Origin of the sequence: Bradyrhizobium sp. R2.2-H (assembly GCF_004346455.1) — a bacterium.
Classification (GTDB): domain Bacteria; phylum Pseudomonadota; class Alphaproteobacteria; order Rhizobiales; family Xanthobacteraceae; genus Bradyrhizobium; species Bradyrhizobium diversitatis.
Window position 1 is genome coordinate 1 of the sequence record NZ_SMBR01000001.1, and the last position, 57671, is coordinate 57671.

Genomic DNA, 57671 nt, shown 5'->3' on the forward strand with positions numbered 1-57671 from the left:
GATTGCCGACGCCTACAGAGCATTCACCCCTGCCGAATGCGCCAACTACTTCACGGCAGCAGGATACAGTTCAACTTGATCGGAATCTGCTCTAGCCTTTTCAGTCGGGATGCAGGTGATATCTGTGGGCCAGAGCCGACCCCGGGGCGGTGAAGTCGCGCGCCATGACGTATTGCGCATGACCCACCTCAAGTACGATCCGTCGGTTCATGCCTTCGGGTTGCAAGCCAGCCTGCTGGCACCTGCGAGGCACGTGGGCGATACTGGCCCCGAGCCAGAATGACGAGAAGCAGCCTTGGAGAATGCGCTGGCTCAAATCCGGCGACCCGCTCCCCGGTCAATCCCGCGCCTTTGGCGTTTAGCGCAAAGTCGCCCAAGTCAATTCGCTTCGGTCTCCTACCGGACGTACCAATACCCCCACCAGCGCTGGGACACCGGGCGCGCCTGCGCCTTCATGGCTGCGACTTCCTCGACCGGGCGCAGCTGAGGGCCGTAAATTGCAGGCGGGTAGACGTCATCCCATAGCACAACTCCGCCTTGAACGTGGGCTGCCCGCTGATGCGCCGGAGCAAGGGCGAGCTCGGCGGCTGGAGCCACCGATACTGTCAAGCCGAGGCCGAGGGCAGACAGGGCAATGGATGGAATAATGGCGCGGACCTGCATTGGATTGAATCCCTCGTGAGTAAGATGTGAAATAATGCGACGGGTTCCAGATGGTTGCAAGGGCATGGGCTGGCTCGGTTGTCCTAAATTTCATTGCGCGAGGAAGAGGCGTCTGCTCGACGGCAACAGGATACGAAGGCCAAGGGCACACTCTCTATCTGCCAAGAGCACACTCTCTATATAGAGGGTGGCCCTCTTGGAAAGATCACGAACGTTGCGGCCGAGACGAGATGCACAGGAGGCCCACAGGGCCGCCACAAGCGCTGCATGCTCACGAGAGGTCACGCCTGAACAATCTTTCGGCGCCAGGGATCGCCGAGAACCATGATGTCGACACACTGCTTGGCCTTGATAAGTCCTGCACTGTCCGGGACGACTCCTATGGCTTCTGCACTTGTCTCCGCTTCCATTTTCGGCACAGGCCTCATCTTGGGATACGTACTGCGCGCCTGGCGCGTCCAGCGAGGACCTGCGAACTCATCCCGCGGTACTTCGCGTCGAGCGGCCCAGCCGAATCCCACCTCGACATTCGGCCATGCCCGGCGAGCCTTTTAGGTAGGGTCAGGCATCCGGGGCTCACTGAAAGAATGGGGCACGAGGTATGAGTGAACCCAAGAAGGACGCGCCTCGGCGCTACATCGTCGATGGCGGCGGACAACGTGTGCTTGTTGGGTTGACGATCTCGGAGACGATCGAATTCGAAACCCTGGACAATCCTGATGCCCGCTTGAGCGCTGGTTTGGCTGGCGAGGAGCGTTGTGTTCGCGAGGGCGGGAACGAGCGTTGGCTCGAGCTCTACGTCAAACATGAGCGGGCCTGGAACGATTGGATGGCCGAAACCCGGGCCCGGGTAGAGAAGCCCCGCTTGCTCAACTAGGCGAAGCATTTCGCCATGGCGGCACGCCGCGTCCGTATCACACGGCGAGCATGCGGCTTCCCTGAATGCTCATCAGCGTGAGGTTGCCGGTCGCATAGGCGCCGGTGTCGATGTTGACGCGGTTGGTCAGGAATTCCGCGCTGCGCACCGGCGTGTGACCATGGACGATATACTTGCCGAACTGCTCCTCGCTCCGGAGGAATTCCTCGCGAATCCAGAGCAGATCGCGCTCCGTCTGCTCGGCCAACGGCACGCCCGGGCGAACGCCGGCATGGACGAAAAAGAAGTCTCCGCAACTGAAGCTCAACCGCAGATTGTCCAGGAATTCCAGATGCTCGGTCGGCATCGCGCGAATCAAATCGCGCAGGATCGATGCTGGCTCGTCGCGCTTGAGGTCCGGCGGCGCAAGCCCGTAGGACATCAATGTCTGGGTCCCGCCGACGGCAATCCAGTCCTCGAATAGTGAAGGGTCTTCGAACACCCTGACCAGGAAAGCCTCGTGGTTGCCCTTGAGGAAGACCGCATTTCCTCGGCGGCTCCGCTCGACCAGGATGTCGAGGGTGGAGCGCGTATCCGGGCCGCGATCGATGTAATCGCCCATGAAGACTTCGACGGCATAGCGTGGCCGGCTGCGCGCGACGTCGGCGTCGATCACCCGCAGCATCGGCTGGAGCAAATGCGCGCAGCCGTGAATATCCGAGATCGCATAGATCCTCACTCCGTCCGGCAATTGCGGTTTGGGAGCGGGCGGGCGTGGTCGCACGAGGGATATCATGGCGCTCAATCGATCGGGTGGTCGAAACAATATCCCCAAGTCGTCGGCACCGGAGAGCTTCCATCCAACTCGAATAACGTGAATTCGGTGGGGCCGCGTCTTGTTCTCCGACCGGATCACGCCAAAAGAAGGGCGCGGCATTTTTTGCCGGCCTTGCGTCGGGGCCGCAGGAACAGCGCGTGCAGGAACAGGAGCGATCCGCAGGAATTGCATCGCTGCGCCGAAGCTTGCGGCAAGTCTGCATCACTCGGCAGAAATCTTTGCATGCATCCACAGATTGAAGCCCGAGGAGATTCTCGTGTCGACCCGGCTTTGCTTTCGGCGGAAGCAACGCGCCGCCTCAAAGTTGAGCGAAGTCGCGTGATGCAACGACCGGCATCGCATTGGACGCGGAACTTGATTCAAAATAGGGCAGTCCGTCCGCTCATATGTCAGCACTGTGACGACATTTTCAGCGCGTCGAATTTCGCTGCGCATTTCAACACGACGCGTCATCCGTGCGCCGCAAAAGTTTTGCGTGCAGCGCCACAATGTCGCTGCGATCAAACAACACTTTCACTGCGGGGAAGTGACGAGTCTTCAGCATCACGATGAGCGTCAGGCACTCTCTCGATAGGCAGAGGTTCGAATGGCTGTTGCAACTTATGGTTCTGAGAATGCTCATGCGCTGTCATCAGCGCGCGGCAGCGCTCTTCAGAGACCTTTTCAGATCATCGTCATCGGTGCTGACTTTCTGTTGATCCTGCTGAGCTATGCGGCGGGTGCTTCGCTGTATGGTATGGCCGTCGCTTCGCCTCCCGATGGCGCGTCGGTGGGAGCCGGATTGTTTGTCGGCGTGGTGTTCGTCGGGATAGCCTATTTCCGCGACGTCTATTCCACGCACCGCCTGCTCAATCTCGTATGGCAGCTTCGAATGGCGGTGTTTATCTGGCTGACGTCGCTCACGATCCTAGCCGTTGCGGCCTTCTTGCTGAAATCGACCGACAACCTATCGCGTGGCGCCGTCATCGTGTTCGCCTTGATCGGCGGCCTTGGCTTGATCAGCCTCCGCTTCGGCTGGCAGGCCGTGTTCGGCACGAGCTTTGCGAGAAGCCGGCTGGTCGACCGCAAGGTGATCCTGCTCAGCCTGAAGCCCCTCGACTTCACCTCGAACCGCTTCAAGGATCTGCGGAGGAATGGCTTCGACGTCACGCGCCATTTCGTGCTCGGAGCCGACCGGGATGATGGGCACTGGGAGCGTCAGATCCGCGACGTCATCCGCCAGTCGCGTTCGGCTGATGTCGATGAATACCTGCTTGCGATCGACTGGAACGAATTGCCGATGCTGCGCAAACTCGGGCCATATTTGCGAGCCGTCCCGCAGCCCATTCGCCTGCTGCCGGACGACCCGGTCGCTGACCTGGTGACCCGTCCCTTTCTGCCGGTCAGCGGAACCGTCGCGGTCGAGATCCAGCGGCCCCCGCTCACTATCCTCGAGCGGCTGCAGAAGCGCTGTCTCGACGTCGGCATCGCTCTGTTCGCGCTTGTGATGCTGACGCCGCTGTTGCTGACCGTTGCCGTGCTGATCAAGCTGGATTCCCCGGGAACCGTCATATTCCGCCAGTCGCGCCGCGGCTTTAACGGCAAGCCGTTCGAGATCTGGAAATTTCGGACGATGACCGTCAGTGAGAACGGCGAGACAGTGACGCAGGCGACCAAGAGGGATGCTCGGGTCACCAAGATCGGGCGCTTCCTGCGCATGACGAGCATCGACGAGCTGCCGCAGCTCTGGAACGTGCTGCGTGGGGACATGTCACTGGTTGGCCCGCGCCCGCACGCGCTCGCCCACGACAATTACTACGACGAGCTCATCAGCAAGTACGTCTACCGCCATCACATGAAGCCGGGCCTGACGGGCTGGGCCCAAGTGAACGGATTTAGGGGAGAAACGCCGACGATCGACCTGATGGAGAAGCGGGTCGAGTACGACGTCTGGTACGTCAGCAACTGGAGCATCTGGCTCGACCTGAAGATCATGGCCCGCACTGCGTCCGCAGTGATGTTCCAGGAAGCCTATTAGTCGGTCCATTTCTGAATTGCCGGAACCTCCGGCCCAAGGGCCTCAGGTTCCGCTGCGCGGCGGCTTGCCGATGAGCCGCATGATTGCATCGCGCAGGGCGAGCAACGGCGGCACGAGGACGAAGAACGCCCCCATTGCAACGGAGACGATGACGTGGCGGATCGAGAAGGGTTCGTCATGCTCGATCTCACGCTGGCTTGGGTCGATGGGCGCCGGTGAGAGCGTCGTCGTCATAGGTTGCCGAAGCGGCTTGCGCGGGGGAACGACGATCAACACGAATAGAATGTTGAGCAGAACCCAAATCGTTAGAATCGTAAGCACGATCAGCATCCGAGCCACCGGAAAAGGAACTGCGAATATGAGGCGAGACTAGCCTCAGGGCACCGAGAAAGAAAGATGCCTAAAGTTTCAGCATTTTGAGGCATCAAGGCCAGGATTGTCTCGTCTTTTCGACGGAGGTCGCGCCAATGGCGGCATTGTCTGAGCCACCATCTTGTCGTCAATCCTTGCTTTTGGCTAGAGCAATAACCGCAAGTTGTGGATTCCGGACGAATACGGAGCAGCCGGACGCGCAGCGGGCCAAGTCCGTTTGGTGGTTCCTGAACGAGTGCCCCGCAGCAATGTGGCCGCTGAACGATCGCATGAACAATGCCGCGATCAGTGCTGATTCAAACCCGAGGGTTCCGCTCTCATGGAGCGCCGGGCTGCTCACCCGGCCGGGGAGGTCTCCGCATCGGTCCAGTTCGAGCTCTCCCTGTCGGGGCGGATGAATCACGGCGCCCGACCGAACTCTTCCACCCGCGCGAGCGGGAGACGCGGCGCGCCTCCGCCTAAAGCATGATCCGGAGAAGTGCGCGGCGGTTTTCCGAAAAGTTCATGCTGAAACAACAACCTAAAGCGCGACGATTCATCCCGATCGCATCGCGCTTCAGGCATGCTCGACGTAATAGCTGTTGTGGTGCTTGCCCTTATAGGCCTCGATGCGCTTGAGCATCTTCGGGTTGGCGCGGTTGAGCACGGCGCCGAGCAGCTTCTTCTGGAGGACTTCCGAGCCGGAAACCGACTCCTGAAGGGCGCTTCGCGTCGTCTGTCCCCATTCGATGACGTAGACCATGGCATCGATCAGGAAGCTCACGGCCTTCGAATCCGCCACCGGCATCACCGGGGCGAGATCGATCACGATGTACTCATAGTGGTCTCTCAGCACCTTGAGCAGTTCGGCCATCGCCTTCGATCCGATGACGTCGGCCGAATTCACCATGCGGGACGCTACGACGGAGGGGAGGAAATCCAGTCCCGTTTCCTTGCTCCGCTGCACGTGGTAGCCGAGGCTCGCGGGATCGTTCAGCGCCTCCACCAGTCCGCTCTTGGCATTGGGCGCGAGCTCCCGCGTCAGCGAACGTGTGTGCAGATCGCCGTCGATCAGAACCGTGCGGTGCCCCGTCAGAGCGACCAACTGCGCGAAATTGGCGGCGACAGTCGTTTTTCCCTCCTTGGGAAGGGAAGAGACGATGCCGATCACCTTGATCTCGCGGGTCAGGCGGGCGACGTCGATCGACACCTTGATGTTGCGCAGCGTTTCCGCAAACCGCGAGAATGGGTGATCGACGACGTAGCGGGACAGATCGGATGGGCCGGCCTTCGTGGACGACCGAATATCGGGCAGGACGCCGAGGCACTTCACGCCGAGCTCGTCCTCGACCTCGCCGGGCGTCCGCAGTACGTCGCTCAGCAGTTCCCGCGCAAATGCGACGCCGAAGCCGAGACAGAGACCGCCCACCAGGCCTCCCACCAGCGCCAGGACCGTGCGCGGCGAACTCTTGCGATCCGGCTTGGCGGCGGTGCTGATGAGACGCGCCTCGCTGAGCGGAAAGCTCTGGTTCTGCGTCGCGCTCTGCAGTTTCTCGAGGAAGTTGTTGTAGAGATTGCGATAGGTGTCGGCGGCGCTTTCGAGATCGCGCAGCTTGACTTCGGCCTGGCCGGTGTGACCCGCCTGGGCAACGAGCTCCTTCACGTTCTTCTCGAGCGACGCCTCGCGGCTCTTTGCGATCTCGTAGTCGCTGCGATAAGCGTCGCCGATCCGACGCAGCTCATCGGCGATGTTCTTGCGCAGCTCCTCCATCTTGTTGGCCAAATTGACTGCCGCAAGATGTTGCTTGCCGTAGCGCCTGGACCAGTCGGCATATTGGGCCTGGAGGTCGAGATATTGGGCGCGGAGGCGGGTAATGACCGCGTTGTTGAGAGCGTCCGTCACCGTCGGCTGGGCGAGATCCTGATCGGATATCGCGTCGATCCGGTCGAGCCGGGCCTTGGCCTCGGCGGTCGCTGCCCGCGCTTGAACCAGCTGCGTGTTCAGGTCCGACAATTGCTGCTCGGACATCAGGCCGCGGCTGGTACCGACGATGTTGTGCTCGGCCTTGAAGGTCTGCACGGCACGGTCGCTCGCGGTCGCCTGCTCGCTCAGCTCGAGGCTGCGCTGCTGAAGCCACTCGGTTGCCCGCTTGGTGGACTGATATTTGGCTTCGAGAGCGCCGACAAGGTAGGCATTGGCGATGGCGTTGGCGATCTTGGCGGCCTTGTCGGGGCTCCGCGAGCGATAGCTCAGCGACAGGACATATGTGGCGAGAACGCGCTCCGTTCGCAGGTTCTTCTGAATCTGCTCGACCACGGCATGTTCGATTCGTTCCTGGGACGCGGGCTCGCGGGAGCCGAATGGCGACGTGACCTTGCCGATGATGAGGGAGAGGAGGCCCGGACTCGAACCATTGAACTCCGGATCCTCCGTCAGCTTCAGGCGACGGACAACCGACAGAATCAGGTCGTCCGAGTTGATGATTTCGACCTGGCTGTCGACATAGCCGGTATCGATCAGAGCGCTGCTGGCGTTGCTGTCCTTGTCCAGCACCTGCGCCTGACGCGTATCCATCATGATGCGCGCATTCGCCGTATACATCGGTTGCGCCGTGGCCAGGTACACGATCACCAGAGCCAGCGAAACTCCGACGCACGCCGCGATGATCGGCCATTGGCGGCGCAGCACATCGGTCACACGCTCGAAGCTGAGGACCGCTCCGCCGAACTCGATGCCGAAGCGGTGGCCCGACTGAAAGTGCTCTCTAGGCTGATACATCTGTGAATTCGCTGCCTTTGACGATCGCTGATCAATTCGGAAGGGGGACGGGCTTGAACGGGTTGGCCAGCTTGGTCCTCCATTCGCCTTCGAGCAGGGCGGCTCCGCCTCGGGGCGGCTGCGCAGGTCCCTTGCCTTGCGATTGGGCCAGCGGGACGCCGGAGTTGTCCTCTCCCGCTGCGGAATAGCCTGCTTGCACGTTGAGATCTCCGATCCGCTGTGCAAAATCCCTGATCTTGCGCGCCGCGTCAGGCTTCGTCGACGTGCACCGCCCTTCGGCTATCCGCAGTGCGGCGCCGATGCCTGTCCGATCGGCTGAAGCCGATGCGGAGATGAGCGTCTGCACGGACGGCAACACTGATGGATCCGTCACGATGTAGGTGGAGAGCCGAAATCGCAACTTCTCCTTGTCATTGCGCAGCCGCTCCAGCAGCGAGGAGGGCGACTTGACGAAGGTGTCGAGTTCGAGCTGCGAGGCGCGGTCCGAGAATTCGACGCACTGCGCATGGCAAGCATCGACGCTGATGAGAATCAGGGCAGAGCTTGCGAAGGCGATCGGGAGCCATCGCGGCTTCATTTGACGACGTGTCGCTCCGCAGCCCATCCGTGTCCCTTCGGCCCTGTTGCAGTAGGAGAACACGCGAAACTTGCCAGTCAACTGTGTCAATTTTTGTGCGGCGCAAAAGCTCGATATACCGATCGTCCACAACGAATGCGCGAGCTGCTTCCGATCGGTTGCAGGCGCGGGAGATGCAATGCCTGCGAGATCGGCATGCTTGCGCCCAGGAATGTTGCAACATGAAAACAAATGAGGCGCTCGCCCGTCAAAGCGCCGCAAGCACGCGTCGCAAAACCGACACAAGCGCCATGCGCGGACATTGTTCCCTCCCTGCCAAAAAATATCCGCGCGACATGTGCGACACCTGCATGTGAAGAGATCCGGGATCAATGCCGCTGCGCTCACCGCAACAGCGCCGAATTTCGCGCACACTTTCCACGCAAATACTCGCAATCATCACGGCTCATGAAATTTGCGCCCGAAGCATGCGCGCCTCGAACAAAAAGTGGCGTGAAGTTGGCGCTCGGATGTCGGAATGATCTGCGAGCATTGAAAGTATCGTCGATCGTCATGCATCGAGCGCGAGTCCGCGATCGCGAAGATTGAACATGCGCGAGACCTGATACACACTGCTGCGGTGCAATAGCCATGGAATGTTGATGTGACGGAGTCGGTTCATCGTGAGAAGACGCATGTCCTGCCGCTCGACAGCATTCGGGGGATCGCCGCAACTTCGGTGGTGATTCACCATCTGCTGCTGATGCCGACTTTCCTCGCGGCGTTCCCGCACAATGCGTGGATCAACTGCTCGTTCTTCAGGAGCGCTTGGCTGTTGGTCGATTTGTTCTTTGTTCTCAGCGGGATCGTTATGTCGCTCAGCTATGTCGAGAGCGATTTCGGGCGCTTCTCGCTGCGCGAATTCATGGTGCGGCGCTTGGCGAGGGTCTATCCGCTGCACATCGTCATGCTGTTGGCAAATCTGTTGTTTCGCCTCCTGCGCATCAGCCTGGTCATGGCCGGCGTCGTGGTGGCCGCGCCGGCGGCCTTCGAGGTGAACAACGCCTATTCCTTCGTTCTCAACGTCCTGCTGCTGCACTCCATGGGGTTCATCGACTATCTCAGCTGGAACGCGCCGAGTTGGAGCATCAGCGTCGAGTTCTATACCTATCTGGTGTTCGGTCTGATCGTGCTGCTGGCCCAGCGCATGCGTTCCTTGTTGTGGTTCTACGTCCTGTGCGGGGCGCTTGCCGTCGGCAGCCTGGTCTTCATCATCTTCGTGCTCGACAAGAGGAGCCTCGGGCTTCAGACCGATTTCGGGATCCTGCGCTGCTTCGTGAGCTTCTTCCTGGGCGTGCTGACGGTCAGGATCGTCGATCGCCTGCCGGCGAAGCCGGGTCCTGCCGTGCAGGGCATGCTGCAATTCGTCGCCATGATCGCCAGCATCGTCCTGGTGTCCCTGGCGGAGACCAATCCGGCGGCAACTTTCCTCGCGCCGGTGACGTTCGCGATCTTCCTTGGCAGTCTGCTGGCCTTTCCGGATGCGCTGCTGGTGCCGCGGATGCTGGTGGCCAAGCCGTTGGTCTGGCTCGGTCGCCGTTCCTACTCCATCTATATGGTGCACGCGCTCGTGGTGCTGCTGGCCGAATATTTCGTGCGGGCCGTGGGAGCTGGGCGGATCGCTGCGCTGGATTCGGTCTGGGCGGGCCTGCCGGCCACGCTGAACCTGGTCGTCTCGCTGGCCGCGGTGCTCGCGGTTTCGCACTTCACTTATCGCTACGTCGAGATTCCCGGCGGCAGGTGGATGCGGAACGCTCTCGGGAGCCGGACCGATTTCTCCGCCTCTCCGGCGCCATCGGCGCGGCCGACGAACTGAGCCGGACATGACCATCCTCGCGCTTAACCGGCCGAAAATCACGCTGATCAGCCTCAACATCGAGGCGATCGCGCTCGGCGTCTATTTGATTCGCGACGCCTTCGGCGGCATGATGCGCTACTATACCAGCATCTATCACATGGATGCGCTGTGGTATGTGCCCGACGGCGTTGCGCTCCTGTGCCTCGCCCAGTTCTTCGTCCATTGCGTCCTGCGCAGTCGCAGCACGCTGGCTCTGCTGGTGCTCGTGCAGATCATGCTGTCGCTCGTGCTGGGCTACTTCATGATGGGGACGATGAACGCAGCGATCTCGTCGTTCAAGATGATGCTGCCGGTCTTCGTCGGATTCTGCTTCTGCGATTCGAGCCTGGGCTCATACCGAAAGCTGCTGTCGGTCATCGCTGTGACTTTCTACCTGTCCGTGATCGGCGTTTTCCTTACGAAGTTCTACCTGATGCCTTGGGTGGGCTACAAATACGAGGCCTTCGGCGCCGTACGCGAGGCCGGCCGGTTGTGGTGGGCCTATGGCGGCGACGACCAGCGCCTCATGGGGTTTGCAGCCGACAATACCATGGCGGCCTTCTTCATCCTGGTGTCGTTCGCGATCACCTCCATTCGCATGAGCACGACGTGGTGTCTCCTGTTCGGCTCCATCGCGATCTATGCCACCAAGCTGACCACGAGCAAGACGACCATGATCGTCCTCGTGCTCTATTTGCTCTTGCTGGTGTTAGTGCGGATGCTGCCGGAAAGATCGCGCTTCCCCGCGATCCGGTCCATTGCACAGTGGTCCTTCGTCGCGATCTTCGTGCCGTTCTTCATGATCGTGGTCGCCTCCGGCACCGCCGCCGTGCCGCACTCGACCTTGTTCAGCATTCTCGATCGCATCAACAACAGCTGGCAGTTGCCCTTCGTCTATATGAGCCAGCTCATGCCGATAGGCCTCGTGACGGGTTGCGGCGCGGGCTGCTTCAACTATCCGCAGAAGCTGTTCTCGCCGCTTGCGCCCTACTGGGTGCCGGTCGACAATTTCTACATCGGGACGTACCTGATGTTCGGTCTTCCCTTCGTCGCGTTCATGGTTATGGTGTTCCGGGCAACGTTCGGTGCGACCGATGTGTACAAGCTGACGCTTCTCTTCGTCGTCAACCTGTTCACGATCACGGTCCTGAATTACGGCCCAGCCTCCGGCCTGCTGATCATCGCATTGAGTTTCAGCGAAGTGTTCTCGCGGCGTGCCACCTCCGCACGCGGAGCCGACGCCGTGCCGATCGTCATGCGGCCGCCGATACGACCATTGGATGGCTTCGGTCCGGATCTACCGGCGGCGAGCGGAAGCAGGTGAGAACGAACGATGCATAGACGGCTCGCATTCATCGACACGCTGCGCGGCATCGCCGTGCTGTCGGTCCTTGTCCAGCACGTATTCGAGGTGATCGTCGAGCAGCACCCGACGGGCGCCTACTACTGGCCCATCCATGACGTGTTCGGCTACTACATGAACTTCGGCCGGTTCGGCGTCGTCCTGTTCTTCTTCGTCAGCGGCTTCGTCATTCCGTTCAGTTTCCCGGACAGCGCCACGCCCGCGCGGGACTTTACGATCAGCCGCTTCTTCCGGCTCTATCCGGCCTACTGGACCTCGCTCGTCGTCGGGCTCGTGACGATGCAGCTGCTCAATTCGAAAGTCTATCCGCTGGGGCAGGTCGCCGCCAACGTGACGATGCTGCAGACCTTCGTGAACGTCCCGAACCTCTGGGTGTTCTACTGGACGCTGGCGATCGAGCTCTTGTTCTACGTCGGATGCACGATCCTCTTTGCGATGGGACTGTTGAACCAGCGCTTCACGGCGGTGACGATCGTCGTCGCGGCCGCGCTGGTCGGAACGACCGCTGCGCTTCTGATCGAGAACAGAACCGTATCCTCCGTGATGGAGGTCGCCTTGAACCTGTCGGCGATGTTCCTGGGCAAGATCATCCGCGACACCGTCATTGGCGGCAAGCTGCGATGGACCCATGTGGCCGTCTGCACGCTGCTGTATGCGATCTTCGCCGCCGCCCTGTCCGATCGGCGTTTCGGAGGCGTCTATCACGAGAATTTCTTCTACAGCTATTCGATCGGATCGGCCTATGTCTGCGCGGCGCTGGTCTTCATCGCCTTTGCCGTGTTCGGCGAGCGAATGGCGTGGCGTCCGATGGCGTTCGTCGGCGTGATCAGCTATTCGGTCTACCTGATGTCGCCGTTCGTGATCGTGGTCGTCCACCGCCTGTTCTGGTTCGGCGACGGGCCGCTGGGATGGTCGATCTTCCTGGCCGTGATCCTTGCGTTGTCGATCCTGGTCAGCTGGATGACATTTGCCTTCATCGAGAAGCCCAGCATTTCCTTCGGGCAGAGGTTCCGCTCGGCGCGGAGAAAACCTGTCATTATCGAGCCGGCCCTCAGCACCCAGGGTGCCGCAGAGTGATCAAAACACCCCACCAGCCGGGCGCTGCCTATGACGGATCGTTCGTTCCGTCGGTCCAGGGCCTTCGCGCGATCGCTGCGCTGAGCGTGCTGATGGATCATTTCTACGACATGCCGAAGGGGGGCATGTACGACATCCCGGATCCCGGCTTCCTGCCGCCGCTCTGGCCCTGGCTGCAATCGGTGATCAATGTCGGCGGGCACGGTGTCGAGCTGTTCTTCATGATCAGCGGATTCCTGATCCCGGCGAGCCTGGTGCGGCACGGGTCGCTGTCGCGATTCTTCTTCGACCGCGTCCTGCGCATCATGCCGGTGTTCGTCGTGCTGCATCTTGCGCTGTTCGCGATCGGTCCGATCGTGGCCTACAAGTTCTTCCGTGACATCGATCTGAGCAGCTACCTCGCGATCTTTGCGGCCAATCTGTTCTTCGTGCAGGACGCGCTCGGCCTGCCCATCGCCCAGCAGAACGCCTGGACATTGACCTATGAGTGGGCGTTCTACATCTGGTTTGCGCTGACGTTCTCGGTGTGGCGCACCGGTGGCAGATTGCTGGCGGCGCCCCTGATCCTGCTTGGCATCGCCTGCCTGATGCACTGGCCGATCACCGCCTTCTTCTGCATCGGCATGCTGTTCAGCGCCACGGGATTCCGCATCTCGATTCCGGGACGCATCGGCTTGCTCGCGGGCCTTGCTTGCGGAGCTGCGCTGTATGCGAGCCTGGTGCTGTTTCACCCCTTCGTCGGGCTCATTCCGGGATTTCTGCTGTTTGGCATGGTGCTCGCTCCGGACTCGGGCCTCGGCAGGGCTCTGAGCCTACCGGCGCTGCAATATGTCGGCAAGATCAGCTACAGCCTCTATCTGGTGCACCCCTTCGTGCTGTTTCCCCTGCAGATGATCGGCTTGAAGCTGGTCGCCGCCGGCGTCGACCGCTGGCTGCTGTGGACCGCCTTCATCGGGCTTGGGCTGGTGATGTCGCTGGTTGCAAGCGCGATCAGCTATGAGCTGATCGAGGTCAGGCTAAGGCGACTGCTGGACGGCGCGATCCGCAGCATGTTCTCCCGGCCGCAGATCGAGCAATCGGTTTGAGGGCGCCGGCCGCGCTCAGCTCACGGTGCGACCGGCGAGCTTGTGATAGGACCCCAGCAGTCCTTCAGCGATGCGATCCCAGTTGAGGATGCCGGCGGCGGTCTGCCATGCGCCCTCGGTCAACGTTGCGGCGAGAGGCTTCGACGTCAGCACGCGCTCGAGCGCATCGGCCAGCGCCGTGGCATCGCCGGGCGGGACCAGTAGCCCGTTGACGTTATCGGTCACGACGTCGGGAATGCCGCCAGTGGCACTGGCGACCACGGGGCGGGAATTCCCGTAGGCGGATGCAAGCACGCCGCTCTGCGTTGCATCCTTATAGGGCAGGGCGACCACGGTTGCGGACTGAAACAGTCGTCCGGTCTCGGCAGGCGCAATATAGGCGTTGATGGTCTTGACGGTCGGCATCGCCTCCATGCGCGCTCCGAGCCGTGTCATCTCGGGGCCGCGGCCGGCAACGATCGCTTCATGGGCCACACCGCGCCGGGCCAACATGTCGATCGCATCGATGAAGACGTCGAGGCCCTTGTAGGCCCACATCCGTCCAAAAAACAGGATGCGCGCAGCCTCCGGCGCGGTGACCGCGCCCCCAGCCGGTGGAACCATGAGCACGCCGTGCATGCTGGAGATCGCTTCTCCTTTGAAGTCAGGCGAGGCACGGCGAAAATCGGCGATGCAGCTCTTGCCATGCGTGGTGACGACCGACGCGGCTGCGCGCATGCGCCCGCGCCATGCATCTTCACGCGGCGACGTACCGGAGCCGCCTTCCGAATGCGGGATCGCATCGTGAACGGTCAACACCAGCGGAATGCCGAGCGGACGAAGAAGCTGGATCAGCCTGGACGTGTAGATCTCCGGAACTTCGTGACAATGAATCACGTCGGGACGAAACGAAATTATGTCGAGGAATGAGGCCGGGATGCCGATCGCGCCCCCGCGGCGCAGGCTCAGGTCGCGAACTCTCGTTTCGAATGGAGCCGTCACGGCGATATCGGCCAGCTCCCATTGCTGATTGGCGTCCTTGCGGTTGAGCACCAGCCGGACGTCGCAATGGCGAGCCAATCCCGACGCGAGACGGTAGGAATATTCCGCAAAATGCGGTGCGTAGATGGCGACGCGGAGGCGCTTGGCCATATCAGCTGTTTCCGCTCCAGAGGTCGATCGGGAATGCACTCATCAAGGCACGATGATCGAAGTTGAGGCGCGCAGCCCCACCCATCTCGCGACCTTCGTCAATGCTCGAGGCAAACTCGACGGCAAACCGACCGGTGCCCTCGTAATAGTCACGATACTTGAACTCGGATTCTCCGCTGCTCAGGCGCACGTAGCGAGCCGGTATCCCGAATGCCTCGGCGACAATGATGCCGTGGAGCGAGCTTGCCAGAACCAGCTCCGCTTCGAGAATGGCGTCAATTCGTCGGTTCCATGATCCCAGCGGTGAGACCACCGTATCGGCGCCACGGTCGATGAGGCTCAAATCGTGCAAATTCGGAACAAACACCCACGGCTTCTTGGCGGTGGGGCGAAAGCGATTCGGAAACAGCTGAGGGAGCAGCAACGCAGGGTCCCCGAACACTTCGGGTACCGCGATGCCCCGGCGCCGCAAAATCTCCCGTGTACGAGGGCCGCGCACCGCTCGCACGTCCAGGTTCTGCACGCGGCGATTGAGGTCATCCTGGCCGGGGCGTCCGTTCACGCCGCTACCCCAGATCACATCGTCATTTCGCGCGTAATGGAGCACGGAGCCGATCGCGAACAAGCGCGTTTGCCGCGGCACCTCGTCGGCGAGCGTATAGCCGAAATGCCGCAAGAGATGGTCAACGACGACGACCGAAAGATAGTCGCCGAAATTTATCGTTCCGTCGTCGGGACGCCAGAAGAACAAGTCCACGTGCGGATACGGCAGCTGATGAATAAAGTCGCAACCGACCTCGTTCATCAACCGTCGTAGATTGGTCCGAAAATTCATGCTGCCTCGGATTGTAGCTGCTTTCTTGCCGTAGTGTCCTCGTAAACAAGGCGACTATTGGACCATTGCAGCCAATGGCTCAACGACGAAAGTCGGCCTAACCGGAAATTGTGACAGGCCTCCAATTGCGCCACGAGAATATCAAGCCGCGCTCGATCGTTTCGGGCGTCATTTGGTCCGCACTCGATTCCGCAGTCGGGCAGGCTCTCACGCTCGCGATCTACATGATCATGGCGCGGCTGCTGTCGCCGCAGATTCTCGGCATCGTGGCAACGGGGGCGCTGGCGCTCGAATTCTGCCGGGCAGTCCTGATCGAGAGCATCGCGATTGCGGTCCAGGCGCGTGCCGAGCCGAAGGACGAGGACTACACTGCCTCGTTCTGGCTCATCGCGGGCCTCTCCTTGTTTGCAGCGCTCGCACTGTTCGCCTCGAGCAGCGCGATCGAACGATTTTCGGGTCTTTCGGACATTGCCATCGTTCTCAAGGGGTTCTGCATCGTGGTGGCCGTACAGGGCCTGTCACGGACGCACGAAGCCTGGTTGATGCGCAATCAACTGTTTCGATCCCTCGCCATCCGCTCGCTTTCTTCAATCTCGGTTGGCGGGGCCGTTGGGATCGGGCTGGCGATCCAGGGGTACGGGGTCGTTGCGCTGGTCGGACAGCTCGTTTCGACGTCGTTGATCTCGCTGGTCAGCCTTTGGATCCTGACGCCCTGGCGCCCTCGGCTCCGGGTCAGCCGGCAGGCTGTTGTCGAACTCCTGAGCTATGCGCGCTACGTGGCACTGACGGGAATCACGAACTTCGCCAATGCCAATTCCGATCTGATTTTCGTTACGTGGTATACCGGCGCCGCCGGCGCGGGCTTGTACAGTCTGGCCAAGCGCCTGGTCAATGCCGTGAGTACCGTGATTGGGAATGCGTTGAACCGGGTGTTCTTTGCGACCATCGCTGGCCTCCAGCATGACCGTGGAGCATCGCGTTCGACGCTGGTTGCCTTCGTCATGTACACGTCGCTGCTGACGGCTCCGATCTTCGCCGGCATAGCGGTTCTGGCGCCGGATCTGATCACTGCTTTCTTCGGGTCCAAGTGGAGCGGGGCCGCGCCTCTGCTCGCGATTATGTCGGTCACCGGATTCCTGACCACGATCGGCCTCTACAATCACTCCGTTATCCTGGCGTTCGGCAAACCGCACTGGCAAACCTGGCTGACGCTGATCTACGCGGTTTCGAACATAGCAATCTTCATCCTCGCTGCGCCGTTTGGCCTTATCGCGATTGCTGTCGGCTACGTCGCTCGCGCCTTGTTGCTGTATCCGCTATCCGCCGGAGCCTCGATGCGGATCCTATCGCTCGGTATCAGGCCCTATGCCGCGGCGCTGATGCCCGCACTTGCGGGCTCCGCGGTGATGGCATGCGCGGTGGCTGCTGCCTCCGTTGCGATGCCGGCCACGTCGCCATGGCTGCGTCTCGCCGCGCTCGTTCTGCTCGGTTCTTCGGTATATCTCGTCGTTGTTGTCGCGATCGCCCGGCCGGCCGTGGTGCGGATATGTCAGGAAATCCTGAGCCGTGTGCGGCGATCGTCGAGAACCTAGCTGCAAGATCCGCCCTGCAGACACCTAAAGCGCGATGCGATTAGGATGAATCGTCATCGCGCTTTAGGTGTTGTTTGAGCATGATCTTTTCGGAAAACCGCTACATGCTTTTCCGGATCATGCTCTAGCTCGCATTGGCCGCTTGCCGGGTCTCGGAAAGATCGAGCGGCTCGGCCTTCGGGATGTGGGCCGACCTCGCATCGCCCGGCGCAAGCCGGTTGATCAATCTTCGAGCGGGATTCTCGACGTAGCGATACGTCACGTCGGCGACGACCGTCAGAATGATGCAGCAGACCAACGCAAACACCGGAAACATGCTTGGTTGAAGTCCGAAATAGTGCCACGCCGGCTTGAAAAGCAGGATCAGCAGCACTTCGTGAACCATGTAGATCGCGTATGACGTGTTGCCGAGGCGGCCAAGCCAGTCAGAGCCGGGAAACCGGGCGAAGGCGCTCTCTCCGGTGGCTGTGACGAGAATCGCGAGAGAGAACACTATGATTGCAAGGTCGGGCTTGGCATAGAGGTTGAGGATCAGGACCGAGCCGGCGAACAGCGCTATTCCGGCGAATGCGACGGGCTTCCTGCGATAGTCGCTCGAGAGCCGGAACAGGACGGTCAGGAGAATCCCGTTCAGGAAGCTCGGAAGGGCCCGCAACATCCCGAAATCGAAGGTTGCCCCGTACATCTGCGACCGTTCCTGCCAGATCGGCAGGTGAGCGTGGGCGAGGATTCCGTAACAGAGCGCGACGATGATCGCGAGCATCAGCGGCGAGACCCTGCCGGCCAGCAGCATGAACAGTGGGAATAGAACGTAACAGAACAGCTCGGCGCTGATGGACCACGCCGGCGAGTTGAAGCTGAGGTGATCTGTGACGCCCCACGCCTGCACGAGGAGGAGGTTGTGAAGGAAATCCAGCCAGCTCGCGTGCGAGGTCGGCCCGGATATGCCCACGAGAGCAAGGACCGCGAATATCAATAATGTCAGCAGATGCAAGGGGTAGATTCGCGCGATCCGCCTGACGAGGAAGCGCACATAGGAGCGTAGACCTGTCGAGGTCGCAGGATAGGAATAGGAGATCACGAAGCCGGACAGGATGAAGAACATGTCGACAAACAGGCCGTAAGAGCCGTTCCAGACCGGTGAGATGCCTTTGTCGATGTTCTTCAGATGAAAGATGAAGACGCCTAGCGCGGCGATGAACCGGTAGAAGTCGAGAAGAACGAATCGCTTTGGTTCGCGGACTTCCATGTCGGCGTCGATATCCCTGCAGCAAGAAGGTCTCTTCTAGACAGCAATTGTGACGCAAGTTCGCAACCACCGCCAATCATGTGCAGTGCTGATGGGCCTTTGAACGAGCCGGGGGACGGCGGCTGTATCAGGTGAGTAGGCCGAAGGCGGTCCTTGCCTGTTGTAAGCGCATCGGTCGCTTGCTGAGCGTGGGACGGGGGTTTGCCCCATCCCACGCTGCCTCGATAGATGCCAATCTGCCGCGACTTTAGACGAATATGAAGTCGTGGCTCGTCAGGCTGCTGACGTAGACGTTCTTGAGAAGGATCGAGTCGTTGGCCGAGAACGTGATGAGCGCGTTCGTGCCGGACTGCGTCATCTGCAGGTGGCTGTAGTCCGCGGCCAGGAGCTTCGAGATCTGGATCACGTCGTGGGTCGTGGCGTCGCCGGCCTGGAAGTTGAGGATCTGGTCCTGGCCGTGATCATAGGCGATGGTGGTCGAATTCGGCGCGGCCGAGAACACGTCGTTGCCGGCTCCGCCCTGGATCGTCACGCCGCTCCCAACGGCCGTGACGTTATGGGTGCCGTCGGTCTTGGTCTGATCGATGAACTGCAGTGCATTGGCGGTGTTGTAGTTCTCGTGCTGCGTCGTGCCGGCCTGTCCGTTGAAGTTGAACAGGAATACGTCTCTCGAGCCGTCGGCGTTGTTGGCGATCTCCTGAGTCTTGACGCCGGCGCTGTTATAGATGTCGGTCAGCTTGCTGCCGTCGTCGTGGATGACCTGGGTATAGTCCAGCGTGCCGTCGGCATGGGTCCGGGTGAGTTCGACCAGCTTGCCCGAGGCATCGAGGTGCTGGTGCTGGGTCGTATAGGACTGCCCGGTGACGTTATAGTTCCAATTGTCCGACGTGCCGTCGGCGTTCTTGATATAGGCCGCGGTCTTCACGCCGCCGGTATAGACGGTCGTGGAGTTGTAGCCATCGCTCTTGGTCGTCACCTCGCTGGTGATGATACCCTTCGCGTCATACCACTCGGAGGTCTTGGTGCCGTCAGCGCTCTGCACCAACGTGAATGCCAGGCTGTTGTCGGCGTGGGTGCGCACGATGTGGGTGAGGAAGCCGGTGGAATCGTAAGTGTCGTGCTCCGTCGTGTAGTTCTGACCGACGACGTTGAAGAGATGGACATCCCTCGAGCCGTCGGCGTGATAATCGGTCTCCGTCTTCTTGATGCCGGAAGCGTCGTAGTTGGTCACGACGCTGCTGCCGTCGTTGCCGACGACCTCGGTATAGTCGAGCGAGCCGTCGGCATGCCAACGGGTTACCTCGGTCGTCCGTCCGGCCGGATCGATATGCTGGTGCTGCGTGGTGTAGCTCTGGCCGGTGATGTTGTATTTGTGAATGTCTTGGCTCTGGTCGGCATTGGTGATGTAGGCCGCGGTTTTCAGGCCGTTGGAATAGGTCGTTGTCGAACTGTAACCGTCGGCCTTCGTGATCACCTCGCTGGTGAGGACGCCCTTGGCATCGTACCAGTCAGTCGTCTTGATCCCGTCCTTGCTCTGCACCAGCTTGAACGCCATGCTGCCGTCGGCGTGCCTGCGGACCAGCGTGGTGAGGAAGCCGGTCGCATCGTAGATGTCGTGCTCGGTCGTGTAGTTCTGGCCGGTGATGCCGAAGAGATAGACGTCCTTGCTGCCGTCGGCGTGATAGTCGGTCTGCTTGGTTCGCACGCCTGCAGCGTCGTAGTTGGTGATGACGCTGCTTCCGTCGGCATTGATGACCTGCGTATAGTCGAGCGTGCCGTCGGCATGCTTGCGGGTCACCGCGGTGACCTTGCCGGACGGATCGATGTGCTGGATCAGCGTGGTGTAGCTCTGGCCGGTGACGCCATAGGCATAATTGTCAAGACTACCGTCGGCGTTCTTGATGTAGGCCTTCGTCTTCACGCCATTGCTGTAGAGGGTCGTCGAGGTGAATCCGTCGGCCTTTTGGACCACCTCGCTGGTGAGGCTGCCGGAGGCATTGTACCAGTTGGTCGTCTTGGTGCCGTCCGCGGTCTGCATCAGCTTGAAGGCCAGGCTGCCGTCGGCGTGCCTGCGGACCAGCGTGGTGAGGAAGCCGGTCGCATCGTAGACGTCGTGCTCGGTCGCATAGGTCTGGCCCTTGATGTTGTAGGTCCAGACGTCCTTGCTCTTGTCGGCATGATAGCTGGTCTCGACCAGCTTGACGCCCGTGGCGCTGTACAACGCGATCACGCTGCTGCCGTCGCTCTTGTAGACCTGGGTCGAATCCAGCGAGCCGTCGGCATGGCTGCGGGTCACCGAGGTGACCTTTCCCGAGGCGTCAAGGTGCTGAACCTGTGTGGTAAAGCTCTTTCCGGTGATGTTGTAGGAATAATTGTCCTGCGAACCATCGGCGTTCTTGACGTAGGCGGCGGTCTTCACGCCGTTCGTGTAGAGCGTGGTGGAGTAATAGCCGTCCGACTTCTGCACGATCTCGCTCAGAAGGGTTCCGGCCGTGTTGTAGGTGTCGGTGGTCCGGGTTGCGTCGGTCCCGACATGAACGAACTTCGTCTTCACACCATTGGTGTAGCTGATCAGGTCCTGGGAACCATCGCTGTAGACGACGGTGGTCGAGGTCGGCTGCCCGCTTGAATTGAGGCCGGTGTCGGACTTCGACAGCAGCTTCCCGCTCGCGTCGTAAGTCTTCGTGTTGGTCCAGGTCGCGGCCGTATTCGTCACGGAGAACGAGTATCCGCCCTGGATCTTGGACAGCGCGCTGCCGTAATGGGCAATGATGTAGTCCATCGTCGCTTTCGAAGCGACCGGCAGGACGTGCGAATCCGTCAACGTGATGGTCTGCAGCGCCGTCGACTCGCTCAGGTCGGACAGTTGCGGCACGATCTCGGCAGCCGTGCCGCTGACGCTGGCCCGGGTGTCAGGCGGAGTCGGCGTGGTCGGGGGCGCGTCGATCTCGATGATCAGCGGGTGATCGCTGACCGGAATCGTGATCGTGCTGACGTCGGTGTAGCTGGCGATCGCCGTGGTTCCGGTCAGCGTGTCGTAGACCTTCACCGTATGATGCACGCCGCCGAGATTCACCGTGACCGTCTGGGTGCTGTTGCTTACCTCGGTGTCGGTGGCGTCGTTCCAGAGCTTCGGCTCGGCCCAGACAACGAGCTCGTAGGCGCCATTGCTCTTGCCGAGCACCATGCTGTTGCCTGTGGCCGGCATGTTGCTCAGGGTGTAGTTCAATGGACCAGTCGGCTGCAGGCCGCCCTTGCCGTCGTCGGCCAGAATGGTCGTCAGGTTGTGAATCGCCGTGGCGGCGAGCTTCGGCGTGCCGTCGGAATTGAACAGTCCGAAGTTCGCCTCCGGGTTCGTATTGGCGGCCGACGAGTCGCGGTCGAACAGTTCGTAGAGATAAGTCGCGCTGACACCGGCCTTGTAGGCATCGACCAGCGTATTCAGGATCGATTTGGCCTGCACCGTCTCGTTGACGCCGAGATATTGAGTGTTGGCCTGCGTGGTATAGCCGGTCTCAGTGATGACGACGGGCTTTCCCGGTGCCGCGGTCATGACGGCGCTGAGCGTTGCCGCGATGGAGCTGCCGGGCGTCAAGCCGGTGCTGACATAGGCGTGGGCATTGGCGTAGTCGACCGAGCCCGACATGTTGCCGAGCTGGGCGTAGCCTTGCGGATCGTTGTAGGCCAGTGACAGATTGTAGACCGGGATGCTGGCGAGCGCGGCGTTGGAATTGACGGCCTGATAGAGCGCGCTTTGGAACTGGGCTGCGGCTGAGAGGCTGGAGCTGCCATTGTAGCTGAAGGGCTGGTGATTGGCCTCGTTGAGCCCCTCGATGGCGCTGATGCTGCCCACGTGGGTCGCCGCGAACTTCTCGAGCGAGGCGATGTACTTCTGAAGTCCGGCCGTCCCCGACTGCGGCAGGGCGGACGAGACCAGGAAGTCGAACTTGTAACCGGCGGCGGCGAGACCTTCGACCACCGGTTGCGCAGCGGGGCTGGTTCCCATCGCGTCGCGGAGATGGGTGACGCCGAGATATTCCAGATCGTCGACCATCAGCGCGAGATTGTTGTAGCCGGTCCACCCGAAGCCGGCATGTGTGTTGACGCCGATGGAGTTGATGAAGCCGCTGGCGGAGAGGATTGTTTGATCAGGCATTGCACACTCGATTTCAGCGCGAACCAAATTGCTCGCAGGGATTTGCGTTAAGCTTCTCTGTCGAGTGTGAATTTCAGATAAAAACCAAAGCTACAAATAGCGAGCGAAACGGGTTCCTTGTGCAGGAACAGACTTGCTCTGTTGCAGCAGAACGTTGATTGCGATGCCGGAGCAGGATGGCGTGAGGAAGGCGCTTTCAAGAATTTTGTCGATCTGACTGCTGAATGTATGCGCAGGCCGTGCCGATCGGATCCATGCGACAGGTCGGGAAGGGGAACGATGCTGCACGCTTGCAGTGCGTGAAGTCGGCAAAGGGTTGTGCAGCGTCCGCAATCCTACGGAGTGTCATCCGCTCTTTTTGAAACTTCTTGCACAGAACGATTGCAGATGCCGTTTCTATGGGCGATTAAAGTGTGGGATATACCCGGGAGGGTTGTGGTGGTGCGGTGATGGTGCACGCACCCGCTGCGGCAGCTGGTAGCGAGGCCGATTCCGTCTCGGACGTCGGATCTGATTTGGCAGGCTTGCGGGTGCGGCAAATCAGCCGCGGCGAGCCAGCATGAGAAAGTCCCCGCGCCATGCGATGATCGCCGTTGCGATCGCGGCGATCATGATCTTGCCGGCGAGCCATGCCGCGGGCTCCGTCGGCATCGAACCGAGCGATCCGATCAGGATCGCGGCCACCAGCGCCTGCATGACCAAGGACCAGCGCGGGAATGCCTCGAACCGCAGCGTAGGACCGAGCGCGACCAGAATCGTTGCGAGGGTGGCGAGCGAGGCACAGCCCACCGCCGCTCGCGGCGACAGACCGGCCGACACGGCGACCAGGGAGAGGGCGACAACGAGGGCGAGCTGCCCGGCGGCGACCAGGACCAGCCTGGTCGCCAGCTTCTCGAGGTGGGGGACAACGGCTATCGTCGCCTGCAAATGGGTATGCAGGAAATAGAAGGCGGCGATCGCCGGCGCCGTCGCCAGGAATCCATCCAGGCTCTCCCGGGGCACCAGGATGCGCGCGGCATCCGGAATGAAGCCGACCAATCCGCCGAGTAGCACGAGGGTCGTGCAGATCATGAACTCGAACATGCGGCGTGCAGATTGCACGGATTTTGTGCCGGTCCCGTGCTCGAAATCGTTGACCACTTCGGGATAGCTCACGGTGTGGATCGCTGCATTGAGGACCCAGAAGGGACGTTGCAGCAGGTCGAGCGCGATCGAAAATCCGGCGCCAGCCCCCGTCGGACCCAGCCGGCCGATGACGATGACACGGAGCAGCACCGGCACCGACAGATGGATGACCGACGCGCCTGCGGCGAGCATGCCGTAGCGGGAGAAATCCTTCCAGTCGGCGAGCATCGTTCGCAGCGAAGCGCGCTCCAGGGGGGTGCGATAGGCCACCAGCCCGGCGAGAAGGCCCAGCATGTGGCCGGCGGCAACGCCGAGCAGCGTCGCTTCGGCCGTTCCGGAGATCGCTGCGCCGGCGACGGCCGCGGTCAGAAGGGCGGTGGCACGAAACGCAAGAAGAAAGGACGCGATGCCCAGCCGATCGGACAGGCGGACCGACAGGAAATAGAGATCGGTCAAGCCCTGGAGCACGGATATGCCGAGGCCCAGGGCGACGATCCCCGTCGGGAGCTCGCTGGCCAAGGATGCGCAGCTCCCGACAAGGACGAGCGCGCCCGCACTCGACAGGCCCGCCGCAAGCAGCGACCACCTCAACCGAGCCGCTTCGTTCTCCTTCGCTGCCGCCAGAAAGCGCAGTCCGGCGAGTTGCAGCCACTCGAACATCAGGACGCAGAGCAATTGGCTCGAGGCCAGTGCCAGGGAGAAATTGGTATAGTCGGCGGCGGGCAACAGATGACTGATCGCGAAGATCAGGATGATCGCCGCGGCGCTTTGATAGACGTAGCCCGCCATCGCCAGGAGGCGTGTCATCTCGGAATGAGGCGCCCCTTGCCGATGGTCCGTCCCAGCGGCGCCTCGGCCGTTGCTGCGTGCAAGCGCGACATCCGTTTCTCGCGCAATTGCTCATACAGGTTCTTGTATGAAGACAGCACGTCGGCAAATACCCATTTGTTGGTATCCGCGATGAGGCGCCGGCTGATCTCGTCGATCTTGTGCGGATCCGCCGCGACTGCGAGCATGCTGCCGGCCAGGGATTGCGGATCGGCTTCGGTCAGCCAGCCCGTCACGCCGTGCTCGATGACCTCGGGCATGCCGCCAAAGGGCGTTCCGAGCAGCGGCCTGCCAGCCGCCTTGGCGTCTGCGACGACGAGTGGACCCGGGTCGTGCCAGATGGATGGCGCGATCACCACATCGACCTGCCTGTAGAAATCGTCCGGCGCCACGAAGCCCATGAACTCTATTCGCGCATCCTGCGAGAGGCCCCGGAGGCGTCCCTGCTCCTCGTCGCTGACCCGGCCGGCGATCATCATGCGGACGCGATCGCGGGGCAGCAGGGCAAGTGCGCGCATGAGGTTGTCGATGCCCTTTTCCTCCGTGAGGCGGCCTATGAACCCGAACGTCACTTCAGTGGTGCAGATCGGACGGGGATAGGGCTCACGCGGCGGCTCGGTCGAGGCGTTGCGGATCACGGTACGGATCGGCGTCTCGGTGAACATACCCATGTCCGTATGAATGGACAGGACGCGCTCGCTCACGCCGACCACGGCACTGAGCCAATGCGTGGCGCGCTTGCGATGATAGCTCAAGATTCCGCAACTCGTGCAAGTGTGCTCGCAAGACCGTCCCTTGTCGAAACGCGAGCAGCGCGGACAGGTCAGATAATAGTCGTGAAGCGTATGGAGCACCGGGACGCCGAGCTGGGCGGCAACGCGCCAGATCGCGGTGGTGAGACCCGACAAATTGTTGGAGTGCAGGACGTCCGGCTTGAAGGCCCGGACTCGTTCCGCGATCAGGGGCGCCTGCATCTGCCAGTCGTCGATCGCGTGCCAGATACTGCGCAGTGCGACGTTTTTCTGTTCGGTGAAAGGCAGATAGATGTTCTGCACCGGCGCGGAATAGATGTCGATGCCGTTGCAGGATTCGCGAGCCTGCTGGGGCGCCGGTGCGGCCCGTATCACCTCGACCTCGTCTCCGCGCTGCACCAGGCCTTCGGCGAAACGTCGCGCGAAGACCTCTGCACCGCCAACGATCTTTGGTGCCTGAGGTGTCGGATAAAGCGTGGACGTCAAAAGAACTTTCATCGCGTAACCTCGTGTTTTGCAAATTCACGCCTACCGCGCCGGCCGTATCTCCAGGGCGGGAATGGCACCGTTGTTGACTGCAATAAGAACCGGTGTGCTCGAAACCGGAATCCAGGCCCTGGACGCCGGTCTTGCCGCCGAATCGCACGGCATCGCAAAGGTTGCTCCTTCCTGATCCTCCTTGAGCCGGATTTCGTAACGTCGGTCCGGGGCCTCGGACCAGACTGCAATTCTGCCGCCGGAAGCCGTTGACGCATTGATCGACACGACGCCGCCGGCGAGTTCTCCTCGCTCGGCACTCAGGCTGGAGCGGATGAAAGCCCAGGCGCCCTGGGCCGCACAGGCGACGGGTTTTGGCGAGTTGTCGAAACGGTAGAGGCCGAAATTGTCCTCCAGCTCCGATGGATTCCTGCCGCTGTCCTTGAGCTCATAGAGCCAGATGCCCTTGAGCCAGCGTCCCGCGGTCGCCGCCCACAGGATGAGCTGTGCCGTATTGTCGGCCTGCGCCTGTTCGCTGACGCCGCATTTGTTGGTGGCCGTGGTCCAGCCGGTCTCGGTGACATAGATCGGGAAGTCGGCGTTTCCGCTCGCCTGACTCACGAGCCGATGGAACGCGGTGAGCCGATCGATGATCTCGGCGGAGGTGCGTTTGCTTGGGCCCATGCAGAAATTGTAGAGATGGATCGAGGCTCCGTCCGCGTACTGGAGAATGCCGGTTCGCAGCATCTTCTCCGTCCATGTCCAGCCCGGATCGTCGCCGAGCGCCCCGACCAGGAAAGGCGCATTCGGCGCGACCCGCTTCACCGCCGGGCGTGCGGCCTCCGCGAGCGCCAGATAGTTTTCCGGTGAGAACGCGGCATCTTTCTTTGCCGCCATGTTCCATTCGTTCCAGAGCTCGAACAGCGGGTGTTGCGCCACGACTGATTGCGCCGCGGCTGCAGCATAATCGGCGAAGCGCTGCCGGGCTTCGTCGGTCGTCGGTGGTGACGAATTCGGAACGAGATGATGGCCGAACGCAAGGATCAGGAGCGGGCGCGCGACGCCGGATTTGACCTGCGCCTCCAGCCTGCCGAGTCTGGACGTGAAGCCCATCCGGCGTCCTGCCGTTTCGAAATCGGACCAGGGGAAGTCGTCGCGGAAGGAATTGAGGCCGAGTTGCTTGATCTGGGCGACGTTCTCTGCTGGCACGTACCCGCGCGCGCTCACCGGCCCGCCCAGCCCCTGATGGGTGCCGACACCCAGCAGGAATCGGGCATCGAGCGGTTGAGCGTGCTGAGCGCAGGCCGGCACCGACAGAAGAATGGAAGAGATGAAGCCCGCGAGGCGGACAGTGTCGCGAATCAAGGTGCGTGGGCGTGTCATGGTCTAGGTCATGCTCACGCGCGATACACCGGCGGTGACACCAGACCGGGCTTGGTGGATCGCCAGCGCGATCTTCGGCATCTGCGAGGGCAATCGCGCATGTTCATCGTCACTTTGAGAGATCCGATTGCAGCCCCGCCTTCGTTGCGATCGGTGTCCGGTCGTCCTGAAGGAGCTCGGCATAGACCTGCTGCAATTGTCCATGCGTCTTCTGAACGTCATAAAGCTGCTTGAACCGGTCGTAGCCGCGCTGCCCCAGCACCTTGAGATCGAGATCCAGTGCTCGCCGGAAACCGTCGACGAGCGGCTGGACGGCGACGGGCTCGCACAGCACGCCGGTGACGCCATCGACGACGATCTCGGGCAATGCGCCGCTGCGGAACGCCAGAATGGGCTTGGCTGCGCGCATCGCCTCCAGGGCAACGAGGCCAAAGGCTTCCCATCGTGATGGGATTACGACGAGGTCGGCGGCCTCGAGCTGGGTCTCGATGGTTGGGCGGTCCAGCCAGCCCAGCAGGGACACGTTGGAGGGGACGGCCGGCCCTTCGTATTTGTTGACGACGGAGGCGCCGACCATGCGGACGTCGAGGACATCCTCGAGCGAGCGAGCCGCTTCGATCAGGAGATCAAAGCCCTTCTGCCGGTCCAGACGACCGATGAAGAGGACCTTGACCTTCTTGGAAGTCCATTCCGCCGCAACGGGCTGCAGCGTGCGGCTCTTCGAGATGCCATTGTGGACGACGGTGAGGCGGTCGGCGGGAATTCCGGCGCGGACCGCCTCGTTGAACTCGTCGCCGGAGATGCAGATGATCCGGTCCGAGGTGCGCGCGAGAAGGTTCTCCGCCGCCTTTGTCACCACATGACTGAGGCGGCCGGTCTCGCGCGAAAACGCCCAGCCGTGCGGACAATAGACGACGCGCGGTCCGTCCGAGCGGGCCGCCAGCGCGGGCCTGAGCACGAGGCCCGCAAACGAGGAATGCAGGTGCACCACGTCCGGCCTGAACGCATCCAGCGCCTGCATGCTTGCGCGCAGCATCTGCAATAGCCCGGCGATGCTGCGGCCGGATCGCTCGAATGTCGTAATCTGATTGTCATCGACGGCGGCGAGATCGCGGCGATGATCCGAGGGAACGACATAGTGCACGTTCTCGGCGCCGAAGCTCGCCTGTTGCTGCGGATGTAACTCATTCAGGTAGCTCGCAATCCCGCCACGAATCGTCTCGGCGACGTGCAGCACCTTCATCGTCTGTCTTGCATAAGGCTGCGTCGGAGAGCCGGGCATCGTGCATCCTCGTTCTGAGCTTCACTGCTGGCGGAACAGTTCATCGAATACGTAGCGATATTGGGGCAGCGATGTGGTGTTGTTGCGCCGCGATAGCTGCAAGAGCGAAAAAAGTTTCTCATGGAACTGTGCAGGGAAGCCGCGAGTTGCAAATGGTTTGTGCAAGAACCATTGCGCGCAATAGGCGAGCTGCGCCGAGCTTCAGGCAGCGTTGGCGATGTGCGCCGGTCGTGCGAGGTGATCGAGCAGCGCCTTCGCCGACTTCTTCCACGAATAGAAGGCAAGGCGATCCTGCTGCCGCATGCGTTCCTGGTCCGAGATCGCGCCGATTGCCAGTCTTTCGAGCATCAGCTGCTTCAGCGCGTCGGCATCGGTGGCGCGAAAATACGCAGCCGCGTCACCGCACGTCTCCACGACGGCGTCAGCCGTCGAGGCGATGACCGGACAGCCGAAGATCATGGCCTCGAGCGGCGGTACGCCGAACCCCTCGTAGAGCGAGGGAAACACGAATGCCGATGCATGCGCATAGAGAGCTGCAATCTCGCTGTCCGTCAGACGCCCGGCAAGCAACAGGCCGGAAACCCCTTCGCCCGAATTGTCCTGAAAGACCTTGCTGTTATCGCCTCCGACGATGACCAGCGGAACGTCGGCCCGGTCGAGCAATTGGACGGCGCGAATCGCTACGGAGAGATTCTTGTTCTTGGTCTTCGAGCCCACGAACAGAAAGAATTTCTGCGGTTGAATGCCCAGGCGCGCAAGGATGCCGGGGTCGGGCTTCGTGGCGGCGAAGTGTTCGGCGCTGTTGGGGAAGACGGGAATGTGTGGTGCCGATAGATTCAGCACCTCGGCAAGTTCTCTGCGGGAAAATGCCGACACCGTCGCGATGGCTGCGTGGCGGGCGAGCAGCCGCCCCATTGTGCGATGAACGGTCAAGTAGCGCCAGTTGAAGAAGTCGGGTCTGCGAAAGACCTGGGCGTCGTGGAGCACGACGATGTGGTCGCGATGGAAGACGGGGCCGGAATTGGCCAGGCTGATCAAGCGGCCTCCGGCCGCGGCGCGCGCGAGATCGATCTGATCCCAAGCGTGCCCATGCAACCGGCCGACGGCGCGAATCTTGATCCGATCGAGTTGAAGGGTCTCGCTTGCATCCGCTGGCGTCAGCAACTGCCACTCCGCGTTGCGCAACGAGGCAGGAGTCTGCTCCGACGCCAGCAGCACGTCGATCGCCTTGACCATTTCAGCGGCATAACGCTGAACGCCGGTGAGCTTTTGCGACAGAAAGCGGCCGTTGATGAAGAACTTCAATTGGCTACCACGGGATTTCATCGGCTTCAGGTCGGATCGGCCTCGGGGAGACAGACGGTGATTGTGCCAACAGAGCAATCGTTGGGTACGGAAATATGACGCAGCGCTCGATCGGCGCCAAAACGTTCGAGTTGGATGGCCGGCACTGCCTTGCTGCGGGTGGGTTGGGGGTGTAGACGTCTCGCATGAGCGACGATACCTATTCCCTCCGCAGCGGCTCCCTCACGGCAACCATCAAGGCGCACGGTGCCGAGCTCTGCTCGCTGAAGGACGACAGCGGCATCGAATTCGTCTGGCAGGCGGGGCCGGAATGGCCGCGTCACGCGCCGCTGCTGTTTCCGATCGTCGGGCGCCTCGCCAACGACGAATTGCGCCACCGGGGCAAGACGTATCGGATGACCCAGCACGGCTTTGCCCGCGACAGCCGCTTTTCGTGGGCGGAACGCGGCGAGAGCCGCTGCTCCCTGGTGCTCGATGACAGCGAGGCGACGCGCGCGCTCTATCCGTTCGCGTTCCGGCTCACGGCCGCCTATGCCATCGACGACACCGGCCTCGATCTGACGTTCACGATTGCCAACACCGGCAAGGAGGAATTGCCGGTCTCGCTCGGTGGTCATCCCGCCTTCAACTGGCCGCTCCGGCCCGGTATGGCAAAGGAGAGTTATGCGCTGACTTTCGCGCGCGCGGAGGCGTCCCCCGTCCGCCGTCTCGATGGTGGACTGCTGCGGCCGGCAGCGGAGCCGAGCCCGGTCAAAGGCAACTCGCTTCCTCTGTCCCAATCCCTGTTCACCGACGACGCCATCATCTTCGACCGGATCGAGAGCACGTCGGTCCGCTATGCCGCGGGGCAGGGTGTATCGACCGGCCCGTGGCTGGAAATGTCCTGGCGCGGCTTCCGCGAGCTCGGCGTCTGGTCGAAACCGTCAGGTGCGCCGTTCCTCTGCATCGAGCCGTGGCGCGGCCATGCCAGTCCCGCCGGCTTCGACGGCGAGTTCACCGACAAGCCGGGCCTGATGCACATTGCGCCGGAGGCGCAAGAGCAATTGTCGTTCCGGATCGAGGTCGGATCGTCCTGAGGCCGGACGGCCGATGGTCTCAGACCTCGATCCGCGTGAGATCCTCGCCGAGCACGACCGGCCCTGAATAGTCCTGCCGCACATCGTCAAGCAGCGCCTTCAGCATGGTGTCGTCGGTGCGCGGCCGGTGATGGGTCAGCGCGAGCTTCCTGACGCCGGCCTTGGTCGCGACCTTGCCGACCGTGTCACCACAGGCGATCGTGTATTTCGCAAGGCGGCGGAGGTGCTCGTTGTTGATCTCTGGGGTGGCGAGAAAGCAGCACTGGACCAGCAGGTCGGCTCCCTGTGCCAGCCGCTCGAGCCCGGGGCAGGGGACGGTGTCGCCGGAAATCGCAACAACCTTGCCCTCCGCTTCGAAGCGGTAGCCGAGACACATCCAGCGCGCGAGGAAGGCCGGCGGCATGTCGAGGCCGTCGCCATGCGAGACCGGCTCGGCCCTGATCTTCCAGCGGCCGGTGTCGAGAACAGGACCCGGTACGATGTCAGCTGCGACGACAGGCTTCCAGCCGCCGAAGGCGGGCTCGCCCTTATCCCTCCAGGTGATGTCCTTGTCGTAGACCTGCGTGATCAGCGTGCTGACGAGCCGCTCGGTATCCGGCGGTCCATAGATGCGCAGCTCGTCCTTGCGCCCGTGCATCCATGAATTCAGCATCACATCGTAGAGGTCGCCGATGTGGTCGAAGTGATGGTGCGTGAGAAAGACCGTGTTGATGGTGCCGAGCGGCACGCCGGCCTTGCTGAGCTGCACCACGACGCCGCGGCCGGCGTCGAACAGGATGTTCTCGTCGCCGAGCCTGATCAGCGTGGTGGTCGCCATCCGGCGAGGGTCCGGACGTGGTCCGCCGGTGCCGAGCAGTATGACCTCCATGAAGCGACCTCCAAGCATACACTTTTGCGACACACAGTAGATGCGGAGCTTGCGGCGGAGCAAGCCGGAGGCCGTCAACGCGATGCGACGCGCTTCCATCTGGCTTCGATGCGCGCCTTGATCTGGCTGATCCGGGCCTCGTGTGCGGCCCAATAGGCGCGGCTGGCGGCCGCGGTGCCCTGACGATAGCGGGCATAGACCGTTTTGGGCTGCACCGGCATCTTCGCGCGGCTCGCCGGTTTTGCCGGAGCCGCAGCAGCGACCGGGGGCGCCGCATCGGGGGCAGCCGCAGCTGCGGTCCCTGCCGGCATCGCGTTCATGGCGAGGAGACGGTTGCGGGCTCGGTTGCAATAGACCTGCGACCGGGCGGTCATCTCTTCTTCGCCATGGCCCGCCCGATACTTCATCAGGGCGCGGCAGAGATCGCCGCCCGCCAGGTGCCAGGCCCGGCTGAGATAAAGCACCCCGTAATGGATATTGACGTCCAGTTCCGCGAGTTCCGCATTGCTTCCGCGGAATCCCAGCATCGCCGCCGTCTCGGGCCGCACCTGCATCACGCCGATTTCGCCAACGCTGCCGATGACCGCCGGGTTATAGCCGCTTTCGACAAAGACGACGGCTTCGGCGACGTCGGCCGGCAAATTGGTCTTTGCGGTTTCTCTCTCGATGATCTTCCGGATCATGGCCCGGGATGACGGCGTTTCGCCGGCGCCGAGTTCAGCCCCGACGCTGGAGATCGTCGATGTCGTGCGCGGCCCGTCGATATCGCCGTCGCTCGCATGTGCGCCGTTCGAGGCCGACAACAGCAGGGCGACCGCCACGTGCGTCCACGTTGCGCCGAGATTGAAGCGTGCCCGATCCCACAGCATGGCTCTGTCATAGAGCTCCGGAGTTAACAAACCGGCCATTGGCGCGCGGTCACTGCCGCGCGCGGGCGCTCACCCCCAGGGAACGCCTTCCTCGTCGCGCGTGTTGTGGCCTTGGCGCGGGCGCGGCCGATGCTATGGTGTCCCGCTATTTCCGTGACGACAGGACGAGGATATTTCAGTGGCTGATGTTCATCCCGCGGCGGGCAAACAGGCCTCGCCAGACGCGCTCACCAATATTCCACGGCTGGTGACGGCCTACTTCGCAGGCAAGCCCGACGCATCGGATCCGGCGCAGCGCGTGGCGTTCGGCACATCGGGCCATCGCGGCACCTCGTTCAAGAACACGTTCAACGAAGGACACATCCTCGCGACCACGCAGGCCATCTGTGACTACAGACGAGAAAAGGGGCTGACGGGTCCCCTTTTCATCGGCATCGACACCCACGCGCTGGCCGAGCCGGCGCTCGTCAGCGCCGTCGAGGTGTTCGCCGCCAACGGCGTTGATGTCATGATCGACAAGGACGGCGGCTACACGCCGACCCCCGTCATCTCGCACGCCATCCTCACCTACAACAAGGGCCGCGCCAGCGGCCTCGCCGACGGCGTCGTCATCACGCCCTCGCACAATCCGCCGGAGGACGGCGGCTACAAGTACAATCCGCCGCATGGCGGCCCCGCTGACACCGACGTCACGGGCGTGGTCGAGAAGCGCGCCAATGCCTATCTCGCCGATGGCCTCAAGGACGTGAAGCGCATCGACTATGCCAAGGCACGCAAATCCGCGAACGTCCACGCCTGTGACTTCATCACCCCTTACGTCGCCGATCTCGGCAACGTCGTCGATCTCGACCTCGTCAAATCCGCCGGCGTCACCATCGGCATCGATCCGCTCGGCGGTGCCGCCGTGCATTACTGGCATCCGATCATCGAGCGCTACGGCCTGAAGGCCACGGTGGTGAACGAGGCGATCGACCCCACCTTCCGCTTCATGACGGTGGACTGGGACGGAAAGATCCGCATGGATTGCTCCTCGCCCTACGCCATGGCGAGCCTGATCGCGATGCGCGACCGCTTCGACGTCGCCTTTGCCAACGACACCGATGCCGATCGTCACGGCATCGTGACGCGCACCGGCGGCCTGATGAATCCGAACCATTATCTGGCGACCGCGATCTCCTATCTGTTCGCGCACCGCCCGCATTGGGGCAAGGATGCCGCGATCGGCAAGACCGTGGTGTCGAGCTCGATCATCGATCGCGTCGCGAAAAAGCTCGGCCGCAAGCTGGTGGAGACGCCGGTCGGCTTCAAATGGTTCGTTGACGGCCTCCTCACCGGCGGCTTCGGCTTCGGCGGCGAGGAGAGTGCAGGCGCCTCGTTCCTGCGTCGCGACGGCACGGTGTGGACCACCGACAAGGACGGCATCATCCTCGGCCTGTTGGCTGCCGAGATCATGGCGAAGACCGGCCGCGATCCCAGCCAGCTCTTCGGCGACCTCACCGCCGAGTTCGGCATGCCCCATTACGCGCGCATCGACGTCGCCGCGACCGGGCCGCAGAAGAACATCCTGAAGTCCGTCACGCCCGAGCAGCTCGGCCTGAAGGATCTCGCCGGCGATCCGGTTCGCGCGACGCTGAGCAAGGCGCCCGGCAACGGCCAGCCGTTCGGCGGCATCAAGGTGGAGACCGACTATGGCTGGTTCGCCGCGCGGCCGTCGGGGACGGAGGACGTCTACAAGATCTACGCCGAAAGCTTCCGCAGCACCGAGCACCTGAAGAAGATCCAGGAAGAGGCGAAGGCGGGGCTGGCGAAGGTGTTCGGGGCGTAGCTGCCCTAAGAGCAGAACAAGATCACATGCGTTCACGATAGGTCGTCATGCCCGGGCTTGTCCCGGGCATCCACGTTCTTCGTACCGCGTGGCAACGCGTGGATGGCCGGGACAAGCCCGGCCATGACGCTGTTGAGGCGCGAGTGCCTACGCTCGCAGGCCTCGTGCGGTGAGGCTGTATACCGGATACTCATCAAAGGTAATTTGGTAAGGAAATTCAGGCTTGTGCGGCCTATCCTCCGCTGATATTGTATACATAACGTATTCATAAACCGTGGGAGTGAGACCAATGACAAAACCCTTCCCCATGAACGCCTGGTACGCCGCCGCCTGGGACGCCGACGTCAAGGCGGCGCTGCTGCCGCGGACGATCTGCGGCAAGCATGTCGTGATGTACCGCAAGGCTGACGGCACGGTGGCCGCGCTGGAGGATGCCTGCTGGCATCGCCTTGTCCCGCTGTCCAAGGGCCGGCTCGAAGGCGACACCGTCGTCTGCGGCTATCACGGCCTGAAGTACAATGCGCAGGGGCGCTGCACCTTCATGCCTTCGCAGGAGACCATCAATCCGTCGGCCTGCGTGCGCGCTTATCCCGTGGTCGAGCGTCACCGCTACATCTGGCTCTGGATGGGCGATCCCGCGCTCGCCGATCCCGCGCTGGTGCCGGACATGCACTGGAATCACGATCCGGCCTGGGCGGGCGACGGCAAAACCATCCACGTCAATTGCGACTACCGCCTCGTGCTCGACAATCTCATGGACCTCACCCACGAGACCTTCGTGCACGGCTCCTCCATTGGCAACGACGCGGTCGCCGAGGCTCCGTTCGACGTCACCCATGGCGAGAAGACGGTAACCGTGACGCGCTGGATGCGGAACATCGAGCCGCCACCGTTCTGGGCCAAACAGCTCGGCAAGCCCGGCCTCGTCGATCGCTGGCAGATCATCCGCTTCGAGGCTCCGTGCACCATCGCGATCGACGTCGGCGTCGCGCCGGCCGGCACCGGTGCGCCGGAAGGCGACCGGTCGCAGGGCGTCAACGGCTTCGTGCTCAACACGATCACGCCGGAGACCGAGAAGACCTGTCATTACTTTTGGTCCTTCGTGCGCAATTACCGCCTCGGTGAGCAGCGCATCACCGCCGAGATCCGCGAGGGCGTCTCCGGCATCTTCCGCGAGGACGAACTGATTCTGGAAGCGCAGCAGCGGGCGATGGACGAGAACCCCGATCGTATCTTCTACAATCTCAACATCGACGCCGGCGCGATGTGGTCGCGCAAGCTGATCGACAAGATGATTGCCAAGGAGAATGCGCCGCAACACCTCCAGGCCGCGGAGTAGGGACATGGCCGAGCGCGAGGTGGACCGCTCAGTCTCGCAGACTGTGAAGGCGCAGCTGGCGCTGCGCGACCAGATCCTGTCGGGGGCGTTGCGCCCGGGCGAGCGCATCTCCGAGCTTCAGGCGGTGGAGACCACCGGTGCCTCGCGCACGCCGGTGCGCATGGCGCTGGTGCGGCTGGAGGAGGAGGGCCTGCTCGAGGCGATCCCTTCCGGCGGCTTCATGGTGAAGGCGTTTTCGGAGCGCGACATTTCCGACTCCATCGAGCTGCGCGGCACGCTGGAAGGCCTGGCTGCGCGCTTTGCGGCCGAACGCGGCGTCTCCGCGCGCGAGCTGGAGCCGCTGAAGGAATGCCTTGCGGCGATCGACGAATTGCTCCGCCAGGTGCCGATCTCGGTCGATGCCTTCTCGTCCTATGTCACGCTGAACGCGCGCTTCCACGCCGTGCTCACGGAATTGTCGCGCAGCCCGCCGCTGATCCGCCAGATCGACCGCGCCTCGGCGCTGCCGTTTGCCTCCCCGAGCGGCTTCGTGATGGCGCAGTCGGCGCTGCCGGAGGCGCAGCAGATCCTGATCATCGGGCAGGAGCACCATCGCGTCGTGATCGACGCCATCGAGAACCGCGAAGGCGCGCGCGCCGAGGCCGTCATGCGCGAGCATGCGCGGCTCGCGGTGCGAAACCTGCGGCTCGCGCTGCGCAACCGGACCCATCTCGACCTCTTGCCGGCGCTCGCGCTGATCAAGACCGCAACCGATTGAGGGCAGTCACCATGCGCTTCATCGAAACTTGGATTCCTGCAACGCTCGTCACGACCCGCGACCTTGCGCCCGGCATCCGCGAATTCCTGATCAGGCCGGATCAGCTTGACGTCACGTCCTATCCGGTCGGCAGCCACATCAATGTCAGCGTCACCATCGACGGCCAGCCGGAGACGCGGTCTTACTCGCTGGTCGGCGAGGCCTCTCCGCACGGCTTCAGAATTGCGGTGCGCCGCACTGATGATTCCCGCGGCGGCTCCCGCTACATGTGGTCCCTGCAGCCGGGCGCGCGGCTCGACATCACGCAGCCTGCCTCGCTGCTCGCCGTGGACTGGACGCGGCAGAACTACTGCCTGATCGCCGGCGGCATCGGCATCACCCCGATCCTCGGCGCGGCGCAGGCGCTGGCGCGCCGCGGGTCGGATGTCATGCTGCACTATGCGGTGCGCTCGCGCCGCGAGGCTGCCTATCTCGACGAGCTCGCCGCGATGCTTGGTGATCGCCTCGTCGTCCACGCGAGCGATGAAGGCAGGCGGCTCGATCTCGACGCGCTGTTCGCCTCATTGCCGCAGGCAACGCTGGCGCTGTTCTGCGGCCCGATGCGGCTGCTGGACGCCGCGCGCCATGCCTGGATCGGCGCCGGCCATGCGCTCCCCGATCTCCGCTACGAGACCTTCGGCTCCAGCGGCACGCTGCCGACCGAAGCGTTTCGCGTGCGATTGAAGGACTCGAATATCGAGCTCGAAATCCCGCGTGAGCGTTCGATGCTGGACGTGCTCAACGCCAGCGGCCATGACGTGATGTTCGACTGCAAGCGCGGCGAATGCGGTCTGTGCGCCATCGACGTGGTCGAGGTCGACGGCGAGATCGACCACCGCGACGTCTTCTTCAGCGATCACCAGAAGCATAGCAACCAGAAGATCTGCGCCTGCGTCTCCCGCGCCCGCGGCACCATCACGGTGGACACGCTGCTGCGGGCGGACGCGGTCTGAGCAAGTTCTGTCGTCTGCTGGGAGCAATGGACCGCGCCGCGGTCTCCACCTCTCCCGCTTGCGGGAGAGGTCGCGCCAAAGGCGCGGGTGAGGGCTCTCTCCTCTGGGAGAATCCCGCCGTGGAGACACCCTCTCCCCAGCCCTCCCCCGCAGGCGGGGGAGGGAGCACACCGGCCCCGTAGCGGCACTGATCTTCAAAGCCCCTACGCCGCGTAAGTCGCCCGATACTTCTTCGTATCCAGCAACGCCATCACGCCATTGGCCGACACCGGCCGGCTGATCAGATACCCCTGCACCTCGTCGCAACTGATCTGGCGCAGGCATTCGAGCTGGTCGGCAGTCTCGACACCCTCCGCCACCACGCCGATCCGCAAATCGCGCGCGAGCCCGATCACCGATTTGACGATCGCGGCGCAGTCCGGCTGCACCAGCATGTCGCGGATGAAGGACTGGTCGATCTTGATGCGGCTGAACGGCAGCTTGCGCAGGTACGTCAGCGAGGAAAAGCCGGTGCCGAAATCGTCCAGCGCCACCGTGACGCCGAGCTCCAGCAGCGCGTTCAGGACCGTCGCGGCCGAGCCGTATTTCGACAGCAGCATCGATTCCGTGATCTCGATCTCGAGCCGGTGCGGGGCGATCCTGGCATCGGCGAGCGCCTGCACGATGATCTGGAGGATGCCTGTGTTGTGAAATTGCGCTGCCGAGAAATTGACGGCGACCCTGATGTCTTCCGGCCACTCGGCAACACTTGCGCAGGCGCGGCGAACGACCCATTCGCCGATCTCGTGGATCAGCCCGGTCTCCTCCGCGATCGGGATGAATTCGCTTGGCGGCACCAGCCCGCGCGAAGGATGCTGCCAGCGCAGCAGCGCCTCCAGGCCGGTGATCCGGTCGGTGCCGAGATCGAGGAATGGCTGGAACACCAGGAACAGCTCGTTTCGCGCGATCGCACCTTCGAGGTCTGATTGCAGCGCCTTGCGGTCGCGGGACAGCCTGTCGTCGGCTTGTTCGAAGAAGCACACCGTGCCCGGCCCCGCTTTCTTGGCGCGGTAGAGCGCCGTGTCGGCGTTCTTCATGATGTCGAGCGCGGTGTTGCCGTCGCGCGGCGCCAGCACGATGCCGACGCTGGTCGCGCCGACGATCTGGCGGCCCTCGATCTGGAACGGTTCGGTGAAGGCCGCGACGAAGCGCTCGGCGATTTCGAGCGCATCCTCCGGCCGCGCCAGATTGGCCATGACCAGCGCGAACTCGTCGCCGCCGATGCGCGCGACGTGCTCGGCCGCACGCGTGCAGCGTTGCAGGCGGCTTGCAACCTGGACCAGGAATTCGTCCCCGGCGGGATGACCGAACTGGTCGTTGACCTCCTTGAAGCGGTCGAGGTCGAGCAGCAGCACCGCGAATTCCTCCCCCGACAACGCCAGCCGCTTGAGCGCCGCATCGAGCGTTTCGTTGAAGGCGACGCGGTTGGGCAGATGGGTGAGGGGATCCAGCCGCACCGTGCGCTCGGCTTCGATCTGCCGTATCACGCGCCGCGCGAACGCGAACGAATTGACGAACACGCCGCGCAAGAGGACGCTGCCATAGACCACGACGAGAAAGGCGATCAGCAGGAAGGCCAGGTCGCCGTTCCTGCCGAGGCAGATCGCGATCCCGACGAAGATGGGGGCCGTGAAAGCGATGGCCGCGATCGGGATGGTGGCGAAGGCCAGTGCGCCGCCGGCCAGCATGCCCGAGCACAGGCAGGTGATGACGAGCTGGCCGCCGGTCGAAGCCTCGGCGAAGAAGGCCACCGGAACGATGCCCCAGGCGGTGCCGAGGATGAAGGCGTTGCGCACCAGCCGCTGCATCGCGCGACGCGAGACGAATTGCGGCTTGGTGATGCGGCGCGCCGCCCGCGATTTTAGCCCGAAAGCGATCGCGGCGCCGGCGACGGTGACCGCCCAGATCAGGGCCGGAATCTTGGCCGGCGACTGCCAGAGTGCGATGGCGAGAACGATGGCGTTGCAGGCATTGGCGAGCATGATGCCGACCGAATAGCCGAGCACGAGCGACATCTGTTCGGCCCGGATATGTCCGGCCACGGCCTCGTCGGTTGCGGGACCGCCAAAGGCCGACAGATCGCCGGCGAACAGCCGTGCGACATAGTTGGTCGTTTGAGTCCGCATGCGATGGCCTAGCAGCACCGGCCGTTGTCCGGCTCGATCGAGAGAATTCGTTGCAAACCTTTGACGAACTATGAATTATCCACCCTGATGGCGATCCCCGCGATCACTTCTCGGTGGCAAAGCTCGCATATCGATAACAAATCGATACAAATGCGGCGGCCGTCATTGCGGTTGCGACGGCGGAAAGCTCCAACGAAAGATGCTTGCCACTTACTCTGCTGTCATGCCCCGGCTTGACCGGGCATCCAGTACGCCGCAGCCTATCGGTTAAATCACGACCGTCTCGGCGTACTGGATCGCCCGGTCAAGCCGGGCGATGACACCGGTGTCCGGAGTGGAGTCATCGCCCCAACTGCTTCGGGTCGTAATAGAACCGCTCCTCGATCAGTTCATCGCCTCGCCAAATCTGCCACGCGATCTCGTCCAGCGTTCGCGTGACCCCTTCGGCATTGGTGAAGCTGAACCTCCAGCGCGTCGCCACATGGTCGCCCTCAATCAGGCTCGGCCCGATACGCACGGCCTTGACCGTTTTGAACGCGGCCAGGACGCCACGCTCCTTCGCCGCCAGTTTGTCCCGCCCGACCGTCGGCGCGGCATCGTTTTCGTAGGTCGCGGCGTCGGGCGCGCAGAAGTGTTCGATCGCGCCGACGAAATCGCCATCCTCCACCCGCTTTGCAAAGGTCTCGACGATGTCGCGGCTGGGCATGGGACCACCACCTTAGAAATAAAACCGACTTATGGTCGGTAATTACCGACCCGTGGTCGAAAAGTCAATTGGCCGCCTGCCGCGAATTCGGCTAGACGAGACTCATGGCGAAACAGGCGGAGCGGCGCGCAGCAACAACCGAAGCGATCCTGACGGCGGCGCGCCGTCTGTTCGGGACGCAAGGATTCGCAGCCACCACCATGGACGAGATCGCCGAGGCCGCCGCCGTCGCCAAGGGAGCGGTCTATCATCACTTCAAGACCAAGGAGGCGGTGTTCGAAACCGTGTTCGACCAGGTCTCGCGCGACCTCGTTGCCGAGATCGACCGCACTGCACGGGCCGAGAAAGACGTGCTCGCCGCGATGGTCGCCGGCACCCAGCATTACTTTGCGGCGACTGCGAAGGGCCCGACCGGCCAGATCATTTTGCGCGACGGTCCCGCCGTGCTCGGCTGGGAACGCTGGCGCGAGATCGACGCCAGGCATTTCGGCGGTAAGCTGCCGCGCGCGATCGCGGCAGCGATGGAGGCCGGCCTGATCGCCCGCCAGCCGGTCGAGCCGCTGGCGCGGCTGCTGCTCGGCGCAGTCACGGAGGCTGCGGTCGCCTGCGCCGGACGGGCCGACATCGCAAGGGCTGGTGCGGAATATGCCCGTGCGTTCAAGTCACTGGTCGAGGCGCTGCGCGTCAAGCCATGATTGTGCTAATGCGGACTGAGTGACGTGGGCGGTATCGACGCCGCACTCGGATCACCTCTCCCGGGAGAGGTCGGATCGCATCGAAGATGCGATCCGGGTGAGGGGTTGCGGTCTCACCTGCCGTTGCGGCCCCTCACCCGGATTGCTACGGACGATGCTGCGCATCGCCGCGCGCAATCCGACCTCTCCCCGTTGGGGAGAGGTGAAGTGACGACACAGGAAACGCCCACACCAACAAGAAGAACAGTAGCGCATGAACGCAAATTCCTCCCTCGCACCGTCAGATCCCGAATTCGACTACGTCATCGTCGGCGCCGGCTCCGCCGGCTGCGTGCTCGCCAACAGGCTGTCCGCGAGCGGCAAGCACAGCGTGCTGCTGCTCGAAGCCGGCCCGAAGGATTCCAACATCTGGATCCACGTCCCGCTCGGCTACGGCAAGCTGTTCAAGGAGAAGACGGTCAACTGGATGTACCAGACCGAGCCGGAGCCCGAGCTGAAGGGGCGCCAGGTGTTCCAGCCGCGCGGCAAGACGCTGGGCGGCTCGAGCTCGATCAACGGCCTGCTCTATGTCCGCGGCCAGCACGAGGACTATGACCGCTGGCGCCAGCTCGGCAACGCCGGCTGGGGCTATGACGACGTGCTCCCCTATTTCAAGAAGGCCGAGAACCAGTCGCGCGGCGCGGATCAGTATCACGGCGCGGGCGGTCCGCTGCCGGTGTCCAACATGATCGTGACCGATCCGCTGTCCAAAGCCTTCATCGACGCCGCGGTCGAGACCGGCCTGCCCTACAATCCTGATTTCAACGGCGCCACGCAGGAGGGCGTCGGCCTGTTCCAGACCACGACGCGCAACGGCCGGCGTGCCTCGACGGCGGTGGCCTATCTCGGACCCGCCAAGACGCGCGGCAATCTGAAGATCGAGACGTCCGCGCTCGGCCAGCGCATCCTGTTCGAAGGACGTCGCGCGGTCGGCGTCGAATACCGGCAAGGCGCGGCGTTGCGCCGCGTGCGGGCGCGGAAGGAGATCGTGCTGTCGAGCGGCGCCTACAACTCGCCGCAGCTGCTCCAGCTCTCCGGCGTCGGTCCTGCCGATCTCCTGAGCAAGCATGGCATCGATGTGGTGCTGGACGCAGCCGGCGTCGGGCGCGATCTCCAGGACCACATGCAGGTCCGCATCGTGATGCGCTGCTCGCAGAAGATCACGCTGAACGACACCGTCAATCATCCGCTTCGCCGCACCATGGCCGGCGCACGCTACGCGCTGTTCCGCAAGGGTTGGCTGACGATTGCGGCCGGCACGGCGGGCGCGTTCTTCAAGACCAGCCCGCGGCTGGCTTCGCCCGACATCCAGGTCCACTTCCTGCCGTTCTCGACCGACAAGATGGGCGAGAAGCTGCACGATTTCTCCGGCTTCACGGCGTCAGTGTGCCAGCTCCGGCCCGAGAGCCGCGGCTCCTTGCGCATCAAGAGCGCGGACCCGACCGTGCCGCCGGAGATCCGCATCAACTACATGTCGACCGAGACCGACCGCACCACCAACGTCGAGGGCCTGAAGATCTTGCGCAAGATCCTGAACGCGCCGGCGTTGAAGCCGTTCGTTGTCAGCGAGTACGATCCCGGGCCGAAGGTATCAACGGACGCGGAGATACTGGATTATTGCCGCGAGCGCGGCAGCACCATCTATCATCCGACCTCGACCTGTCGTATGGGCAACGACGCGCTCGCGGTGGTCGATCAGCGGCTGAAGGTGAGGGGGCTCGACGGCCTTCGCATCGTCGATGGCTCGATCATGCCCGATCTCGTCTCGGGGAACACCAACGCGCCGATCATCATGATCGCCGAAAAGGCCTCCGACATGATATTGGAGGATGCGCGCTGAGCACGCGTCCCGGATGGAGAACGACTTGGCTACACGACTCAGGATCGGCACCCGCAAGAGCGCCATGGCGCTGGCGCAGACGGAAGAAATCGCGCGCCGCCTGGCCGCCGCCGTGCCCGGTCTCGATGTCGAGATCGTCAAGTTCGACACCACGGGCGATCTCGACCAGACCAGCAAGCTCCTGCCGCATGGCGGCAAGGGCGGCGCCTTCGTGGCGCAGATCCGCGCCGCCGTGCTGTCGGGTGAGCTCCAGGCGGCGATGCATTCGCTGAAGGACATGCCGGGTAACGAGGATACGCCCGGCCTCGTCATCGGCGCCACGCTGTCGCGCGATCCGCCGAGCGATGCGCTCGTGCTGCGCGACGGCGTGACCCTCGAGGCGCTGCGCCGGTCCCGCGGCAAGGGCTTCAAGATCGGCACGAACGCGGTGCGCCGAGCGGCTTATGCGCGGCGGTTGTTTCCCGATGTCGAGGTCATCCACTTCCGCGGTGCTGCCGACACGCGCGTGCGCAAGCTCGACAATGGCGAGAAGCAGCGCCTGCCGGATGGCGGCGCGGTGGGGCCTGCGGATGCGCTGATCATGGCTCGTTCGGGCCTCGATCGCGTCGGCCTGTCTCATCGCGTGGCCTATGAGTTCACCGCGGCGGAGATGCTGCCGGCGGCGGGGCAGGGCATCGTCGCCGTCGAATGCGCCGCGCAGGACTGGCAGACGCGGCAGATCCTGTCATCGATCGACGATCCCTCCACGCACGCCTCGGCCGATGCCGAGCGCGAGGTGCTGTGGGTGCTCAACGGCCACTGCAATTCACCGGTAGCGGGCTTCTCGACCATCACGGGCGATCGGATGTCGCTCGCCGCCTCGGTGCTCGACCTCTCCGGCAACACCATCATCGAAGCCTCGCGCACCGGGCCGGCCAACCGTCCGCGCGAGCTCGGCCGCGCGGTGGGACTGGACCTGCTGGCGAAGGGTGCGGAGGAGATCATCGAGCGCAGCCGGCCGCGGTAAGCCTGCCGAAATCACGATCTGCGAGCATGCCATCCTGCGCCTGTTTTGCCCGACAAGTCAAATGCACAGGCGAATCATGCCCGCTTAATATTTTCAACGACTTGCCTACTGTGCATGGGGTTGTTTTCGCACTTTTTGTAAGACCCGATCACAACGACTCGTCATGCCCGGGCTTGTCCCGGGCATCCACGTTCTTCGTGTCGCATGGCAAGGCGTGGATGGCCGGGACAAGCCCGGCCATGACGACGTGGGTAGACGGCTTGTCTTGTCCCTCAGCCCCGCACGCGCCTGATCATCTGCTCGACATGGGCGATCGGCGTTTCCGGCTGGATACCGTGGCCGAGATTGAAGATCAGCCGCCCGGCGGCAAAATTGGCCAGCACGTCGTCGACCGCGCGGTCGAGCGCGGCACCGCCTGTGATCAGCACCAGCGGATCGAGATTGCCCTGCACGGCGACCCTGCTTTGCACGCGCTCACGGATGAAGGCCGGCTCCGCGGTCCAGTCGATGCTGACCGCATTGACGCCGGTTGCCTCGACATAGCCGGGCAGCAGTGCGCCGGCCCCGCGGGGGAAGCCGATGATCTTTGCGTCCGGCACCTTGGCCCTCACGCCCTCCACGATGCGCCGCGTCGGCTCGGTCGACCAGCGCGCGAACTCGGCGGGCGGCAGCACGCCGGCCCAGGTATCGAAGATCTGTAACGCGTCGGCACCGGCGGCGAGCTGTGCCAACAGATATTCGATCGAGCTGTCGACCAGCACGTCGATGATCTCAGAGAAAGCTTCGGGATGACGGTAGGCCATCATCCGCGCCGGCGCCTGGTCCGGCGTGCCGTGGCCGGCGATCATGTAGGTCGCGACCGTCCAGGGCGCGCCGCAGAAGCCGATCAGCGCGGTCTTCGGGTCCAGCGCGCCGCGCACGATCTTCAGCGCTTCGAACACCGGCGCGAGCTTGCCGAAATCTGCGCGCGGCGCCAGCGTCGCGACCTTGGCTGGATCGTCCAGCGGCTCGAGCCGCGGGCCCTCGCCGACCTCGAACCGCACCTCACGTCCGAGCGCATAGGGGATCACCAGAATGTCGGAGAAGATGATCGCCGCATCGAAGCCGAACCTGCGGATCGGTTGCAGCGTCACCTCGGCGGCAAGCTCCGGGTTGAAGCAGAGATCGAGGAAGCCGCCTGCCTTGGCGCGCACCTCGCGATATTCCGGAAGGTAGCGCCCGGCCTGACGCATCATCCACAGCGGCGGGATGGTCTGGCGCTGGCCGGAGAGCACCTCGATGAATGGCTTTTTTGCAGACTGGGGCACGAATGGTCCTGAAGCAGGTTATCGCCCCTGATACACCGCCGCGGCCTTCAGCGGAACAGGGGAACCTGTGCAATCGGACCGCGTTGATCAGTCAATGGAGGAGATCATGGCTGAGACATTTAACCCTGCGCCGCACGACAAGCATGCCGACGATCTGCACGAAGCCCTTGCTGCCGACCGGCAATCCAAGCTCGACGCCGGGCTGAAGGATACGTTCCCGGCTTCCGATCCCGTGAGCGCCGCGCAGCCGACGCCCTCGAAAGCCGATGCGGATGCCGACCATCCCTCGCTCTGGGACAAGGTTAAGGCCATCTTCAGCTAGCAGCGGCGGGCGCGCCGGATTCCGACAGGCTTGCTAATGCCTTGTTAGCGATGCGTTGATCGTTGCGTCCGTAGGACTACTGGAAGCGGGTCGATCGCCATGTATTCCGGTAGCGATTTCAGGGTTCCCTAACAGAAGCGGCAGAGTTTCCGGTCGACCGGAGGACACTGCCGCATGAGCGCTGTTACCCAACGAGCTGGATCGAGCCGCCTGCCGCTGCGCGCGGCGGCGTTCGTCGTGCTGACCTGCGCGACCATCCTCGGCGTCAGCGGTTGGCGCGAGTGGGCGACACGCGACGCGGTGCTCAAGGTTGCAGAGACGGAGATGGCGAACGTCGCCCGTTCGCTGACACAGCATGCCGAGGACAGCCTCGATCTCCTGGATTCCGGCGTCGTCGGCGTCGTTAGCCGGCTGGAGATGGATGGCACTGCGCCGGCCACGGTCGCCAAGATTGGACACCTCCTGGAGGCGCGCAAGAAGGCGATCGCGCGTATCCACAGCCTCGACATCATCGACGATCAGGGCAACTGGCTGATCTCGCCCGGTACGGTCGGCTCGACCCTCAGCGATGATGCGTTCTTCCGACATCACCAGCTCTCGCCGAAGCGCGATGCCTATGTCGGCCGTCCCGTGAAGAGCCTGCTCGATGGTGAATGGGTCGTCCCCCTGTCACGCCGCTTCGACAAGCAGGACGGCAGCTTCGGCGGCGTGGTGCTCGCAACCATCAGCTCCGGATATCTTTCGCATTTCTACGAGCAGTTCGACATCGGCCGCAACAGCTCCGTGACACTGATGCATGGCGACGGCATGATCCTCGCGCGCGATCCCGGCAACGAGCAATTCGTCGGACGTAGCGTCGCTGACACGCCTTTTTTCCGCGAGCCTAGCCTGCAGCGGCCGAGCGGCGCCCATCACTTCAAGTCGCCGCTGGACGGCGCCGAACGTGTCAGCTTCTTCAATCGCAGCAGCCGCTTCCCGCTTCTTTTGGTTGTCTCGATCGATGAGGACGAGCTGCTCGCGCCCTGGCGTGCCGCGGCAATCTCTCGCATGCTCTACGTGCTCGCGCTGGTGACGCTGATCGCAGTCATCGGCGGCGTGCTGGTGCGGCAGTTGCACCGGGGCCAGCGCATGGCCGTCGCGCTGGCCGAGAAGGAGGCGCATTTCCGTCTGCTCGCCGAAGGCTCCAGCGACATGGTGACGCGTATCGGCCTCGACGAGCGGCTGCGCTATGTCTCGCCCTCGTCGGTCCGCGTCGTCGGCTGGCGCGCCAATCAGCTGATCGGCACGCCGGCTCTTGCGGGCATCAATCCGGAGGATCTGCCGGAGGTCCAGGCGATCGTCGACGCCATGAAGCGTGGCGAGAAGGAGGAGGCGCGTTTCACCTATCGCAGCGCGCACCGGCAGAACGGCGAAGTCTGGCTCGAATCGACCATGCGGGTTACCCGCAAGGGTAACGGCAACGTCGATGGCGTGGTCGCGATCTCGCGCGACATCACCGAGCAGAAGAGGCTGGAGACCAGGCTGGAGACGCTTGCGATCGAGGACAGCCTCACCGGCCTTGCCAATCGTCGCCGCTTCGACGAGCGATTGAAGGAGGAGTGGGCGCGCGCCTATCGCGACCGCTCCAGCCTCGCTTTGCTGATGATCGACGTCGACCACTTCAAGGCCTACAACGATGAATATGGCCATCCCGCCGGCGATGCCTGCCTGCGTCTGGTCGCAAGGATCATCGCGGCCGAGACGCAGCGCGCCGGTGATCTGGCGGCGCGCTATGGCGGCGAGGAGTTCGCCGTGCTGCTGCCGAACATCGACGCCGCCGGCTGCGCCCGGATCGGCGAGCGGATCCGCAGTGCCATTCGCGAGGCCGGCCTCGTTCATAGCACCAATCTGCCGGCCGGATGCGTCACCGCTTCGGTCGGCGGCGCGACCTGCCGGCCGGCGCTGGAGCGCACGGCGGGAGTGGCCTCGCTGGTCGAAGCTGCCGACCGGGCGCTCTACGCCGCCAAGGACGCAGGCCGCGACCGCCTGGTGATGTCCGGCGAGGTCATGAACCTGAACTTGCTGCCCAAGGCGTCCGGCGAGTAAGACCGATCAATAATGCGGCGGACGCTCGTTGGCGTGCCCCGGCGCATTTGTCTCGGCCTCCTGGAGCCGCTCGTTGAGCTGCGCGATCTGCCGCGTCAGCGTGTCGATCTGTTTCCACTGTGCGGTGATGGTCTGGTTCAACGTCTCGATCGTGTCGTCCTGGTAGGCAAGGCGCGTCTCCAGCGTGTCGATGCGCTCGCTCAGCGTCTTGATCTCATTCGTCACGGCCGTGCCCCTTGTCCCGTTCGCGCAAACCGTGGCCGAGCGCCAAGCGCTCGTCGAACACGAAGCATTCGCCCCGCCAGCGGCTCTCCGCCTCGGGCACCTGCTCGAGATATTTGAGGATGCCGCCTTTGAGGTGATAGACCTCTGTAAAGCCGCGCGCGAGCAGATGCGCGCTCGCCTTCTCGCAGCGAATGCCGCCGGTGCAGAACATCGCAATCCTGCGGTGTTTGGCCGGATCGAGCTCAATTGCGGCAAAATCCTTGAACTGGCCGAAGCTCTTGATGCCGGGGTCGATCGCGCCCTCGAACGTTCCCATGGCCACTTCGAAGGCGTTGCGGGTGTCGAGCAGCAGCGTGTCGGGCTTCGCAATCAGCGCATTCCACTCGGTGGCATCGACATAGGTGCCGACCTGGCGGGTCGGATCGGCAGTCTCGTCACCGAGCGTGACGATCTCCTTCTTCAGCCGCACTTTGAGCCGCCCGAACGGCATCGCCTCCGCGGTCGAGAACTTCAATTCGAGCTTGTTGAGCCTGCCGCCGAACATGTCACCGTGTGCGAGTTCGTGGGCGAAGCGATCGATCGCCTCCGGTGCACCGGCGATCGTGCCGTTGATGCCCTCCTGCGCCAGCAGCACGCTGCCCTTCAGCGCGAGACCAGCGCAGAAGGCGCGCAACGGCTCGCGCAGCTCGCGGTAATCGGGGAGGGCGACGAATTGATAGAAGGCCGCGACCTTGGCGGCCGAAGTCGGATCAGACATGGCGGCTCGTTTAGCAGGCGGCAGCCATCCGGAAAACCCGCATGGCTGCCGGCGTCGAGAACTCCATACGCCCAGCAGATGGCAGCCATTTTCCTGGTATGCCAGCATTGCCCCGCCGGGCCGGAATGTGTCATGTAGACGCGGTTTTCGAGATGGCGCGCCACTCGCGCCGACGGCCAAGAGAGCAAGAAATTCGATGAGAAACTTCCATTTCCCCGGCAGGTCCACGGTCCACGCCACCAATGCGATGGTCGCGACCTCGCACCCGCAAGCCTCGCTCGCGGCGATCGAGGTGCTGCGCGATGGCGGCACGGCGGTGGACGCGGCCGTCGCCGCCTCCGCCCTGCTCGGCGTGATCGAGCCGCAATCGACCGGCATCGGCGGGGATTGTTTTGCGCTGATCCAGCCGCGCGGCGAGGGCAAGATCATCGCCTATAACGGCTCAGGCCGTGCGCCCAGGGCGGCGAACGCGGACTGGTATCTCGAGCGCAAGATCAACTCCGTGCCGCTGACCTCGGCGCATGCGGTCTCGATTCCAGGCGTGATCGACGCCTTCGCGACGGTCCTGCGCGACCACGGCAAGTTCGGTTTCGACCGGCTGCTTCAGCCCGCGATCAAGGCGGCCGAGGAAGGCTACGTCGTCGCGCCCCGCATCGCCTTCGACTGGAAGAACCAGTTCGAGAAGCTCAAGAATGGCACCAACACCGTGCGCTACCTGCTGCCGGGCGGCAAGCCGCCGGTCGCCGGCGACGTCATTCGCCAGGCCGAACTCGGCAAGACCCTGCGCGCGATCGCCAAGGATGGCCGCGACGCCTTCTACAAGGGGCCGATCGCGGAAGACATGGTCGAGACCCTCAGGGGGATCGGCGGCCTGCACACGCTCGACGATTTTGCCGCGCATACCACTGAAGTGACGACGCCGATCGGCACCATGTACAAGGGCTATGACTTCTGGCAGTGCCCGCCGAACGGCCCGGGCGTCACCGCGCTCCTGATGCTCAACATCCTGTCGCGCTTCGATCTGACCAAGTACGCGCCCGTCAGCGTCGAGCGTTTCCATCTCGAGGCGGAAGCCGCCCGCATCGCCTACATGAACCGCGAGATGCACGTCGCCTCTCCCGAGCACATGAAGATCAACGTCGCCGAGATGCTCGAGAAGGGCTTTGCCGACGAGTACATCAGCAAGATCCGCATGGACGGCATGCTCGACCTGCCGAATGTCGCGCCGCCGATGAACCCCTCGACCATCTACATCACGGTCGTGGACAAGGACCGCAACGTCTGCTCGTTCATCAACTCGGTTGCGCATTCCTTCGGTTCGGCGATCGTCTCGAACAAGACCGGTGTCTTGTTCCAGAACCGCGCCGGCGGCTTCCGCATCCAGCCAGGTCACCCCAACTGCATCGAAGGCGGCAAGCGTCCGCTGCATACGATCATGCCGGGCCTGCTCACCAAGGGTGGACGCTCCGTGATGCCGTTCGCCGTGATGGGTGGCCAATATCAGCCGACCGGCCAGACCCATGTCTTGACCAACATCCTCGACTATGGCTGCGACGTGCAGGAGGCGATCGACATGCCGCGCGGCCTGCATTACGAGGGCCAATATCAACTCGAGGACAGCGTACCGGCTGCGATCGTCGAAGGCTTGAGGAAGCTTGGCCACAAGACTACCAGCGTGGTCGGCCCGCTCGGCGGCGCCCAGGCGATCTGGATCGATTGGGACAAGGGCACGCTCACCGGCGGGTCCGATCCGCGCAAGGACGGCTGCGCGCTGGGTTATTGAGCTCGCAGCGGGGTCCGCGCGAAAAGATCAGGAAAAGTTGACGAAGGGCGGCGCGGTATTTACTGCGCCGCCCTTTCTCATTCGGAACTGCGCTCATTGCTCGAGGTTAAGGGGCGATGAGCGGTGCAGGTGTGCGCTGCTCTTGCAGATAGCGGCGGAGGCCGGCCCATGTCCGACAAATCAAGTTCCAGAACATCGACATTCGATCGCCGCGCCTTCATGGCCGGTGCTGCCGGAACTGCGCTGGTTCCGATGACGGCGCGCGCGGCTGCGCAGGATGCGAATGTGCCTGTCGCGCGGGATCCGTCACTTCCCGTTGAGGTCACGCTGCGCGTCAACGGCAAGGACAAGCGCCTGCTCATCGACGCGCGCACCACGGTGCTCGATGCGTTGCGTGAACATCTCAAGCTCACCGGCAGCAAGAAGGGCTGCGACCACGGCCAGTGCGGTGCCTGCACGGTACTGATCGATGATCGCCGCGTGGTGTCGTGCCTGACGCTGGCGCTCGCAGCCGAGGGGCAGGAGATCACGACGATCGAGGGTCTGGCCACCGACGACCGCCTGCATCCCATGCAGCAGGCCTTCGTCGACAACGATGCGTTCCAGTGCGGCTACTGCACGCCCGGCCAGATCATGTCTGCCGTGGCCTGCGTGAAGGAGGGACACGCGGGGAGCGAGGCCGACATCCGCGAGTATATGAGCGGCAACATCTGCCGCTGCGCTGCCTATCCCAACATCGTCGCTGCCGTGAAGCAGGCCGCACCCGAGATCATGAAAGGCTAGGCGTATGCGATCGTTTTCGTATCAGAGAGCATCAGACCCCGATATGGCCGTGCGGGCGCTCGCCGCCGGGGCCGCCAACGATCCGCTGACGAAGGCGGCGGCACAGCCGCTTGCCGGCGGCACCACGCTGATCGATTTGATGAAGCTCGACGTGATGCGGCCCGCCGCAATCGTCGATATCAATCCGCTGGCCCACGCCTGGTCGGCGATCGAGCCAGGCGGCGGAAGCTTGCGGCTCGGCGCGCTCGCAAGGATGTCCGACGTGGCCGCGCATGCCGAGATCCAGCGCAGCTATCCCGTGATCGCGGATTCGCTGAAGCTCGCCGCCAGCGCTCAGCTGCGCAACATGGCGACGCTCGGCGGCAACGTGATGCAGCGGACGCGTTGCAACTACTTTCGCGATGTCTCCTATGAGAACTGCAACAAGCGCAATCCCGGCTCCGGCTGTGCCGCGATGGACGGCGTCAATCGCATGCATGCGGTGCTCGGCGTCTCCGACCAGTGCATCGCGACCTATCCCGGCGATTTCGCGCAGGCGCTGATCGCACTCGATGCCGTGGTCGAGATCACGGGCAAGGCCGGCACGCGCGGCATGCCGTTCGCGCAGCTGCACAAGGCACCGGGCAGCACGCCCGAGATCGAGACCACGCTTCAGCCCGGGGAGCTGATCTCGGCCTTCTCGATCCAGGGCCGGTGGCCCCGTTCGGTGTATCTCAAGGCGCGTGACCGGCAATCCTACGAATTCGCGCTGTCCTCGGCTGCGATCGCGCTCGACGTGCAGGACGGCACGATCAGGGACGCGCGCGTCGCGCTCGGCGGTGTCGCCACCGTGCCGTGGCGGGCGCGCGAGGCGGAGGCGCTATTGAAGGGACAGAAGTTCGACGAAGCGCTGGCGCGGCGCGTGGCCGATGCCGCCTTTGCGGACGCCCGTGGCCGTCGGCACAACAGCTTCAAGATCGGGCTCGGCAGGCGCGTGGTGGCACGCGCGCTTCAGCAGGCCGTAAAGATGGAGATCTGACCATGACCGCTGCAGCTCCCGAGCCCAAGGCGAATATGGGGCAGCCCGTGCCGCGCTACGATGCGGCCGCAAAGGTCACGGGGCGTGCGACCTACGCCTCCGACATGCCGCTGGACAATCCGGCCTATGCGTTCCTGGTCACCAGCGCCATCGCCAAGGGCCGCATCGACCGCTTCGATCTCGACGACGCTAGAGGCGTTCGCGGCGTGATAGACATCATCACGCACGAGAACGCCCCGAAGCTGAAGGAAACGAAACTGTTCAGCAATGGCGGCTATGCCGGCACCACGATCCAGCCGCTGACCTCGGCCGAAATCGCGCATGACGGCCAGATCATCGCCGTGGTCATCGCGGAGAGCTATGAGGCCGCGCGCGAGGCCGCCAATCGCGTCAAGGTCAGCTATACGGCGACGGCGCCGAGTGCGAGCTTCGAATCGCCGGGAACGACTACGGCAGCCGCAAAGGGACAGAACGCGCAGTTCAAGGAAGATCCCGAGGTCGGCGACTTCGCCAAGGCCTTCGATGCGGCCGAGGTCAAGCTTACCGCGTCCTACGACACGCCGACGCAGCACCACAATCCGATGGAGCTGTTCACGACCAGCTGCGCCTGGATGGGCGACAATCTCGTCATCTACGAGGGGAGTCAGTATGTCTATGGCCTGAAGAACGGCGTGGCCGAGCAACTCGGCATCGACGCCGACAAGGTACGCGTGGTCAATCCCTATGTCGGCGGCGGCTTTGGCTCGCGCGGCTCGATGACGCCGCGCACCGCCATCATCGCCGGCATTGCCAAGCGCTTGAGCCGTCCGGTCAAGCTGGTCCCGACCCGCGACCAGGGCTTTACCATCGCGACCTACCGCGCCGAGACGCGGCACGAGATCAAGCTCGGTGCGAGCCGGGATGGCAAGCTGGTCGCCTTGAGGCATGAGGGGGCTGAAATCTCCTCGCGGCCCGACGCCTATTGCGTCGGCGGCACCAAGACCACGACGCGGCTTTATGCGTGCCCGAACATCGAAAGCCTGGTGTCGATCGTGCGCGCCGACCGTAACACGCCCGGCTTCATGCGCTCGCCGCCGGAAGTGCCGTATCTGTTCGCGCTGGAAAGCGCGATGGACGAACTCGCCGTGAAGCTCAACATGGATCCGGTCGAGTTCCGTCGCATCAACGACACCACCACCGAGCCCATTGGCGGCAAGACCTACACGTCGCGGTCGCTGATGGCGTGCTTCGACGAAGCCGCCAAGGCGTTCGGCTGGTCGCAGCGGACGCCGCAGGCAAGATCGATGTCCGACGGGGATTGGCTGGTCGGCTACGGCTGTGCCGCCACCTGCTATCCGACGCAGATGGCGCCATCCGCCGCGCGCGTGCGCCTCCAGCGCGATGGCCGCACCCGTGTCGAGATCGCCGGCCACGAGATCGGCACCGGCGCCTATACCGTCATCGCCCAGACGGCGGCCGAGCGGCTCGGCGTGCCGCTTGAAAAAGTGGCGGTCTTCATCGGCGACAGCGACCTGCCGCCCGCGCCGGTTGCCGGCGGCTCCAACTCGACCGCCAGCACCTGCTCCGTGGTGATGATGGTGTGCGATCAGATCCGGCAGCGCCTGTTCAAGGCGGTGATGCCGAGCGACAGCCTCGCCGACAAGGCCAGGGAAACTGTCGGCATCAGCCCGGCACCGTCGACCCAGGCGGCGAAGAGCGACCGCCCGCTCGATATCGAGAAGGCGTTCGATGCGCTTGGCGTCGGCGTCGTCGAGGAATATGGCGAGTGGAAGCCGGAGGGCGCACCGCCGGACTCGTTCAGGGCCATGCATGCCGGGCAGCCTCGGTTCGTCGGCGGTCACCAAATGAAGGACAAGATCGCCTATGCCTTCGGCGCCGAGTTCGTCGAGGTCCGCATCAACCGCTTCACGCACGAAATCCGTTGCCCCCGGCTGGTCGGCGCATTCGCGGCCGGCAGGATCATGAATCCGCGCACCGCGCGCAGCCAGCTGATGGGCGGCCTGATCTGGGGCATGTCCTCGGCGCTGCTGGAGGCCACCGAGATCGACGAGCGCAATGCGCGCTACGTCAACGACAATCTTGCCGACTATCTCGTGCCCGTGAATGCCGATGTGCCCGGCGTCGAGGTCATCATGCTCTCCGAGCAGGACGATCACATCAACCCGGTGGGCGCAAAGGGTCTCGGCGAGCTTGCCAATGTCGGCACCAACGCCGCGATCTGCAACGCGATCTATCACGCCACCGGTCAGCGCATCCGCAAGCTGCCGGTACGACTGGAAAATATCGAGGTCTAAAGGGGTGGAAACGGCGACGGCGTTGGGTTAGACACCTCCCGCCTCTAATGGAAGGTGCCCTATGCAGCGTTTTCAGCGCATGCTCCTCGCTATCATGTCGGCACTCGCGATCACCGTGATCGGTGGCGTGTCCGATTTCGTTTCCACCACGGCCTCGGCCCAGACCGCAGGAAAGACCATGACCACAGCTTCAGGCCTGCAGATCATCGACTCCACCGTCGGCACCGGTGCCTCGCCGCAGCCCGGTCAGATCTGCGTGATGCACTATACCGGCTGGCTCTATGAGAACGGCCAGAAGGGCAAGAAATTCGACTCCTCTGTCGATCGCAAGGAGCCGTTCGAATTCCCGATCGGCAAGGGCCGCGTCATCGCCGGCTGGGACGAGGGCGTTGCCTCGATGAAGGTCGGCGGCAAGCGCACGCTGATCATCCCGCCGCAGCTCGGCTATGGCGCGCGCGGCGCCGGCGGCGTGATCCCGCCGAACGCGACGCTGATGTTCGACGTGGAATTGCTCGCGGTGAAGTGACGGTGTAGCCGGACGTCGTCATGCCCGGGCTTGTCCCGCCTGCGCGGCCGAAGCCGCTCCGGCGCGGCGAAGGCCCGGGCATCTACGTTCTTCGAACCGCATGCAAAGACGTGGATGGCCGGGACAAGCCCGGCCATGACGTAGCGAGCAAGACAAAACAAAAAGACCGGCCTTTCGGCCGGTCTTTTCGCTTTCAGCTCTAAGCGCGTCACTCCGCTGCGCGCTTTGCGGCAGCAGCAGCGCGATCCATCGCTTCCTTCGCGGCATCCTTGGCGTCGCCCATGGCCTGCTGGCCCTTGCCCTTGACTTCCTGGACCACGCCTTCGCCCTTCATGCGATCGGACCCGGTGGCTTCGCCGATGCCCTGCTTGGCCTTGCCGATCGCCTCGTTCGCGGTGCCCTTGATCTTGTCAGTGGTGCTGCCCATGAAATTCTCCTCTCGGTTTGCTCGCAATGACAACACCGAGCGGCTACGAGGGTTCCATTTTTAGTATGGCTTGCGGCTGCGGCTTTGGGGTAGTTTGCCGCGCACGAACCAACAGAAGGCAAGTACCCATGACCGGCCATGACCACTCGCATTCCCACCATGACCACGATCATGATCGCTGGAAGCATGACGGCGTGCGCGTCATTCCGGGCAATCAGCTCGACACGAACGTGCCCTCGACGGCTGGCATGGACCGCGCGGCCGCCATCAATTTCGCACGCGTCGGCGCGCAGAAATTGTGGGCGGGCACGGTCAGCATCAAGCCGGATGCCAAGACCGGCGCGCATCATCACGGCCATCTCGAAAGCGTCATCTATGTGGTGAAGGGGAAGGCGCGGATGCGTTGGGGCGAGAGCCTGCAATTCACCGCGGAAGCCGGCCCGGGCGACTTCATTTTCGTTCCGCCCTACGTGCCGCACCAGGAGATCAACGCCAGCCCGGACGAGGTGCTGGAATGCGTGCTGGTGCGCAGCGACGGCGAGGCGGTAGCGATCAACCTCGACATCGAGCCGGTGGAGAAGCCCGAGACCGTGCTGTGGATCGACCCGGTGCACCGCGATCCCAACGAGAAGAAGTAACTCGGCGCTGCGGGGTTCGGTGCGACAGAACCCCGCGGATCGGGGTCCGAAAAAAATTAGTTGGAAGCGGTGTCGGATGGCGGTCTGGCCGTCCGTCCTTGGGCAGACCCACCCGAGGAGCTTCCGATGCCCAAGATGATCTTCGTCAACCTGCCGGTGACCGACCTCAAGCGCGCGACCGCCTTTTATGAGGCGGTCGGTGCGGTCAACAATCCGCAATTCAGCGACGAGACCGCGAGCTGCATGGTCTTTTCCGAGACCATTTTCGTCATGCTGCTGACCCACGACAAATTCCGCCAGTTTACGCCGAAGCCAATCGCGGACGCCAGGACCTCGAATCAGGCGCTGTTCTGCCTGTCCGCGGACAGTCGCAGCGACGTCGACGATGTCGTCGCCAAGGCCGCGGCGGCGGGCGGAGTGGCCGATCCCGGTCCGAAGGACGAATACAGCTTCATGTACGGCCGCAGCTTCGAGGATCCCGACGGCCATATGTGGGGTGTGAACTGGATGGATCTTGCGGCTGCCCCTCTGCAGCCCGAGATGGCGAACGCCTGATCCGAGCTCAGAAGATCTGAAGAGGAGCATTCACGATGTCCAAGCTCGTGCCCTGCATGTGGTTCAACGGCGATGCCGAGGACGCTGCAAAGTTCTACGTCTCGCTGGTTCCGAACTCGGAGATCACGCACGTCCAGCGCAACGTTTCGGACGGCCCCTCCGGCAAGGAAGGCTCCGTGCTCGTCGTCGAGTTCACGGTGGCCGGACAGCCGCTGGTCGCGCTCAATGGCGGCATGAAGATGGAGTACACTCACGCAATCTCGCTGATGATCCATTGCGACGACCAGGCCCAGGTCGACAGCGTCTGGAACGCGTTCCTCGCCCACGGCGGCAAGGAAGAACAGTGCGGCTGGCTCCGGGATCGCTGGGGCGTGGCCTGGCAGGTGGTGCCGAAAGTGATGTTCGAGTTCCTGTCGAGCCCGGACAAGGCAGCCGCCGCGCGCGCGATGCAGGCCATGATGAAGATGGTGAAGCTGGACGTCGACGTGTTGCGTCGTGCGTTCGAGGGCAAGTCTGCGGCGTGAGGCGGATGCTTTCGCCATACGATCGGTGTCATCGCCCGGCTTGACCGGGCGATCCAGAACTCCGAGACGGCAGTGATTGAGCGGATGGGCTGCGGCGTACTGGATGTCCCGCCTTCGCGGGACATGACGGCGGAATTTGCGGCGAGATCTCCGTCCTAATAATTGATCCGCAGCCCGACGCCGCCGTGGATCGTGTTCCCGACCGGCTGCGGGCCCAACGTGCCGTTGGCGAAGAGATCCACGATCCAGCCCTTTTGCACGCGGAAGCCGAGGCGACCGCCATATTCGAACCAGCCCTGGTTGCCCATGGTCGGCACCACCGTGCCGTTGCCGGTCACGGTGGCGACGATGCCGCTATGGCTCGCAAACGACTGCACCCAGCCGCCATTGATGTTTGTCTCGATGCTGCTGCCGAAGAGATGCGTCCACTGGCCGCCGATCTTGACGAGGCTGGTGCGGTCGGTGCCATCAGCGATGCTGGCGTCGAATGGATTGAAAGCCACCGTACTGTCGCTATAGCCGGAGACGCGCTGCCAGAGCTGCCAGACCTCGATCGAGGCCGCGACCTCGTCGCGTGGCGAGAGGCGACCTATCCAGCCGGCGCGACCGTAGACAGCGTAGTTCGAGGCGTTGGTCGAGCTGGTCACGCTGAC

47 protein-coding genes (1 of these 47 running past the window's edge) are annotated in these 57671 nt (G+C 63.2%); 25 read left to right on the plus strand and 22 right to left on the minus strand.

Features of this window, described 5'->3' with window-relative positions:
* Positions 1-1264 precede the first annotated feature (1264 nt).
* A complete protein-coding gene (locus EDE08_RS00010) occupies positions 1265-1540 on the plus strand; it encodes a hypothetical protein (protein WP_131866007.1) in 276 nt (91 codons plus the stop codon).
* A gap of 37 nt (positions 1541-1577) precedes the next feature.
* Here EDE08_RS00010 and EDE08_RS00015 read toward each other — a convergent pair whose 3' ends face one another.
* Positions 1578-2315 carry a metallophosphoesterase family protein gene (locus EDE08_RS00015; RefSeq protein WP_131866009.1) on the minus strand — a complete coding sequence of 246 codons (738 nt, stop codon included), beginning with the start codon at positions 2313-2315 and terminating at the stop codon, positions 1578-1580.
* A 628-nt stretch (positions 2316-2943) separates the two neighbouring features.
* Between EDE08_RS00015 and EDE08_RS00020 the strand changes: the two genes are divergently transcribed.
* Entirely contained in the window at positions 2944-4374 is a 1431-nt protein-coding gene (locus tag EDE08_RS00020; RefSeq protein ID WP_131866011.1) for an undecaprenyl-phosphate glucose phosphotransferase, read from the plus strand.
* A gap of 42 nt (positions 4375-4416) precedes the next feature.
* Here EDE08_RS00020 and EDE08_RS00025 read toward each other — a convergent pair whose 3' ends face one another.
* From EDE08_RS00025 to EDE08_RS38925, 3 genes are all read right to left on the minus strand, one after another.
* The gene (locus EDE08_RS00025; protein WP_131866013.1) at positions 4417-4704 is read right to left on the minus strand and encodes a hypothetical protein; all 288 of its coding nucleotides are present in this window, start codon (positions 4702-4704) and stop codon (positions 4417-4419) included.
* A 598-nt stretch (positions 4705-5302) separates the two neighbouring features.
* Entirely contained in the window at positions 5303-7504 is a 2202-nt protein-coding gene (locus EDE08_RS00030; protein ID WP_131866015.1) for a Wzz/FepE/Etk N-terminal domain-containing protein, read from the minus strand.
* Between the two features lie 31 nt (positions 7505-7535).
* A complete protein-coding gene (locus tag EDE08_RS38925) occupies positions 7536-8342 on the minus strand; it encodes a hypothetical protein (protein WP_245524660.1) in 807 nt (268 codons plus the stop codon).
* A 382-nt stretch (positions 8343-8724) separates the two neighbouring features.
* Between EDE08_RS38925 and EDE08_RS00040 the strand changes: the two genes are divergently transcribed.
* From EDE08_RS00040 to EDE08_RS00055, 4 genes are read left to right on the plus strand one after another with little or no spacing between them, the layout of a single operon-like run.
* Positions 8725-9936 carry an acyltransferase family protein gene (locus tag EDE08_RS00040; RefSeq protein ID WP_131866017.1) on the plus strand — a complete coding sequence of 404 codons (1212 nt, stop codon included), beginning with the start codon at positions 8725-8727 and terminating at the stop codon, positions 9934-9936.
* Positions 9937-9943: 7 nt separating this feature from the next.
* Complete coding sequence (locus EDE08_RS00045; protein WP_131866019.1) at positions 9944-11281, plus strand: hypothetical protein; 1338 nt, start codon at positions 9944-9946, stop codon at positions 11279-11281.
* 9 nt (positions 11282-11290) lie between these two features.
* The gene (locus tag EDE08_RS00050; protein WP_131866021.1) at positions 11291-12397 is read left to right on the plus strand and encodes an acyltransferase family protein; all 1107 of its coding nucleotides are present in this window, start codon (positions 11291-11293) and stop codon (positions 12395-12397) included.
* Positions 12394-13482, plus strand: a complete 1089-nt coding sequence (locus tag EDE08_RS00055; protein ID WP_131866023.1) for an acyltransferase family protein — start codon at positions 12394-12396, stop codon at positions 13480-13482. The genes EDE08_RS00050 and EDE08_RS00055 overlap by 4 nt, the downstream gene beginning before the upstream one ends.
* Positions 13483-13497: 15 nt before the next feature.
* Here the strand turns inward: EDE08_RS00055 and EDE08_RS00060 are convergent, their stop codons facing one another.
* The gene (locus EDE08_RS00060; protein WP_131866025.1) at positions 13498-14613 is read right to left on the minus strand and encodes a glycosyltransferase family 4 protein; all 1116 of its coding nucleotides are present in this window, start codon (positions 14611-14613) and stop codon (positions 13498-13500) included.
* Between the two features lies 1 nt (position 14614).
* Entirely contained in the window at positions 14615-15418 is an 804-nt protein-coding gene (locus tag EDE08_RS00065) for a polysaccharide pyruvyl transferase family protein (protein WP_207912877.1), read from the minus strand.
* Positions 15419-15558: 140 nt separating this feature from the next.
* Here EDE08_RS00065 and EDE08_RS00070 point away from each other — a divergent pair, with 140 nt between their 5' ends.
* Complete coding sequence (locus tag EDE08_RS00070) at positions 15559-17040, plus strand: lipopolysaccharide biosynthesis protein (protein WP_245524661.1); 1482 nt, start codon at positions 15559-15561, stop codon at positions 17038-17040.
* A gap of 124 nt (positions 17041-17164) precedes the next feature.
* Here the strand turns inward: EDE08_RS00070 and EDE08_RS00075 are convergent, their stop codons facing one another.
* The 7 genes from EDE08_RS00075 to EDE08_RS00105 form a co-directional block, all read right to left on the minus strand.
* Positions 17165-18289 (minus strand): acyltransferase family protein, encoded by a 1125-nt coding sequence (locus tag EDE08_RS00075; protein ID WP_131866031.1) that lies wholly within the window; start codon positions 18287-18289, stop codon positions 17165-17167.
* Between the two features lie 247 nt (positions 18290-18536).
* Positions 18537-22445 carry an RHS repeat protein gene (locus EDE08_RS00080; protein ID WP_131866033.1) on the minus strand — a complete coding sequence of 1303 codons (3909 nt, stop codon included), beginning with the start codon at positions 22443-22445 and terminating at the stop codon, positions 18537-18539.
* A gap of 540 nt (positions 22446-22985) precedes the next feature.
* Positions 22986-24377: a hypothetical protein gene (locus EDE08_RS00085; protein ID WP_131866035.1), complete on the minus strand. Its 1392-nt coding sequence runs from the start codon at positions 24375-24377 to the stop codon at positions 22986-22988.
* Positions 24374-25648 (minus strand): glycosyltransferase family 4 protein, encoded by a 1275-nt coding sequence (locus EDE08_RS00090; RefSeq protein WP_131866037.1) that lies wholly within the window; start codon positions 25646-25648, stop codon positions 24374-24376. Before EDE08_RS00090 ends, EDE08_RS00085 begins: the two co-directional genes overlap by 4 nt.
* 30 nt (positions 25649-25678) lie before the next feature.
* Positions 25679-27010 carry a cellulase family glycosylhydrolase gene (locus tag EDE08_RS00095; RefSeq protein WP_131866039.1) on the minus strand — a complete coding sequence of 444 codons (1332 nt, stop codon included), beginning with the start codon at positions 27008-27010 and terminating at the stop codon, positions 25679-25681.
* Between the two features lie 109 nt (positions 27011-27119).
* Positions 27120-28292 carry a glycosyltransferase gene (locus tag EDE08_RS00100; protein ID WP_245524662.1) on the minus strand — a complete coding sequence of 391 codons (1173 nt, stop codon included), beginning with the start codon at positions 28290-28292 and terminating at the stop codon, positions 27120-27122.
* A gap of 201 nt (positions 28293-28493) precedes the next feature.
* The gene (locus tag EDE08_RS00105; protein WP_131866041.1) at positions 28494-29597 is read right to left on the minus strand and encodes a glycosyltransferase family 4 protein; all 1104 of its coding nucleotides are present in this window, start codon (positions 29595-29597) and stop codon (positions 28494-28496) included.
* Positions 29598-29782: 185 nt separating this feature from the next.
* Here EDE08_RS00105 and EDE08_RS00110 point away from each other — a divergent pair, with 185 nt between their 5' ends.
* Positions 29783-30673: an aldose 1-epimerase family protein gene (locus tag EDE08_RS00110; protein WP_131866043.1), complete on the plus strand. Its 891-nt coding sequence runs from the start codon at positions 29783-29785 to the stop codon at positions 30671-30673.
* 19 nt (positions 30674-30692) lie between these two features.
* Here EDE08_RS00110 and EDE08_RS00115 read toward each other — a convergent pair whose 3' ends face one another.
* Positions 30693-31541: an MBL fold metallo-hydrolase gene (locus EDE08_RS00115; protein ID WP_131866045.1), complete on the minus strand. Its 849-nt coding sequence runs from the start codon at positions 31539-31541 to the stop codon at positions 30693-30695.
* Positions 31542-31615: 74 nt separating this feature from the next.
* The gene (locus tag EDE08_RS00120; RefSeq protein WP_131866048.1) at positions 31616-32410 is read right to left on the minus strand and encodes a transglycosylase SLT domain-containing protein; all 795 of its coding nucleotides are present in this window, start codon (positions 32408-32410) and stop codon (positions 31616-31618) included.
* A gap of 178 nt (positions 32411-32588) precedes the next feature.
* Here EDE08_RS00120 and pgm point away from each other — a divergent pair, with 178 nt between their 5' ends.
* From pgm to EDE08_RS00140, 4 genes are all read left to right on the plus strand, one after another.
* The gene (gene pgm / locus EDE08_RS00125; protein WP_131866050.1) at positions 32589-34235 is read left to right on the plus strand and encodes a phosphoglucomutase (alpha-D-glucose-1,6-bisphosphate-dependent); all 1647 of its coding nucleotides are present in this window, start codon (positions 32589-32591) and stop codon (positions 34233-34235) included.
* A 289-nt stretch (positions 34236-34524) separates the two neighbouring features.
* Positions 34525-35574: an aromatic ring-hydroxylating dioxygenase subunit alpha gene (locus tag EDE08_RS00130; RefSeq protein ID WP_131866052.1), complete on the plus strand. Its 1050-nt coding sequence runs from the start codon at positions 34525-34527 to the stop codon at positions 35572-35574.
* Between the two features lie 4 nt (positions 35575-35578).
* Positions 35579-36331, plus strand: a complete 753-nt coding sequence (locus tag EDE08_RS00135; protein ID WP_131866054.1) for a GntR family transcriptional regulator — start codon at positions 35579-35581, stop codon at positions 36329-36331.
* 11 nt (positions 36332-36342) lie between these two features.
* Positions 36343-37323, plus strand: a complete 981-nt coding sequence (locus EDE08_RS00140; RefSeq protein ID WP_131866056.1) for a PDR/VanB family oxidoreductase — start codon at positions 36343-36345, stop codon at positions 37321-37323.
* A gap of 203 nt (positions 37324-37526) precedes the next feature.
* Here the strand turns inward: EDE08_RS00140 and EDE08_RS00145 are convergent, their stop codons facing one another.
* On the minus strand, positions 37527-39488 hold the full coding sequence (locus tag EDE08_RS00145) for a putative bifunctional diguanylate cyclase/phosphodiesterase (protein WP_131866058.1): 1962 nt from the start codon (positions 39486-39488) through the stop codon (positions 37527-37529).
* Between the two features lie 340 nt (positions 39489-39828).
* Complete coding sequence (locus EDE08_RS00150; protein ID WP_131866060.1) at positions 39829-40194, minus strand: nuclear transport factor 2 family protein; 366 nt, start codon at positions 40192-40194, stop codon at positions 39829-39831.
* Between the two features lie 104 nt (positions 40195-40298).
* Between EDE08_RS00150 and EDE08_RS00155 the strand changes: the two genes are divergently transcribed.
* From EDE08_RS00155 to hemC, 3 genes are all read left to right on the plus strand, one after another.
* Positions 40299-40889: a TetR/AcrR family transcriptional regulator gene (locus EDE08_RS00155; RefSeq protein WP_131866062.1), complete on the plus strand. Its 591-nt coding sequence runs from the start codon at positions 40299-40301 to the stop codon at positions 40887-40889.
* A 253-nt stretch (positions 40890-41142) separates the two neighbouring features.
* The gene (locus EDE08_RS00160) at positions 41143-42768 is read left to right on the plus strand and encodes a GMC family oxidoreductase (protein ID WP_131866064.1); all 1626 of its coding nucleotides are present in this window, start codon (positions 41143-41145) and stop codon (positions 42766-42768) included.
* Positions 42769-42793: 25 nt separating this feature from the next.
* Entirely contained in the window at positions 42794-43774 is a 981-nt protein-coding gene (gene hemC, locus EDE08_RS00165) for a hydroxymethylbilane synthase (RefSeq protein ID WP_207912875.1), read from the plus strand.
* A gap of 272 nt (positions 43775-44046) precedes the next feature.
* On the opposite strand, the gene hemE is transcribed toward hemC, so the two are convergent.
* Positions 44047-45081 carry a uroporphyrinogen decarboxylase gene (hemE, locus tag EDE08_RS00170; RefSeq protein ID WP_131866066.1) on the minus strand — a complete coding sequence of 345 codons (1035 nt, stop codon included), beginning with the start codon at positions 45079-45081 and terminating at the stop codon, positions 44047-44049.
* Positions 45082-45187: 106 nt separating this feature from the next.
* On the opposite strand from hemE, the gene EDE08_RS00175 reads away from it, so the two are divergent.
* Together EDE08_RS00175 and EDE08_RS00180 are read left to right on the plus strand one after the other, a co-directional pair.
* Positions 45188-45403, plus strand: coding sequence for a hypothetical protein (locus tag EDE08_RS00175; protein WP_165935713.1), 216 nt, complete (start codon positions 45188-45190; stop codon positions 45401-45403).
* Positions 45404-45577: 174 nt separating this feature from the next.
* Positions 45578-47488 carry a diguanylate cyclase gene (locus tag EDE08_RS00180; RefSeq protein WP_131866070.1) on the plus strand — a complete coding sequence of 637 codons (1911 nt, stop codon included), beginning with the start codon at positions 45578-45580 and terminating at the stop codon, positions 47486-47488.
* A 6-nt stretch (positions 47489-47494) separates the two neighbouring features.
* Here the strand turns inward: EDE08_RS00180 and EDE08_RS00185 are convergent, their stop codons facing one another.
* Together EDE08_RS00185 and trhO are read right to left on the minus strand one after the other, a co-directional pair.
* Positions 47495-47713, minus strand: a complete 219-nt coding sequence (locus EDE08_RS00185; RefSeq protein ID WP_131866072.1) for a SlyX family protein — start codon at positions 47711-47713, stop codon at positions 47495-47497.
* Positions 47703-48470, minus strand: a complete 768-nt coding sequence (gene trhO, locus EDE08_RS00190; protein WP_131866074.1) for an oxygen-dependent tRNA uridine(34) hydroxylase TrhO — start codon at positions 48468-48470, stop codon at positions 47703-47705. The genes EDE08_RS00185 and trhO overlap by 11 nt, the downstream gene beginning before the upstream one ends.
* A 196-nt stretch (positions 48471-48666) precedes the next feature.
* On the opposite strand from trhO, the gene ggt reads away from it, so the two are divergent.
* The 5 genes from ggt to EDE08_RS00215 all read left to right on the plus strand — a co-directional run bounded on the left by ggt (position 48667) and on the right by EDE08_RS00215 (position 54874).
* Positions 48667-50253: a gamma-glutamyltransferase gene (gene ggt / locus EDE08_RS00195; RefSeq protein ID WP_165935712.1), complete on the plus strand. Its 1587-nt coding sequence runs from the start codon at positions 48667-48669 to the stop codon at positions 50251-50253.
* 168 nt (positions 50254-50421) lie between these two features.
* Positions 50422-51036, plus strand: coding sequence for a (2Fe-2S)-binding protein (locus EDE08_RS00200; RefSeq protein WP_061878599.1), 615 nt, complete (start codon positions 50422-50424; stop codon positions 51034-51036).
* Positions 51037-51040: 4 nt separating this feature from the next.
* Complete coding sequence (locus EDE08_RS00205; RefSeq protein ID WP_131866076.1) at positions 51041-52054, plus strand: FAD binding domain-containing protein; 1014 nt, start codon at positions 51041-51043, stop codon at positions 52052-52054.
* A 2-nt stretch (positions 52055-52056) separates the two neighbouring features.
* On the plus strand, positions 52057-54348 hold the full coding sequence (locus EDE08_RS00210) for a xanthine dehydrogenase family protein molybdopterin-binding subunit (protein WP_131866078.1): 2292 nt from the start codon (positions 52057-52059) through the stop codon (positions 54346-54348).
* Between the two features lie 61 nt (positions 54349-54409).
* Positions 54410-54874, plus strand: a complete 465-nt coding sequence (locus EDE08_RS00215; RefSeq protein WP_061878596.1) for an FKBP-type peptidyl-prolyl cis-trans isomerase — start codon at positions 54410-54412, stop codon at positions 54872-54874.
* 208 nt (positions 54875-55082) lie between these two features.
* Here EDE08_RS00215 and EDE08_RS00225 read toward each other — a convergent pair whose 3' ends face one another.
* The gene (locus tag EDE08_RS00225) at positions 55083-55301 is read right to left on the minus strand and encodes a CsbD family protein (protein WP_028179717.1); all 219 of its coding nucleotides are present in this window, start codon (positions 55299-55301) and stop codon (positions 55083-55085) included.
* Positions 55302-55429: 128 nt separating this feature from the next.
* On the opposite strand from EDE08_RS00225, the gene EDE08_RS00230 reads away from it, so the two are divergent.
* The 3 genes from EDE08_RS00230 to EDE08_RS00240 all read left to right on the plus strand — a co-directional run bounded on the left by EDE08_RS00230 (position 55430) and on the right by EDE08_RS00240 (position 57018).
* Positions 55430-55939 carry a cupin domain-containing protein gene (locus EDE08_RS00230; protein ID WP_024341406.1) on the plus strand — a complete coding sequence of 170 codons (510 nt, stop codon included), beginning with the start codon at positions 55430-55432 and terminating at the stop codon, positions 55937-55939.
* Between the two features lie 126 nt (positions 55940-56065).
* Positions 56066-56494 carry a VOC family protein gene (locus EDE08_RS00235; protein ID WP_131866082.1) on the plus strand — a complete coding sequence of 143 codons (429 nt, stop codon included), beginning with the start codon at positions 56066-56068 and terminating at the stop codon, positions 56492-56494.
* 35 nt (positions 56495-56529) lie between these two features.
* Positions 56530-57018, plus strand: coding sequence for a VOC family protein (locus EDE08_RS00240; protein ID WP_131866084.1), 489 nt, complete (start codon positions 56530-56532; stop codon positions 57016-57018).
* 155 nt (positions 57019-57173) lie between these two features.
* Here the strand turns inward: EDE08_RS00240 and EDE08_RS00245 are convergent, their stop codons facing one another.
* On the minus strand, positions 57174-57671 hold the final stretch of the coding sequence (locus EDE08_RS00245) for a hypothetical protein (protein ID WP_165935711.1). 672 nt of this gene lie beyond the right edge of the window; only the last 498 of its 1170 coding nucleotides appear in the window; its start codon lies beyond the right edge, outside the window; its stop codon occupies positions 57174-57176.

Coding starts and splice junctions, on each gene's coding strand:
- EDE08_RS00120 (WP_131866048.1), bottom strand. CDS start 32,410: ATGCTGTGGGATCGGGCACGCTTCAATCTCGGCGCAACGTGGACGCAC.
- EDE08_RS00110 (WP_131866043.1), top strand. CDS start 29,783: ATGAGCGACGATACCTATTCCCTCCGCAGCGGCTCCCTCACGGCAACC.
- EDE08_RS00160 (WP_131866064.1), top strand. CDS start 41,143: ATGAACGCAAATTCCTCCCTCGCACCGTCAGATCCCGAATTCGACTAC.
- EDE08_RS00100 (WP_245524662.1), bottom strand. CDS start 28,292: ATGCCCGGCTCTCCGACGCAGCCTTATGCAAGACAGACGATGAAGGTG.
- EDE08_RS00020 (WP_131866011.1), top strand. CDS start 2,944: ATGGCTGTTGCAACTTATGGTTCTGAGAATGCTCATGCGCTGTCATCA.
- EDE08_RS00095 (WP_131866039.1), bottom strand. CDS start 27,010: ATGACACGCCCACGCACCTTGATTCGCGACACTGTCCGCCTCGCGGGC.
- ggt (WP_165935712.1), top strand. CDS start 48,667: ATGAGAAACTTCCATTTCCCCGGCAGGTCCACGGTCCACGCCACCAAT.
- EDE08_RS00030 (WP_131866015.1), bottom strand. CDS start 7,504: ATGTATCAGCCTAGAGAGCACTTTCAGTCGGGCCACCGCTTCGGCATC.
- EDE08_RS00210 (WP_131866078.1), top strand. CDS start 52,057: ATGACCGCTGCAGCTCCCGAGCCCAAGGCGAATATGGGGCAGCCCGTG.
- EDE08_RS00150 (WP_131866060.1), bottom strand. CDS start 40,194: ATGCCCAGCCGCGACATCGTCGAGACCTTTGCAAAGCGGGTGGAGGAT.
- EDE08_RS00215 (WP_061878596.1), top strand. CDS start 54,410: ATGCAGCGTTTTCAGCGCATGCTCCTCGCTATCATGTCGGCACTCGCG.
- EDE08_RS00200 (WP_061878599.1), top strand. CDS start 50,422: ATGTCCGACAAATCAAGTTCCAGAACATCGACATTCGATCGCCGCGCC.
- EDE08_RS00140 (WP_131866056.1), top strand. CDS start 36,343: ATGCGCTTCATCGAAACTTGGATTCCTGCAACGCTCGTCACGACCCGC.
- EDE08_RS00060 (WP_131866025.1), bottom strand. CDS start 14,613: ATGGCCAAGCGCCTCCGCGTCGCCATCTACGCACCGCATTTTGCGGAA.
- EDE08_RS00085 (WP_131866035.1), bottom strand. CDS start 24,377: ATGACACGCCTCCTGGCGATGGCGGGCTACGTCTATCAAAGCGCCGCG.
- EDE08_RS00075 (WP_131866031.1), bottom strand. CDS start 18,289: ATGGAAGTCCGCGAACCAAAGCGATTCGTTCTTCTCGACTTCTACCGG.
- EDE08_RS00010 (WP_131866007.1), top strand. CDS start 1,265: ATGAGTGAACCCAAGAAGGACGCGCCTCGGCGCTACATCGTCGATGGC.
- EDE08_RS00015 (WP_131866009.1), bottom strand. CDS start 2,315: ATGATATCCCTCGTGCGACCACGCCCGCCCGCTCCCAAACCGCAATTG.
- EDE08_RS00155 (WP_131866062.1), top strand. CDS start 40,299: ATGGCGAAACAGGCGGAGCGGCGCGCAGCAACAACCGAAGCGATCCTG.
- EDE08_RS00145 (WP_131866058.1), bottom strand. CDS start 39,488: ATGCGGACTCAAACGACCAACTATGTCGCACGGCTGTTCGCCGGCGAT.
- EDE08_RS00135 (WP_131866054.1), top strand. CDS start 35,579: ATGGCCGAGCGCGAGGTGGACCGCTCAGTCTCGCAGACTGTGAAGGCG.
- EDE08_RS00230 (WP_024341406.1), top strand. CDS start 55,430: ATGACCGGCCATGACCACTCGCATTCCCACCATGACCACGATCATGAT.
- EDE08_RS00050 (WP_131866021.1), top strand. CDS start 11,291: ATGCATAGACGGCTCGCATTCATCGACACGCTGCGCGGCATCGCCGTG.
- EDE08_RS00045 (WP_131866019.1), top strand. CDS start 9,944: ATGACCATCCTCGCGCTTAACCGGCCGAAAATCACGCTGATCAGCCTC.
- EDE08_RS00235 (WP_131866082.1), top strand. CDS start 56,066: ATGCCCAAGATGATCTTCGTCAACCTGCCGGTGACCGACCTCAAGCGC.
- EDE08_RS00225 (WP_028179717.1), bottom strand. CDS start 55,301: ATGGGCAGCACCACTGACAAGATCAAGGGCACCGCGAACGAGGCGATC.
- EDE08_RS00080 (WP_131866033.1), bottom strand. CDS start 22,445: ATGCCTGATCAAACAATCCTCTCCGCCAGCGGCTTCATCAACTCCATC.
- EDE08_RS00090 (WP_131866037.1), bottom strand. CDS start 25,648: ATGAAAGTTCTTTTGACGTCCACGCTTTATCCGACACCTCAGGCACCA.
- EDE08_RS00025 (WP_131866013.1), bottom strand. CDS start 4,704: ATGCTGATCGTGCTTACGATTCTAACGATTTGGGTTCTGCTCAACATT.
- EDE08_RS00130 (WP_131866052.1), top strand. CDS start 34,525: ATGACAAAACCCTTCCCCATGAACGCCTGGTACGCCGCCGCCTGGGAC.
- trhO (WP_131866074.1), bottom strand. CDS start 48,470: ATGTCTGATCCGACTTCGGCCGCCAAGGTCGCGGCCTTCTATCAATTC.
- EDE08_RS00065 (WP_207912877.1), bottom strand. CDS start 15,418: ATGAACGAGGTCGGTTGCGACTTTATTCATCAGCTGCCGTATCCGCAC.
- EDE08_RS00205 (WP_131866076.1), top strand. CDS start 51,041: ATGCGATCGTTTTCGTATCAGAGAGCATCAGACCCCGATATGGCCGTG.
- EDE08_RS00240 (WP_131866084.1), top strand. CDS start 56,530: ATGTCCAAGCTCGTGCCCTGCATGTGGTTCAACGGCGATGCCGAGGAC.
- EDE08_RS00180 (WP_131866070.1), top strand. CDS start 45,578: ATGAGCGCTGTTACCCAACGAGCTGGATCGAGCCGCCTGCCGCTGCGC.
- EDE08_RS00175 (WP_165935713.1), top strand. CDS start 45,188: ATGGCTGAGACATTTAACCCTGCGCCGCACGACAAGCATGCCGACGAT.
- EDE08_RS00115 (WP_131866045.1), bottom strand. CDS start 31,541: ATGGAGGTCATACTGCTCGGCACCGGCGGACCACGTCCGGACCCTCGC.